The 57,197-nt window shown below is 70.8% G+C and carries 44 protein-coding genes; 25 read left to right on the forward strand and 19 right to left on the reverse strand.

Features of this window, described 5'->3' with window-relative positions; translation table 11 throughout:
- The coding region (locus ACE3T5_RS07615) for a 3D domain-containing protein (protein WP_374666125.1) at positions 1-264 on the forward strand (264 nt) is incomplete at its 5' end.
- Between the two features lie 12 nt (positions 265-276).
- On the opposite strand, the gene ACE3T5_RS07620 is transcribed toward ACE3T5_RS07615, so the two are convergent.
- Positions 277-753 carry an Lrp/AsnC family transcriptional regulator gene (locus ACE3T5_RS07620; protein WP_374666127.1) on the reverse strand — a complete coding sequence of 159 codons (477 nt, stop codon included), beginning with the start codon at positions 751-753 and terminating at the stop codon, positions 277-279.
- A 188-nt stretch (positions 754-941) separates the two neighbouring features.
- On the opposite strand from ACE3T5_RS07620, the gene ACE3T5_RS07625 reads away from it, so the two are divergent.
- The 5 genes from ACE3T5_RS07625 to ACE3T5_RS07645 all read left to right on the forward strand — a co-directional run bounded on the left by ACE3T5_RS07625 (position 942) and on the right by ACE3T5_RS07645 (position 10,495).
- Positions 942-4,511: an indolepyruvate ferredoxin oxidoreductase family protein gene (locus tag ACE3T5_RS07625; protein ID WP_374666129.1), complete on the forward strand. Its 3,570-nt coding sequence runs from the start codon at positions 942-944 to the stop codon at positions 4,509-4,511.
- Between the two features lie 108 nt (positions 4,512-4,619).
- Positions 4,620-4,949: a preprotein translocase subunit YajC gene (gene yajC, locus ACE3T5_RS07630; RefSeq protein ID WP_374666131.1), complete on the forward strand. Its 330-nt coding sequence runs from the start codon at positions 4,620-4,622 to the stop codon at positions 4,947-4,949.
- Positions 4,950-4,990: 41 nt separating this feature from the next.
- On the forward strand, positions 4,991-6,874 hold the full coding sequence (secD, locus tag ACE3T5_RS07635) for a protein translocase subunit SecD (protein WP_374666133.1): 1,884 nt from the start codon (positions 4,991-4,993) through the stop codon (positions 6,872-6,874).
- 14 nt (positions 6,875-6,888) lie between these two features.
- Entirely contained in the window at positions 6,889-7,842 is a 954-nt protein-coding gene (gene secF / locus ACE3T5_RS07640; protein ID WP_374666135.1) for a protein translocase subunit SecF, read from the forward strand.
- Positions 7,843-7,852: 10 nt separating this feature from the next.
- Positions 7,853-10,495: a DUF1631 family protein gene (locus ACE3T5_RS07645; RefSeq protein WP_374666137.1), complete on the forward strand. Its 2,643-nt coding sequence runs from the start codon at positions 7,853-7,855 to the stop codon at positions 10,493-10,495.
- Between the two features lie 27 nt (positions 10,496-10,522).
- Here ACE3T5_RS07645 and ACE3T5_RS07650 read toward each other — a convergent pair whose 3' ends face one another.
- The 3 genes from ACE3T5_RS07650 to ACE3T5_RS07660 all read right to left on the reverse strand — a co-directional run bounded on the left by ACE3T5_RS07650 (position 10,523) and on the right by ACE3T5_RS07660 (position 13,414).
- Positions 10,523-11,005: a DUF494 family protein gene (locus ACE3T5_RS07650; protein ID WP_374666139.1), complete on the reverse strand. Its 483-nt coding sequence runs from the start codon at positions 11,003-11,005 to the stop codon at positions 10,523-10,525.
- 65 nt (positions 11,006-11,070) lie between these two features.
- Complete coding sequence (dprA, locus tag ACE3T5_RS07655; RefSeq protein WP_374666141.1) at positions 11,071-12,192, reverse strand: DNA-processing protein DprA; 1,122 nt, start codon at positions 12,190-12,192, stop codon at positions 11,071-11,073.
- A 19-nt stretch (positions 12,193-12,211) separates the two neighbouring features.
- Positions 12,212-13,414 carry a LysM peptidoglycan-binding domain-containing protein gene (locus tag ACE3T5_RS07660; RefSeq protein ID WP_374666143.1) on the reverse strand — a complete coding sequence of 401 codons (1,203 nt, stop codon included), beginning with the start codon at positions 13,412-13,414 and terminating at the stop codon, positions 12,212-12,214.
- A gap of 165 nt (positions 13,415-13,579) precedes the next feature.
- Between ACE3T5_RS07660 and def the strand changes: the two genes are divergently transcribed.
- From def to ACE3T5_RS07690, 6 genes are all read left to right on the forward strand, one after another.
- The gene (def, locus tag ACE3T5_RS07665; RefSeq protein ID WP_374666145.1) at positions 13,580-14,092 is read left to right on the forward strand and encodes a peptide deformylase; all 513 of its coding nucleotides are present in this window, start codon (positions 13,580-13,582) and stop codon (positions 14,090-14,092) included.
- Between the two features lie 10 nt (positions 14,093-14,102).
- Positions 14,103-14,588 (forward strand): hypothetical protein, encoded by a 486-nt coding sequence (locus tag ACE3T5_RS07670; protein ID WP_374666147.1) that lies wholly within the window; start codon positions 14,103-14,105, stop codon positions 14,586-14,588.
- Positions 14,589-14,597: 9 nt separating this feature from the next.
- Positions 14,598-15,560: a methionyl-tRNA formyltransferase gene (gene fmt / locus ACE3T5_RS07675; RefSeq protein WP_374666149.1), complete on the forward strand. Its 963-nt coding sequence runs from the start codon at positions 14,598-14,600 to the stop codon at positions 15,558-15,560.
- Between the two features lie 12 nt (positions 15,561-15,572).
- Complete coding sequence (locus ACE3T5_RS07680) at positions 15,573-16,310, forward strand: AzlC family ABC transporter permease (RefSeq protein WP_374666152.1); 738 nt, start codon at positions 15,573-15,575, stop codon at positions 16,308-16,310.
- A complete protein-coding gene (locus tag ACE3T5_RS07685; protein ID WP_374666154.1) occupies positions 16,307-16,645 on the forward strand; it encodes an AzlD domain-containing protein in 339 nt (112 codons plus the stop codon). The genes ACE3T5_RS07680 and ACE3T5_RS07685 overlap by 4 nt, the downstream gene beginning before the upstream one ends.
- A gap of 88 nt (positions 16,646-16,733) precedes the next feature.
- A complete protein-coding gene (locus ACE3T5_RS07690) occupies positions 16,734-17,927 on the forward strand; it encodes a phosphoglycerate kinase (protein ID WP_374666156.1) in 1,194 nt (397 codons plus the stop codon).
- Between the two features lie 123 nt (positions 17,928-18,050).
- Here the strand turns inward: ACE3T5_RS07690 and ACE3T5_RS07695 are convergent, their stop codons facing one another.
- Positions 18,051-19,142, reverse strand: a complete 1,092-nt coding sequence (locus ACE3T5_RS07695) for a fatty acid desaturase (RefSeq protein WP_374666158.1) — start codon at positions 19,140-19,142, stop codon at positions 18,051-18,053.
- Between the two features lie 134 nt (positions 19,143-19,276).
- On the opposite strand from ACE3T5_RS07695, the gene pyk reads away from it, so the two are divergent.
- Positions 19,277-20,710 (forward strand): pyruvate kinase, encoded by a 1,434-nt coding sequence (pyk, locus tag ACE3T5_RS07700; protein ID WP_374666160.1) that lies wholly within the window; start codon positions 19,277-19,279, stop codon positions 20,708-20,710.
- A gap of 42 nt (positions 20,711-20,752) precedes the next feature.
- Here the strand turns inward: pyk and ACE3T5_RS07705 are convergent, their stop codons facing one another.
- Positions 20,753-22,222: an 8-oxoguanine deaminase gene (locus ACE3T5_RS07705; protein WP_374666162.1), complete on the reverse strand. Its 1,470-nt coding sequence runs from the start codon at positions 22,220-22,222 to the stop codon at positions 20,753-20,755.
- A gap of 158 nt (positions 22,223-22,380) precedes the next feature.
- Between ACE3T5_RS07705 and fba the strand changes: the two genes are divergently transcribed.
- The 3 genes from fba to ACE3T5_RS07720 all read left to right on the forward strand — a co-directional run bounded on the left by fba (position 22,381) and on the right by ACE3T5_RS07720 (position 24,974).
- Positions 22,381-23,445 carry a class II fructose-bisphosphate aldolase gene (gene fba, locus ACE3T5_RS07710; protein WP_374666164.1) on the forward strand — a complete coding sequence of 355 codons (1,065 nt, stop codon included), beginning with the start codon at positions 22,381-22,383 and terminating at the stop codon, positions 23,443-23,445.
- A 73-nt stretch (positions 23,446-23,518) separates the two neighbouring features.
- Positions 23,519-24,427 carry a phosphoribosylaminoimidazolesuccinocarboxamide synthase gene (locus ACE3T5_RS07715; RefSeq protein WP_374666166.1) on the forward strand — a complete coding sequence of 303 codons (909 nt, stop codon included), beginning with the start codon at positions 23,519-23,521 and terminating at the stop codon, positions 24,425-24,427.
- Between the two features lie 112 nt (positions 24,428-24,539).
- Positions 24,540-24,974, forward strand: a complete 435-nt coding sequence (locus ACE3T5_RS07720; protein WP_374666168.1) for a hypothetical protein — start codon at positions 24,540-24,542, stop codon at positions 24,972-24,974.
- A gap of 67 nt (positions 24,975-25,041) precedes the next feature.
- Here the strand turns inward: ACE3T5_RS07720 and trxA are convergent, their stop codons facing one another.
- The gene (gene trxA, locus ACE3T5_RS07725; protein WP_374666170.1) at positions 25,042-25,947 is read right to left on the reverse strand and encodes a thioredoxin; all 906 of its coding nucleotides are present in this window, start codon (positions 25,945-25,947) and stop codon (positions 25,042-25,044) included.
- A 51-nt stretch (positions 25,948-25,998) separates the two neighbouring features.
- Between trxA and purE the strand changes: the two genes are divergently transcribed.
- The 4 genes from purE to ACE3T5_RS07745 are packed head-to-tail and all read left to right on the forward strand — an operon-like array spanning position 25,999 to position 29,699.
- Complete coding sequence (purE, locus tag ACE3T5_RS07730) at positions 25,999-26,493, forward strand: 5-(carboxyamino)imidazole ribonucleotide mutase (RefSeq protein ID WP_374666172.1); 495 nt, start codon at positions 25,999-26,001, stop codon at positions 26,491-26,493.
- Positions 26,490-27,689: a 5-(carboxyamino)imidazole ribonucleotide synthase gene (locus tag ACE3T5_RS07735; protein WP_374666174.1), complete on the forward strand. Its 1,200-nt coding sequence runs from the start codon at positions 26,490-26,492 to the stop codon at positions 27,687-27,689. Before purE ends, ACE3T5_RS07735 begins: the two co-directional genes overlap by 4 nt.
- Before the next feature lie 6 nt (positions 27,690-27,695).
- Complete coding sequence (locus ACE3T5_RS07740) at positions 27,696-28,685, forward strand: L-threonylcarbamoyladenylate synthase (protein ID WP_374666176.1); 990 nt, start codon at positions 27,696-27,698, stop codon at positions 28,683-28,685.
- Positions 28,686-28,745: 60 nt separating this feature from the next.
- Positions 28,746-29,699, forward strand: coding sequence for an SGNH/GDSL hydrolase family protein (locus ACE3T5_RS07745; protein ID WP_374666178.1), 954 nt, complete (start codon positions 28,746-28,748; stop codon positions 29,697-29,699).
- Between the two features lie 90 nt (positions 29,700-29,789).
- Here ACE3T5_RS07745 and ACE3T5_RS07750 read toward each other — a convergent pair whose 3' ends face one another.
- The 3 genes from ACE3T5_RS07750 to dacB all read right to left on the reverse strand — a co-directional run bounded on the left by ACE3T5_RS07750 (position 29,790) and on the right by dacB (position 32,882).
- On the reverse strand, positions 29,790-31,097 hold the full coding sequence (locus ACE3T5_RS07750; protein ID WP_374666208.1) for an alpha/beta hydrolase family protein: 1,308 nt from the start codon (positions 31,095-31,097) through the stop codon (positions 29,790-29,792).
- Positions 31,098-31,212: 115 nt separating this feature from the next.
- Positions 31,213-31,488, reverse strand: a complete 276-nt coding sequence (locus ACE3T5_RS07755) for a SemiSWEET transporter (protein WP_374666180.1) — start codon at positions 31,486-31,488, stop codon at positions 31,213-31,215.
- Between the two features lie 8 nt (positions 31,489-31,496).
- Positions 31,497-32,882, reverse strand: coding sequence for a D-alanyl-D-alanine carboxypeptidase/D-alanyl-D-alanine-endopeptidase (gene dacB / locus ACE3T5_RS07760; protein WP_374666182.1), 1,386 nt, complete (start codon positions 32,880-32,882; stop codon positions 31,497-31,499).
- Positions 32,883-32,930: 48 nt separating this feature from the next.
- On the opposite strand from dacB, the gene tsaB reads away from it, so the two are divergent.
- From tsaB to ACE3T5_RS07775, 3 genes are read left to right on the forward strand one after another with little or no spacing between them, the layout of a single operon-like run.
- Positions 32,931-33,638, forward strand: coding sequence for a tRNA (adenosine(37)-N6)-threonylcarbamoyltransferase complex dimerization subunit type 1 TsaB (gene tsaB / locus ACE3T5_RS07765; protein ID WP_374666210.1), 708 nt, complete (start codon positions 32,931-32,933; stop codon positions 33,636-33,638).
- Positions 33,635-34,099: a ribosomal protein S18-alanine N-acetyltransferase gene (gene rimI, locus ACE3T5_RS07770; protein WP_374666184.1), complete on the forward strand. Its 465-nt coding sequence runs from the start codon at positions 33,635-33,637 to the stop codon at positions 34,097-34,099. Before tsaB ends, rimI begins: the two co-directional genes overlap by 4 nt.
- Before the next feature lie 2 nt (positions 34,100-34,101).
- Positions 34,102-34,923 carry a uracil-DNA glycosylase family protein gene (locus tag ACE3T5_RS07775; protein WP_374666212.1) on the forward strand — a complete coding sequence of 274 codons (822 nt, stop codon included), beginning with the start codon at positions 34,102-34,104 and terminating at the stop codon, positions 34,921-34,923.
- Between the two features lie 15 nt (positions 34,924-34,938).
- On the opposite strand, the gene ACE3T5_RS07780 is transcribed toward ACE3T5_RS07775, so the two are convergent.
- The gene (locus tag ACE3T5_RS07780) at positions 34,939-35,883 is read right to left on the reverse strand and encodes a GlcNAc-transferase family protein (RefSeq protein WP_374666186.1); all 945 of its coding nucleotides are present in this window, start codon (positions 35,881-35,883) and stop codon (positions 34,939-34,941) included.
- A 431-nt stretch (positions 35,884-36,314) separates the two neighbouring features.
- Here ACE3T5_RS07780 and ACE3T5_RS07785 point away from each other — a divergent pair, with 431 nt between their 5' ends.
- On the forward strand, positions 36,315-41,198 hold the full coding sequence (locus ACE3T5_RS07785) for a beta strand repeat-containing protein (protein ID WP_374666188.1): 4,884 nt from the start codon (positions 36,315-36,317) through the stop codon (positions 41,196-41,198).
- A gap of 120 nt (positions 41,199-41,318) precedes the next feature.
- Entirely contained in the window at positions 41,319-46,910 is a 5,592-nt protein-coding gene (locus tag ACE3T5_RS07790; protein WP_374666190.1) for a beta strand repeat-containing protein, read from the forward strand.
- A 68-nt stretch (positions 46,911-46,978) separates the two neighbouring features.
- Here ACE3T5_RS07790 and ACE3T5_RS07795 read toward each other — a convergent pair whose 3' ends face one another.
- From ACE3T5_RS07795 to purU, 8 genes are all read right to left on the reverse strand, one after another.
- Positions 46,979-48,472: an FAD-linked oxidase C-terminal domain-containing protein gene (locus tag ACE3T5_RS07795; protein ID WP_374666192.1), complete on the reverse strand. Its 1,494-nt coding sequence runs from the start codon at positions 48,470-48,472 to the stop codon at positions 46,979-46,981.
- 80 nt (positions 48,473-48,552) lie between these two features.
- Positions 48,553-48,987 carry a lysostaphin resistance A-like protein gene (locus ACE3T5_RS07800; RefSeq protein WP_374666194.1) on the reverse strand — a complete coding sequence of 145 codons (435 nt, stop codon included), beginning with the start codon at positions 48,985-48,987 and terminating at the stop codon, positions 48,553-48,555.
- Entirely contained in the window at positions 48,984-51,377 is a 2,394-nt protein-coding gene (locus ACE3T5_RS07805) for a choice-of-anchor X domain-containing protein (protein WP_374666196.1), read from the reverse strand. The genes ACE3T5_RS07800 and ACE3T5_RS07805 overlap by 4 nt, the downstream gene beginning before the upstream one ends.
- 145 nt (positions 51,378-51,522) lie before the next feature.
- Positions 51,523-53,283 carry a 7TM diverse intracellular signaling domain-containing protein gene (locus tag ACE3T5_RS07810; RefSeq protein ID WP_374666198.1) on the reverse strand — a complete coding sequence of 587 codons (1,761 nt, stop codon included), beginning with the start codon at positions 53,281-53,283 and terminating at the stop codon, positions 51,523-51,525.
- A complete protein-coding gene (locus ACE3T5_RS07815) occupies positions 53,265-54,638 on the reverse strand; it encodes an oxygenase MpaB family protein (RefSeq protein WP_374666200.1) in 1,374 nt (457 codons plus the stop codon). Before ACE3T5_RS07815 ends, ACE3T5_RS07810 begins: the two co-directional genes overlap by 19 nt.
- Positions 54,635-55,450 carry a carotenoid biosynthesis protein gene (locus ACE3T5_RS07820; protein ID WP_374666202.1) on the reverse strand — a complete coding sequence of 272 codons (816 nt, stop codon included), beginning with the start codon at positions 55,448-55,450 and terminating at the stop codon, positions 54,635-54,637. The genes ACE3T5_RS07815 and ACE3T5_RS07820 overlap by 4 nt, the downstream gene beginning before the upstream one ends.
- A 90-nt stretch (positions 55,451-55,540) precedes the next feature.
- The gene (locus ACE3T5_RS07825; RefSeq protein ID WP_374666204.1) at positions 55,541-56,410 is read right to left on the reverse strand and encodes a LysR substrate-binding domain-containing protein; all 870 of its coding nucleotides are present in this window, start codon (positions 56,408-56,410) and stop codon (positions 55,541-55,543) included.
- A gap of 21 nt (positions 56,411-56,431) precedes the next feature.
- Positions 56,432-57,197: formyltetrahydrofolate deformylase (purU, locus tag ACE3T5_RS07830; RefSeq protein ID WP_374666206.1), on the reverse strand; the 766-nt coding region annotated here is incomplete at its 5' end.

Genomic DNA, 57,197 nt, shown 5'->3' on the forward strand with positions numbered 1-57,197 from the left:
GGCGCGCAGGGTGTGCCGCTCACGCCGGGCCGCTCGATCGCGGTGGATCGCGAGAGCATTCCCTACGGTACCCCGGTCTGGCTGGTGTCCGCCGGGCCGGTCGTCTCGCTGCAGCGGCTGGTGATGGCGCAGGACACCGGCAGTGCCATCGTCGGCGCGGTGCGGGCCGACTACTTCGTGGGCTGGGGCGATGCGGCGGGGGAGATCGCCGGGCGGCTCAAGCAGCCGCTGGCGCTGTGGGTCCTGTGGCCCCGGCAGCCCTGACGCACGGATGGCTCAGCGCGCCAGGTGGCCCAGCGGCCAGCTCGCGCCGGCCTTCACCTCGCCCAGCGAGAAGCTGGTGTGCAGGTCCTTCACGTTCGGCAGGTTGATCAGCACCTTGCGGGCGAGCTGCGAGAACGCCTCCAGGTCGGGCGTCACCACCTGCAGCTCGAAGGTGCCGGCGCCGCTGATGTAGTGGCAGGAGACGATCTCCGGGATGCGGCGGATCGCCTCCTCCATCTCCCGCGTGCGCTCGCCGGTGTTCTTGTCCGCATCCACCCGCACGAAGGCCAGCACGCCCAGCCCGATCTTGTGGCGGTCGATCTCGGCGTGATAGCCCTTGATGTAGCCCGCCTCCTCCAGCGCCCGCACCCGGCGCCAGCAGGGGGCGGCCGACAGGCCCACGCGCTGCGCGAGTTCGGCGTTGGTCAGGCGCGCGTCGGCCTGCAGTTCGGCCAGGATCTGCAGGTCGTACCGGTCCAGCTTGGTCATGGTGGCCCTGAAAAGGAAAGGATGTTGCTCATCCTAGGCCTATTCGGGCACAAAAAGCAAAGACATATCCAGACGCCCGGCCTACACTGCGCAGCTATGTGGAGACATCGCCCTACCCGGGCGCCGCCTCCTTCTGCCGCGTGCCCACAAGGCTGCGCCCCCTCGCCCGCACTGGAGACCGATCCGTCATGAACGCACCCCTGCCCGAACACATCCGCCGCGCGCTGGAGACCGTCACCCTCGACGACAAGTACGCGCTGGACTACGGCCGCGCGTTCATGAGCGGCGTGCAGGCGCTGGTGAAACTGCCCATGCTGCAGCGCCAACGTGACGCGCTGGCCGGCAAGAACACGGCGGGGTTCGTCAGCGGCTACCGCGGCTCCCCGCTCGGCGGCTATGACCAGGCCCTGTGGAAGGCCAAGAAGTACCTGCAGGCGCAGAACATCGTCTTCCAGCCCGGTGTGAACGAGGAGCTGGCCGCCACCGCGCTATGGGGCACCCAGCAGCTCGGCTTCACCCCGCAGGCCACGCACAAGTTCGACGGCGTGTTCGGCATCTGGTACGGCAAGGGCCCGGGCGTGGACCGCTGCTCCGATGTGTTCAAGCACGCCAACATGGCCGGCACCACCCCCTGGGGCGGCGTGATCGCGGTGGCCGGCGACGACCACGTGGCCAAGAGCTCCACCGCGGCCCACCAGAGCGACCACATCTTCAAGGCCTGCGGCCTGCCGGTGTTCTTCCCGGCGACGGTGCAGGAGATCCTGGATCTGGGCCTGCACGCGTTCGCCATGAGCCGCTACGCCGGCGTCTGGGCCGGCATGAAGACCATCCAGGAGATCGTGGAGTCGAGCGCCACCGCGATGATCGATCCGGAGCGGGTGCAGATCGTCATCCCGCAGGATTTCCAGATGCCGCCTGGCGGCGTGCACATCCGCTGGCCCGACCACGCGCTGGACCAGGAGGCGCGCCTGTTCGACTACAAGTGGTATGCCGCGCTGGCCTACATCCGCGCCAACCGGCTGAATCACAACGTGATCGAAGGCCCGAACGACCGGCTGGGCATCATCGCCAGCGGCAAGGCCTTCAACGACACCCGGCAGGCCCTGCTGGACCTGGGCCTGGACGACGACACCTGCCGCCGCCTCGGCATCCGCCTGCACAAGGTGGCGGTGGTCTGGCCGCTGGAGGCGCAGATCACGCGCGAGTTCGCCCAGGGCCTGCGCGAGATCCTGGTGGTGGAAGAGAAGCGCCAGGTCATCGAGTACCAGCTGAAGGAGGAGCTCTACAACTGGCGGCCCGACGTGCGGCCCAACGTGCTGGGCAAGTTCGAGGAGCAGGAGGGTGACTATTCCGGCGGCGAATGGTCGTTGCCCAACCCGACCTCCCACACCCTGCTGCGCGCCAATGCCGACCTGTCGCCGGCGCTCATCGCCCGCGCCATCGCCCGGCGCCTGAAGAAGATGGGCCTGGACGCCGACATCGCCGCCCGTCTGGACGCGCAGCTCGCGATCCTGCAGGCCAAGGAGCAGGCGATGCAGGTCGTCGAGGTCAAGGCCGACCGCATGCCCTGGTTCTGCTCGGGCTGCCCGCACAACACCTCCACCGTGGTGCCCGAGGGCTCACGTGCGATGGCCGGCATCGGCTGCCACTTCATGGCCACGTGGATGGACCGCTCCACCGTCGGCTTCACCCAGATGGGCGGCGAGGGCGTGCCGTGGGTCGGCCAGCAGCCGTTCTCGACCGAGCAGCACGTGTTCGCCAACCTGGGCGACGGCACCTACTTCCACAGCGGCTCGCTGGCGATCCGGCAATCCATCGCGGCGGGCGTCAACATCACCTACAAGCTGCTCTACAACGACGCGGTCGCCATGACCGGCGGCCAGCAGGTGGGCGAGCGGCCCGAGGGCCACTCGGTGCTGCAGATCGCGCACAGCCTGGTGGCCGAGGGCGTGCGCAAGCTCACCGTGGTCACCGACGAGCCGCAGAAGTACCGCGGCGCGGCCTTGCCGCCCGGCATCGAGGTGCGCCACCGCGACGAGCTGGACCGCACCCAGCGCGAGTTCCGCGAGATCAAGGGCACCACGGTCATCCTGTACGACCAGACCTGCGCCACCGAGAAGCGGCGTCGCCGCAAGCGCGGCACGATGGTCGATCCGGCGGTGCGGGTCATGATCAATGACCTGGTCTGCGAGGGCTGCGGTGATTGCGGCGTGCAGTCCAACTGCCTGTCGGTGGAGCCGCTGGAGACCGAGTTCGGCCGCAAGCGCACCATCAACCAGAGCACCTGCAACAAGGACACGAGCTGCCTCAAGGGCTTCTGCCCCAGCTTCGTCACGGTGGAAGGCGGCAGCCTGAAGAAGAAGGCCAAGGCGCAGGCCGCGGTGAGCCCGGCGCAGCTGGGCGAGCTGCCCGAGCCGACCGTGCCGTCCACGGCCGGCGGCGCCTTTGGCATCGTCGTGGCGGGTGTCGGCGGGACCGGCGTCATCACCATCGGCCAGCTGCTCGGCATGGCCGCCCACATGGAAGGCAAGGGCATCGTCACCCAGGACGCCGCCGGCCTGGCGCAGAAGGGTGGCGCCACCTGGAGCCACGTGCTGATCGCCGACAGCCAGGAGGCGATCCGCACCACGCGCGTGAGCATGGCGGCGGCCGACCTCATCATCGGCTGCGACCCTATCGTCACCGGCGGCAAGGAGACCGTGCTGCGCATGCGTGCCGGCCGCACGCGCGTGGCGCTGAACGGCCATGCCGCGCCCACCGCCGCCTTCGTGCGCAACGCCAACTGGGCGGATCCGTCCGAGGCCTGCGTCGCCGAGATCGCCAAGGCCGTCGGCCCGGAGGCGGTGGCCGCCTTCGACGCCGACACGGCCGCCGCCAAGCTGATGGGCGACAACATCTTCACCAACCCCATGATGCTGGGCTTCGCCTGGCAGAAGGGCTGGGTGCCGCTGGCGCGCGCCTCCATCCTGCGCGCCATCGAGCTCAATGGCGTGGCGGTGGAAGCCAACAAGACGGCGTTCGAATGGGGCCGGCAGGCCGCCCACGACGCCGCGCGGGTGCGCGCCCAGTTCGCGCCGGCGCAGGTCATCACCTTCAAGCCGCGCGAGACGCTGGAATCCATCGTCGCGCGCCGCGTCGAGTTCCTCACCGCCTACCAGGACGCTGCGTATGCCGAGGGCTACCGCGCGTTCGTCGAGCAGGTCCGCGCCGCCGAGGCGCCGCTGGGCCGCACCACCCTGGCCGAGGCCGTGGCGCGCAACCTGTTCAAGCTGATGGCCTACAAGGACGAATACGAGGTCGCCCGCCTGCACGCCGAGAGCGGCTTCCGCGAGCGGGTCGCCGAGCAGTTCGAGGGCGACTTCCGCATCCACTACCACCTGGCGCCGCCCCTGACGGCGAAGCACAACGAGCGCGGCGAGCTGGTCAAGCAAAAGTTCGGCCCCGGCACCATCCACCTGTTCCGCCTGCTGGCGCGCCTGAAGGGCCTGCGCGGCACGGCGCTGGACGTGTTCGGCCGCAGCGAGGAGCGCCGCACCGAGCGCGCCCTGATCGGCGAGTACCGGCAGACGGTGCAGGAACTGCTGGGCACGCTGGATGCCGACCGGCATGCCCTGGCGGTGGAGATCGCCCGCCTGCCGGAGCAGATCCGCGGCTTCGGGCATGTCAAGGCGCGTCACCTGGCGGCGGTGCGCACCCGCTGGACCCAGCTTCAGCAGCAGTGGCGCGGGGGTACCGGGGGCATCCAGCGCGCCGCCTGAGGCGCCGCATACAATCGCCGGTTCATCCCGTGGCACCGGCGCGGCCGCCGTGCCGGAATTGCTGCGGGCGTTCCTTTCTCGCTTCGGCCTTCGAGCCCTGGAGTCACCGTGCTGATTTCTACCGCCTACGCCCAAGCGGCGCCAGCCGCCGGCGGCGACGCGCAGTCGTCGTTCATGAGCCTGCTGCCGCTGGTGTTGATGTTCGTGGTGCTTTATTTCGTGATGATCCGCCCCCAGATGAAGCGGCAGAAGGAGCATCGCGCCATGATCGACGCGCTCGCCAAGGGCGACGAGGTCGCCACTGCCGGCGGCCTGCTGGGCAAGGTCAGCAAGCTGGGTGACGTCTACATCAGCGTCGAGCTCGCCACCGGCGTCGAGGTGCAGCTGCAGCGTACCGCGGTCGTGCAGGTGCTGCCCAAGGGAACCATCAAGAACTGAGGGGACGGCGCGGCCGCGCATGCGCGCGGGGCGCCCTGCCGATGAACCGATATCCAATCTGGAAGTACGCGACCTTGCTGGTCGCGTTGCTCATCGGGGTGCTCTACACCCTGCCCAACTTCTTCGGCGAGGACCCCGCGGTCCAGGTGTCGCCTGGCAAGGCCAGCGTGCGCGTGGACGCCGGCACGCTGGCACGGGTCGAGCAGGCGCTGGCCCAGGCCAGCCTGAAGCCCCAGTCCATCGTTCGTGACGCCACGTCGGTGAAGGCCCGCTTCTCCAACACCGACGAGCAGCTCAAGGCCAAGGACGCCATCCAGCGCGCCCTGGTGCCCGATCCGGCGGACCCGTCCTACGTGGTCGCGCTGAACCTGCTGTCGGCCACGCCCTCCTGGCTGTCCAGCCTGCACGCCGCGCCCATGTACCTGGGCCTGGACCTGCGCGGCGGCGTGCACTTCATGCTGCAGGTGGACATGCAGGCGGCCCTGGCCAAGAAGGCGGAGTCGTTCACCGGCGACCTGCGCACGGTGCTGCGCGAGAAGAACATCCGCCACGCCGGCATCAGCCGCAACGGCCAGTCCGTCGAGGTGCGCTTCCGCGAGCCGAAGTCCCTGGCCGACGGCCGCAAGCTGATCGCCGAGCAGTTCCCGGACTGGGTGCTGGTCGAGGCCGCTGAGGCCGACGTCACGCGCATCACCGGCAGCCTGAAACCCGAGGCTGCGCGCCTGGTGCAGGAGCAGGCGCTCAAGCAGAACATGGTGACCCTGCACAACCGCATCAACGAGCTCGGCGTGGCCGAGCCCGTGATCCAGCAGCAGGGCGTCGACCGCATCGTGGTGCAACTGCCTGGTGTGCAGGACACCGCCAAGGCCAAGGACATCCTGGGCCGCACCGCCACACTGGAGGTGCGCCTGGTCGACGAGTCGACCGAGGCCGCCGCAGCTGCCAACGGCACCGGGCCGGTGCCCTTCGGCACCGAGCGCTACGTGGAGCGCGGCGGCGCGCCGCTGATCCTGAAGCGCCAGGTCATCCTGACCGGCGAGAACCTGACCGACGCGCAGGCCGGCTTCGACAGCCAGACGCAGGAGCCCGCCGTCCACCTGACGCTGGACGCCAAGGGCGCCCGCATCTTCCGTGACGTGACGCGGGAGAACGTGGGCAAGCGCATGGCCATCCTGCTGTTCGAGAAGGGCAAGGGCGAGGTCGTCACCGCCCCCGTGATCCGCACCGAGATCGGCGGCGGCCGGGTGCAGATCTCCGGCCGCATGACCACCACCGAGGCGAATGACGTGGCGCTGCTGCTGCGTGCCGGCTCGCTGGCCGCGCCGATGGAGATCATCGAGGAGCTGACCATCGGCCCGTCGTTGGGCGCGGACAACATCAAGCGCGGCTTCCAGAGCGTGGCCTGGGGTTTCGCGGCGATCTGCGCCTTCATGGCCGTGTACTACATGCTGTTCGGCGTGTTCTCCAGCATCGCGCTGGGGGTGAACCTGCTGCTGCTGGTGGCCATCCTGTCCATGCTGCAGGCCACGCTCACGCTGCCCGGCATGGCCGCCATGGCGCTGGCGCTGGGCATGGCGATCGACTCCAACGTGCTGATCAACGAGCGCGTGCGAGAGGAGTTGCGCAACGGCGCCTCGCCGCAGGCGGCCATCAACGCCGGTTATGACCGTGCCTGGGCGACCATCCTGGACTCGAACGTGACCACGCTGATCGCCGGTCTGGCGCTGCTGGCGTTCGGCTCGGGCCCGGTGCGCGGGTTCGCCGTCGTGCACTGCATCGGCATCCTGACCTCGATGTTCTCCGCCGTGTTCTTCTCGCGCGGCCTGGTGAACCTCTGGTACGGCCGGCAGAAGAAGCTGAAGTCGGTTTCCATCGGCACGGTCTGGCGGCCGGGCGCGGATGGCGCTATAACCAAGCCGGAATAAGGGACGGGCAGTTCATGGAGTTCTTCAAGATCCGGCGCGACATTCCGTTCATGCGGCACGCGCTGATATTCAACGCGATCTCGATTCTCACCTTCGTGGCGGCGGTGTTCTTCCTCGCCACGCGCGGCCTGCACCTGTCGGTCGAGTTCACCGGCGGCACCGTCATGCAGGTGCAGTACGCCCAGCCGGCCGATGTCGAATCGATCCGTCGCACCGTCTCCAGCCTCGGCTACACCGACGTGCAGGTGCAGAACTTCGGCACCGCGCGCGACGTGCTGATCCGCCTGCCGGCCCAGAAGGGTGTGACGTCCGCCCAGCAGAGTGAGCGCACGCTGGCCGCCTTGCGCACGGGGGACCCCACGGTCACCCTCAAGCGCACCGAGTTCGTCGGACCGCAGGTGGGCGAGGAACTCGCCGTCGACGGCATGAAGGCGCTGGCCATGGTGGTGGTGGGCATCATGATCTACCTGGCGATCCGCTTCGAGTGGAAGTTCGCCGTGGCCGCCATCTTCGCCAACCTGCACGACGTGGTGATCATCCTGGGCTTCTTCGCCTTTTTCCAGTGGGAGTTCTCGCTGGCGGTGCTGGCGGCGGTGCTGGCGGTGCTGGGCTATTCGGTGAACGAATCCGTGGTCATCTTCGACCGGATCCGCGAGAATTTCCGTCGCTACCGCAAGATGAGCACGGTGGAGACAATCGACAACGCCATCACGTCGACGATCAGCCGTACCATCATCACCCACGGTTCCACCCAGATCATGGTGCTGTCGATGTTGTTGTTCGGCGGCGCCACGTTGCACTATTTCGCCTTGGCCCTCACCATCGGCATCCTGTTCGGCATCTATTCCTCGGTGTTCGTCGCCGCGGCCATCGCCATGTGGCTCGGCATCAAGCGCGAGGACCTGATCCGCGCCGCGCCGAAGCGCGAGGGCGACCCGAACGACCCCAACGCCGGCGCCACCGTCTGACCCCATCGCCATGAGCAGCTCGCCCCCCCTGTCCGCGGCGCCTCTCGCGCGGCAGGCGCGCGAGCGCTTCGTGGCGCACATGGAAGGCGTGCTGGGGCCGATGACCGAGGCGCTGCGCACGGCCCTGTCCGAGCAGCTCTCCAGCGCCCAGAGCAGCCGCGAGATGCAGGTGCGGCGGGACAACCTGGTCACCTACGAGCGACACGCCGCGCGCTGGGCCGACGGCACGGCGAAGGCCTGGCGTCGGGCCCTGCTGCCTGCCACCGCCACCGCCAAGGTGCGGATGGAACTGGGCAGCATGGCCCTGATGGGCGACGACGTGGTGGAGAACAAGATCCTGTCGTCCCGCCTGGCGATGGCGATCCAGGAAAAGGGCATGTGGGACCTGAATGACCTGAAGCTGCGGGTCACCCACCTCGAAGGCGGCGACGACCTCGCCTCCGAAGACATCCTCCGGCCCGAGGCCCTGTGCCTGGCCCTGGTCGAGCAATGGACGATGGCGGGCCTGGACCGCGAGGTCTGGACCTCCGTCAAGGACGTGATCCAGGGCAACATCGTGCCCAAGGCCCTGGAAGGCTACAACGCCGCCAACGCCTTCCTGGTCGAGCGCGGTGTGCTCCCCGAGATCAACCTCAGCTCTCGCGTGCGGCGTCCGGCGGCAGGTGCCCCGCGACCCGCCGGCGCGCCGGCCTCCGAAGGGGCCAGCTCCTCTTTCGCCCCCGTTTCTGGCGCCGGCTCGGCCGGCGCCGGGGGAGGGGGCGCGGGTGGGGCCGGCGGGGGCGGGGCTGGCGGGTTCGCAGGGAGCGGCTCGGGTGGCTTTGGGGGCAGTGGTGGTGGCGGGCTGGGCGGCAGCGCCGGCAGCGCTGGCGGTGGATACGGCGCTTCGGGTGGCGCTGCTGGCGGCGGCGGTCAGGCCCGCGGCGCTGGCGGTGGCAGCGCGGCCGGCAGTGCGGGCAGTGGTGGTGCGGCCGGCGGTGGTGGCGGGGGCTGGTCCTCCGGTCGCGGAGGTCCCGTCGGCGCCGAAGGCGGCGAAACGCGTTCCGGCGTCGCGGGTGGTGGCGGTGGTGGGGGCGGCGGCAGTGGCACGGGCTACGGCGGCGTCGCCGAGGAAACCCGGATGATGACCGCCACCTCCCCGCTGGCCAGGGCGCGCGCACGAGCGAGCGGCGTGCTGGGCCAGCTCAAGCGGCTGCTGACCGACAAGGTCGCCGGTTTCAGCACCGAGGCGGGGGCGGTGCACCCCTCGCCGGCGCTGGCCGAGGCGATGTCGATGCACGCCACGCACGTGCAGACCCAGGTGCAGACCCGTGCCCAGGAGGCACTGGCCACCGGTGACATCGTCATCTTCGACGATGATGCAGTCGAGCAGGTGGCGCACGATCTTCGCGCGCGCACCCAGGACCTGAAGAAGAAGGCCTCCACCCAGACCGAGAAGGCCACCATCGAGATCGTCGCGCTCATGTTCCAGAGCATCCTGGCCGAGGAGCGCATTCCGCCCGCCGTGCGCGTGTGGTTCGCCCGGCTGCAGATGCCGGTGCTGCGCGTCGCCCTGGCCGAGCCGGAGTTCTTCGGATCCCTGGAGCACCCGGCGCGCCAGCTCATCGACCGCATGGGCTCCTGTGTGCTGGGCTTCGACGCCGCCGCGATCTCGGGCAGCGCGCTGGAGACGGAGATCAAGCGCGTGGTGCAGGTCATCGAGCAGTACCCCGAGACCGGCCGGCGCGTGTTCCAGCTCGTCTACGAGGAGTTCCAGCGTTTCCTGGCCAAGTTCCTCACCGAGAAGGGCGCCACCCAGAAGCTGGTGAGCGTGGCGCAGCAGGTCGAGCAGAAGGAGACGATGGCGGTCCAGTACACCATCGAGCTGCGCAAGATGCTCAGCGACGTGCCGGTGCGCGACGAGATCCGCGAGTTCCTGTTCAAGGTCTGGGCCGAGGTGCTGGCCGTGGCCGCCGTGAAGCACGGCCCCCAGCACCAGGAGACGCTGGCCCTCAAGAAGTCCGCCGGTGATCTGGTCTGGGCCGCCAGCGCCAAGCCGAACCGCCAGGAGCGCGCCAAGGTCATCCAGGATCTGCCCGGTCTGCTGGAGCGGCTTCGCCGCGGCATGACGCTGCTGGGCCTGCAGCAGTCGGACCAGGAGTTCCACATCAAGGTCATCGGCGACACGCTGGCCGACGCCTTCATGTCCAAGACCGAGGCCATCCCCTACGCCCGCATCGAGTCGATGACCAAGCGGCTGGCCAACCTGGAGGACTTCGTCAGCGAGGACGACGCCGGGGAGCTGCCGCTGGACAAGGAGAACATCGAGCTCATGCTCGGCATCGACGCCAGCATGATCGAGGTCATCAGTGCCGGCGGCTCCAACCCCACCGCCGCCATGCTGAGCTGGGCGCGCGAGTTGCAGCCCGGCACCTGGTTCACGCTGGATCACAACAGCTCGGTCGTCCAGGTGCAGTACGTCTGGAAGAGCGAGCGCGGTCAGCTCCACCTGTTCGCTTCGCAGGACGGCCGCAGCTACATCGTGCAATTGCGGCGTCTGGCCTCGTACCTGCAGGCCGGTCTGCTGGTGCCCACCGAGGAAGAGGCGCTCACCGTGCGGGCCACGCGCCAGGCGCTGGCCAAGCTCGACGCCAATCCCGAGCGGCTGCTGAAGTAGGCCCCGGCCGTCGCGGGGCGCCGGCGGTCAGTGCGCGAGCCGGCCGTCCGTGTCGTCGCAGAGTTCGTCGAGCACCAGGGCGTCGGGCTCGTGGCCGAAGCGCCAGTACACCATCAGCACGATGATCTTCAGCGCATCCAGCGACACCGGGTCGCCGGGCGCGGCCATGGCGCGGTCGATGACGATCTCGCGCAGGGGGGCCGGCAGCACGCCGGCGGATTCGAGGAAGCTGATGAAGCCCAGGCACTGGGCGCCCAGGTGGTCCTGCTCGGCGATGGAGTAGACGCGCAGGCTGTCGGAATGGGCCACCGGGTCGCAGGGGGGTGGCTCCACCTCGCCGAGGTGGATGCCTTCGGCCGCGGTGTTCAGGCCGTCGAGCCAGACCAGCGCGTCATGGATCTCGTCCGGCTCGAAGCCATGAGCGCTCAGCTTGCGTTCCAGCTGATGCAGCTCGGGGCATGCATCCGAGCGCCAGTAGTTTTCATAGAGGAACACCAGCACTTCATACATGGGCCCAATATAGCCCACCGCCGTGCCGTCGCCATGCCGCCTGGCGCGGCTGTTGCGCGCAGGCCTCAGGCGCTGGCGGTGCGCTGGTACTGCCCGCCCGGAAGGCGGCCGATCCGGCCGCCGAGCTCCAGCTCCAGCAGCCGGGCCTGCAGCTGCTCGGTCGGCCAGCCCGTGCGGGCCTGCAGGGCATCCAGCCCGACCGGGTCGAAGCCCATGGCCTCCAGCAGGGGATCACCCGGGTGCCCCGCGGGGGTGGCGGCCTCGGCGAGGGCGGCTTCCCCGCTGCCCGGTACGCTGGCGCGCAGATCCTCCAGCACGTCCTGCGCGCTTTCCACCAGCTTGGCGCCTTGCCGCAGCAGCTGGTGGCAGCCCCTCGACTGCGGGGAATGGATCGAACCCGGGATGGCAAAGACCTCACGGCCCTGCTCCGAAGCCAGCCGCGCCGTGATGAGCGAGCCGGATTGCAGCGCGGCCTCGACGACCAGCGTGCCGTGGCTCAGGCCCGCGATCAGCCGGTTGCGGCGGGGGAAGTTCTCCGCCAGGGGTGGCGTGCCCAGTGGGTACTCGCTCACGAGCACGCCGTGTTCCGCAATGGATCGAGCGAGTGCGTGGTTCTGCTTGGGGTAGACCCGGTCGAGCCCGGTGCCGACCACGGCCACGGTGCAGGCGCGGCCGGGCTGCCGCCCAACGAGCGCGCCTTCATGGGCGGCGGCGTCCACGCCCAGCGCCAGGCCGGACGTCACCGTGAAGCCGGCCTCCGCCAGTGATCGTGCGAAGGCGCGTGCGTTTTGCGCGCCCTGGGGCGTCGGGTTGCGGCTGCCAACCACCGCCACGGCAGGCTGGGTGGGCAGGTCGAGGGCGCCCATGCGGTACAGCAGCAGCGGCGGGTCCTCGATCTGCAGCAGCAGGGCGGGGTAGGCCGTGTCGGCCAGATGGGTCACGGCCCGGTGCGCGGGGTCCTCTTCGAGCCAGGCCAGCGTGTGCGCGAGCTGCTCGGCGAAGCCGGGCGGACCGGTCTGCACGGCCGGTGCCAGCCGCGGGCCCAGCACCTCGGCCAGTGCGGCCAGACTCTGGGAGAAGATGCGCTCAGGCGGCCCGAAGGCCGCCAGCAGCTGGCGCGCGCCCTGCGGGCCGAGCCGAGGCACGAGCGCGAGGCGCAGCCACGCCGCGAGCTCGTCGCGATCCATCGCGCGGTGGTGCCGCGCCTCAGCGCGGGGCGGTGAAGTGGTCGCCGATGGAGATCGGCTCGAGGATCTCGAGCACGAGCGCGTAGGACACCTTGTCGAAGGTGCGGAACACCATCATGACGCCGTTGCGCTCGTCGGGCAGCTTCAGCTCGGTGCGCTCATTGGCCTGCGAGCGATCGACCACGCGGCGCCCGGCCTTCTGGATGGCCAGCACGTGGCCTGGCTCCAGGCCGTCCTGCGTGCCGCGGTTGATGGCGACGACATAGTTCTGGCCGGCCAGCGCCACGGCATTGCCGTACACCGAGATGATCGACCCCGCCGTGTCGGCCTTGGGCGCACGCGGCACGTAGCTCATGAGCTGGCGCGGAGGCTGACGCATCAGGCGGTCGCCGACGCGCATCTCTTCCTTGGCCATCACGATGTCCACCGTGGCTGGCACGGTGACCGGTTCGTCCTTGCCCTCGCGCGACTTCACCGTCTGCACGGACTCGCTGCGCACCAGCTCGGCCACGCCCAGGTACTGCGCCTCGTAGCCCAGCACGGCGCCGGTGCCGGGGTCCTTCAGCGGGCGGGCATTGCGGAACACGCGGTAGGCGTCGATCTGGCGCGGGTCGCGCTCGACCAGCGGGGCGCCGTTGCGGCCACGGGCGTAGGCGCGGTCACCGCGGGTCAGCAGCACGCGGTTGTCCTGGCCGGCCACGAGGCGCGGCGCGGCTTCCAGTTCGCCCTCGCCGACGATGATGCCCTCTTCCAGGAAGGGCTCGATCGCGCCAGGCGGCAGCGTGGGAATGGAGGTGTCGGGCAGGCCGGCGATGCGGGTGCGCGGCGAGACCTTCACGGTCTGCGTGGGCGCGCCCACGGGCGCCTGACCCATGCGCAACCGGGCCAAGCCGTCCGCTTTTTCCAGGTAGAGCTGCTGGCCGGGGTAGATGCGGTGCGGGTTGCGGATCTGCTCCATGTTCATGCCCCACAGCTCGGGCCAGCGCCACGGGCTCTTGAGGAACATGCCGGAGATGCCCCACAGCGTATCGCCCGACTTCACGGTGTAGTTGTCGGGTGCGTCGGGCGCCAGCTCCGACAGAGGGATGCCGCCCACGGCCACCTGTTCGGCCGTGGCCCGCTGGGCCGGCGTGATTGGATAATTCTGCGCCTGCACCGGCGCCGCCGCCAGGCTGGCGGCCAACGTGACCACCGCCCAGGCGGCCGCGGTAACGTGTGCCATGCCAGGGAAAGCCTTGGAATGCGCCATCATGGGATCGTCCGCTCTTGACAAGTTACTGGCGATTCTGCGCTCAAGCCCTTGATTGATCAATGAATATTGGCTTTGTCCAGATGTCGGGCACCGAAAAGTAGCGAAAATAGCGACACTCGCCCCCAACTGCGTCACATGGCCTTGCTTCCCATCCTCCGCTATCCCGATCCGCGCCTGCACACCGTGGCCCGCCCGGTGGCCACCGTCGACGACCGTGTCCGCGCCCTGGTGGACGACATGCTGGCGACCATGTACGACGCCGAGGGCATCGGCCTCGCCGCCACCCAGGTGGACGTGCATGAGCGCGTCATCGTCATCGATGTCTCCGAGCAGCGGGACCAGCCGCTGGTGCTGATCAACCCCGAGCTGACCTGGGCCAGTGCCGAGACGCAGGTCGGCGACGAAGGCTGCCTGTCGGTGCCCGGCATCTACGACGGCGTCGAGCGCGCCCGTGCCGTGAAGGTGCGGGCACAGGATCGTGCCGGCACGGCCCGCGAGATCGAGGCCGAGGGCCTGCTGGCGGTGTGCATCCAGCATGAGATGGACCATCTCATGGGCAAGGTCTTCGTCGAATACCTCTCGCCGCTCAAGCGCAACCGCATCCGCGGCAAGATGCTCAAGGCCCGCCGAGAGGCCGAGCGGGCCTGAGGACGCGACCGTGCGACACCTCGCCTGGCTGGCGCTGGCGGCCCTGGTCGCTGGTTGTGCCAACCCCTGGCACGCGCTGGACATGGCCCCCGGCACCCCGCGCGACGAGGTGCTGGCCCGCGCCGGCCGGCCCACGGCCGAGGTGCCCCTGCCCGGTGGCGGGCAACGCCTGCAGTATTCATGGCAGCCGATGGGCCAGCACGCAGTGATGGTGGATCTGGATGCGGGTGGTCGCCTGGTGCAGGTGCGCCAGGTGCTGACGGCGGAGGACTTCGCGCGCATCCAGCCGGACGCCTGGACGCGTGCCGACGTGCTGCGCGCCTTCGGGCCGCCTGCCCGCGAGGACCGCGTCGCCAGCTGGCCGGGCCCCGTGCTGACCTACCGCTGGACGGACGGCAGCGACATGTTCTACTGGATCTATCTCGACGCCCAGGGCGTCGTGCGCCGGGCGCATCCCGGCATGGAACACGCCAACAGCCCCGCCGATCGCGACTGACGACTTCCCATGCGCATCCTTTTCGCGGGCACGCCCGAATTCGCCCGCGTGGCCTTGCAGAGCCTGCACGCCGCCGGCCACACGGTGGCACTCGTCCTCACCCAGCCGGACCGCCCGGCCGGCCGGGGCCTGAAGCTGCAGCCTTCGCCCGTGAAGCAGTTCGCAGAGGCCCACGGCCTGCCCGTGGCGCAGCCGCGGTCCCTGCGCCTGGAGGGGCGCTACCCTGAAGACGCTGCCGCGGCCCGTGCCGCCATCGAGGCCGCCCAGGCCGACGCGATGGTGGTCGCCGCCTACGGGCTGATCCTGCCGCAATGGGTGCTGGACACGCCGCGCCTGGGTTGCCTGAACATCCACGCCTCGCTGCTGCCACGCTGGCGCGGCGCGGCGCCCATCCACCGCGCGGTGGAGGCGGGTGATGCCGAGACCGGCATCACCATCATGCAGATGGATGCGGGCCTCGACACCGGGGACATGCTGCTGATGGAGGCGGTGCCCATCGCGCCGACGGACACCACGGCCAGCCTGCACGACACGTTGGCGGCCCTGGGAGGCCGGCTGATCGTGCAGGCACTGACACTCGCCGAGGCAGGCCGGCTGCAACCCCGGAAGCAACCCGAAGCCGGCGTGACCTATGCGCACAAGATCGACAAGGCCGAAGCCGCGCTGGACTGGCAGCAGCCAGCGGATGTGCTCGCCCGCAAGGTGCGCGCCCTGAACCCGGCTCCGGGCGCCACCGCCCGGCTGGACGACGAGACCTTCAAGATCTGGCTGGCCCAGCCGGTGGTGGCGGCGGCTGCGCCGGAGGCGACGCCCCCGGGCTCGGTGGTCGCGGCCGGGCCCACGGGCATCGACGTGGCCTGCGGCGCCGGCGTGCTTCGTCTGACCGAACTGCAGCGTCCCGGCGGGCGCCGCCTGCCGGTGGCCGACCTGCTGCGCGGCCTGGCCCTGGCGCCGGGCGCGCGCTTCGCGTAAAGGGGCATCGCGGTGTTCTTCCTGCGGTCCGTCCGCACGCCTCCCGGTTTCCGCGAAGGCCTGCGCGCCTCCGCGCCGGTCGCGCCGGGCATCGCGGCCTGGGGCCTGATGACCGGCGTGGCGATGGTCAAGTCGGGCATGAGCGCCATCGAGGCGGTGGCGATGACCCTGTTCGTCTACGCCGGCAGTGCGCAGCTCGCCGCGATCCCGCTGCTGATCGCCGGCGCACCGGCCTGGGTGATCTGGGCCACGGCCTTCTGCGTCAACCTGCGCTTCGTGGTGTTCAGCCTGCACCTGCGTCCCTACCTGATGCACATGCCGCGCTGGCGGCGGTTGGTCAACGGCTTCCTGACCGCCGACATGACCTATGCGCTGTTCACCGCGCGCCATCCGAAGCCGGCCGAAGACGCCGCCGGCCGCGCCGAGCAGGAGGCCTACCTCGCCGGCAACTACTGCATGACCTGGTGGGCCTGGACGGGTGCCAGCCTCGCCGGTGTGGCGCTCGGCAACCTGATCCCCACCTCGTGGGGCCTGGGCTTCGCGGGCGTGCTGTGCCTGGTGGGCATCCTGTGTTCGCTGGCCAACTCGCCGCTTCGCGTGCTGGCCATGCTGGTGGCCGGGGCGGCCGCCGTCGCGGCCTACGCCCTGCCGCTCAAGCTGAACATCGTGGTGGCGATCGCCATCGCGGTGATCGCCTGCTTCTGGCTCGAAGGCCGGCTACCGGCGGCCGCGCGTGAGGCGACGCGATGACGGGCCAAACGGACCTCTGGACATTGGGCGTCATCGTCGGCCTGGCCGCCGTGACGGTGCTCACGCGCTGCTTCTTCTTCATCCTGGACAAGCCTTGGAGCCTGCCGGCCTGGGCCCATCGCGCCCTGCACTACGCACCGGTGGCCGCACTGGCCGGCGTGGTGGTGCCCGAGGTGGTGATGACCCAGGGCCACCTCGTGGCGACCTGGGCCGATGCACGCCTGTTCGCCACGGCGACCGGTGCCGCGCTCTATTTCTGGCGGCGCAGCGTGCTCCTCACGCTGCTGGGCGGCATGGCGGTCTACCTGCCGCTGCACCTGGGCCTGGGCTGGTAGGCGCGTCGATCACTGTCGTGCGCGGCGTCAGCGGGCGCGCAGCCGCGCTTTCTAGAATGTCGGGTTTCGCCCTCCACCGCCCCTCATCATGAAAGTCCTGCGCTTTTCCGATCTCTGCGACCAGGGTCTCGCCCGCGGCCGCCGCGTCTTCATCCGTGCCGACCTGAACGTGCCGCAGGACGACGCGGGCCACATCACCGAGGACACGCGCATCCGCGCCTCGGTGCCCTGCATCCAGATGGCCCTGGCCGGCGGTGCGGCGGTGATGGTCACCTCGCACCTGGGGCGCCCGACCGAAGGCGAATTCAAGCCCGAGGACTCGCTCGCCCCCGTGGCTGCCCGCCTGTCCGAATTGCTGGGCCGCCCGGTTCCGCTGAAGGCGGACTGGGTGAACGGCGTCGACGTGCAGCCCGGTGAGGTGGTGCTGCTGGAGAACTGCCGCCTGAACAAGGGCGAGAAGAAGAACAACCCCGAGCTGGCGCAGAAGATGGCCGCGCTGTGCGACATCTTCGTGCACGACGCCTTCGGCACCGCGCACCGTGCCGAGGCCTCCACCTACGGCATCGCGCAGTACGCGAAGACGGCCTGCGCCGGCCCGCTGCTGGCGGCGGAGATCGACGCCATTTCCAAGGCGCTGGCCAACCCGAAGCGGCCGCTGGTGGCCATCGTGGCGGGTTCCAAGGTGTCGACCAAGCTCACCATCCTGCAATCCCTGGCCAACAACGTCGACCAGCTCGTGGTGGGGGGCGGCATCGCCAACACCTTCATGCTGGCCGCTGGCCTGCCGATCGGCAAGTCGCTGGCCGAGCCCGACCTGGTGGGCCAGGCCCGCGCGGTCATCGCCGCCATGAAGGCGCGCGGCGCCGAGGTGCCGATTCCGACCGACGTGGTGGTGGCCAAGACCTTTGCCGCCGATGCGCCTGCCACCGTGAAGGCGGCCGCGGACGTGGCGGCGGACGACCTGATCCTCGACATCGGCCCGCAGACGGCGGCGCGCCTCGCGGCGCAGCTGCGCCAGGCGGGCACCATCGTGTGGAACGGGCCGGTCGGCGTGTTCGAGTTCGACGCCTTCGCGGGTGGTACGGAGGCGATCGCCCGCGCCATCGCCGGCTCCGATGCATTCAGCATCGCGGGCGGCGGCGACACGCTGGCGGCCATCGCCAAGTACGGCATCGAGAAGGACGTGGGCTACATCTCCACCGGCGGCGGTGCCTTCCTGGAAGTGCTGGAAGGCAAGACCCTGCCCGCGTTCGAGATCCTGCAGCAGCGCGCCGCGGCCTGACGGGATCGTTCCGCCGCGGGCGCGGCGGAAGGGAAGACCGCCCCCGCCGCGAGGACGGGGATCCAGGCCAAGGGCCTGATGAACCTGGATTCCCCGCCTTGCGGCCGGGAGCGGTGAAAAACCTCAGCCGGTGACCGCCGCCGTGCGAACCGGGCTGGTGGGCCGGCCCGCGTAGTCGGTCCAGCAGTGGCGCGCGAAGTCGTACAGCTTGCAATCGCGCGCGGTCTCGAAGTACCAGCGCCACGAGAATGGCTGCACCACGATGCGGCCGGGCAGGCGCTCTTCCAGCAGAGACTGCGCGTTCTTCAGCCGGTACAGCGGGATGCTCATGTCCACATGGTGGGCCGTGTGCTCCATGATGTGATGCAGCACGGCGCCGATGGACAACGGGAACGTCAGGTGCACCGTGGTCGAGACGAAGGGGCTTGCCTTGGACCAGGCCGTGCGTTCGTCGTGCCAGCTCACCGCCGTGTGGGTGTGATGCACGTAGACGACGAAGCCGATCATCGCGCACCAGAACAGGAACGGCACCACGAAGCCGGTCAGCAGCACCAGCAGGACGGACTGCCCGGTGGCGACGGCCGCGGCCACGAGCGCACCCGCCCACAGCAGGCCGAAGGCCGAGACCAGCAGGTTGTCCAGCAGGAACACGCGGCGGCGGGTGGGCATGTGGCTCGTGTTCGGGAAGAACATGCGCTTCCACCAGATCTCCACCATGTAGTAGAGGCCCGGCGCCCAGCCGCTGCGGTAGAGGCGGTCCATGCGCTGCTGCATCGGCGTGAGGCGCGCGAACTCCTCCGCCGTGTAGGGGGCCCAGACGAAGTCAAAGCCCTTGAGGTTGGTGTAGCCGTGGTGCACCACGTTGTGGCCGACTTCCCACAGGCTGTAGGGGGTGATGGAGGGCAGGAAGGCGATGCGGCCCAGCCAGTGGTTGAGCCGCCGGTTCGGGGTGAGGCTCTGGTGGCACGCGTCATGGCCGATGATGAACAGCCGGCCGATCACGAAGCCGGCGGCCAGCCCGCACAGCAGCTTGAGCCACCCGGCGGCGAAGAGCACCGTGCCCGCGAGCGCGGCGGCGAGCAGCGCGTAGTCGAACAGCAGCAGCACAATCGGGTACAGCGTGGCGCGGGAGGCCAGCGGCTCCAGCCACTGGCGGATCAGCTTGCGGTGCGGCAGCGGGGCGGACGGGTCGATGGGGGCGGTGGACGCAGACATGGCGGCGATGATGCTAGACACTCATGACAGCTTGCGTACTGACCTGGATCAAGGCGGGGGCGCCTGCGGTCCGGTTCCGGGCCGGTAACGCCTTCATGCAAGAATCCGAAACTTAATTACAAGGAGTCCGCACCATGGCCCGTCGTGCCACCAAGATCGTCGCCACCCTGGGCCCGGCTTCCAGTGACCCGGCCGTGCTGGAGCAGATGATCCTCGCGGGCGTGAACGTGGTGCGCCTGAATTTCAGCCACGGCAAGGCCCAGGACCACATCGACCGCGCCCGCCTGGTGCGCACCGTCAGCCAGAAGGCCGGGCGCGAGGTGGCCATCATGGCGGACCTGCAGGGCCCCAAGATCCGCGTCGGCCGCTTTGCCGAAGGCAAGGTGCACCTGGAGCCCGGCGCCGCCTTCGTGCTCGATGCCGCGCGCACCGAGCTGGGCGACGTGGACGGCGTCGGCCTGGACTACAAGGAACTGCCGCGCGACGTGAAGGCGGGCGACCGCCTGCTGCTCAACGACGGCCTGCTGGTGCTGCAGGTGGACGCGGTCAAGGGCGAGCAGGTCCACACCACGGTGGTGCTGGGCGGCGAGCTGTCCAACAACAAGGGCATCAACAAGCTGGGCGGCGGCCTCACGGCGCCGGCGCTCACGGCGAAGGACATGGAGGACATCCGGACCGCGATGAGCTTCCAGGCCGACTACGTGGCCGTGAGCTTCCCGAAGACCGCCACCGACATGGAGATGGCGCGCCAGCTGTGCAACGTGGCGGCCGCCGAGTTCCGGCACAAGCCGGGGCTGATCGCCAAGATCGAGCGTGCCGAGGCCATCCCCAACCTCGAATCCATCCTCAAGGCCAGCGACGGCATCATGGTCGCGCGCGGCGACCTGGCGGTGGAGGTGGGCAACGCGGCGGTGCCGGCGCTGCAGAAGCGCATGATCCGGCTCGCCCGCCAGCATGACCGCGTGGTGATCACCGCCACCCAGATGATGGAGTCCATGATCACCAACCCCGTGCCGACCCGCGCGGAGGTGAGCGACGTGGCGAACGCGGTGCTGGACGGCACCGACGCCGTGATGCTGAGCGCCGAGACGGCCTCCGGCCGCTACCCGCTGGAGACGGTGCGCGAGATGGCCAACATCTGCGCCGAGGCCGAGATGGCCGAGGATGTGATGCTCGACGCCGACTTCAGCGGCATGACCTTCTCGCGCATCGACCAGTCCATCGCGATGGGCGCGCTGTTCACCGCGCACCACCTGGGCTGCAAGGCGATCGTGGCGCTGACCGATTCCGGCTCCACCGCGCTGTGGATGAGCCGGCACCGCATCCACATCCCGATCTACGCGCTCACCCCCAAGCTGGCCACCCAGCGCAAGATGGCGCTGTACCGCAACGTGCGCCCTCTGCTGATGGACCAGAACGCCGAGCGTGACATGGCCCTGGCGGATGCCGAGGGGCACCTCAAGCAGCGCGGCATTCTCTCCGCCGGCGACATCTACGCCATCACCTGCGGCGAGCCCATGGGCGCGCCGGGCGGCACCAACATGCTGAAGATCTGCCGGGCGGAGTAGGGCGGGCTGGCAGCTGGGGTTTCGCTGCGCGCCACCGCCGGCCTACGAGGCGCGGCAGTCCGCCGCCAGTGCAAGCGCCAGCCGGTTGTGCCGCTCGACCAGCGGGCCCAGATCTACGGTCGTGAGCTGGCCGTCTTGCACCACCTGCCGGCCGTGCACGAACACGTGATCGGCCTGCGGGCTGGCGCAGAGCAGCAGCGCCGCCACCGGGTCATGCACCGCGCCGCCGGCCATGGCCAGCGTGTCCAGGCGGAACAAGGCCAGGTCCGCGCACCAGCCCGGCGCGATGCGCCCGATGTCGTCGTCGCGGCCCAGCACCTGGGCGCCGCCGCGCGTGGCCAGCGCCAGCGCGTCGCGCGCGGTCATCTCCGCCGGACCCAGGTCACAGCCGAAGAAGCGGCGGCCCTCGTGCACCTGCGGCGGTTGCAGGGCCCGGCCCACGCGCGCCAGCAGCATCGCCTGCCGCGCCTCGTGGACCATGTGCGCGGCGTCGTTGCTGGCGCTGCCATCCACACCCAGGCCCACCGGCACGCCGGCATCCATCATGCGGCGCACGGGCGCGATGCCGCTGGCCAGGCGCATGTTGCTGCAGGGGCAGTGGGCCACCCCGGTGCGGCTGGCCGCGAACAGCGAAAGGCCTTCGTCGTCCAGCTTCACGCAGTGGGCATGCCACACGTCGTCGCCCAGCCAGCCGAGGCCCTGCGCGTACTGGGCCGGTGTGCAGCCGAAGCGCTCGCGGCTGTAGGCGATGTCGTGGTCGTTCTCGGCCAGGTGCGTGTGCAGGCGCACGCCATGGGCGCCGAAGCGCGCACCGTAGGAGCGGGCCAGCGCTGCCGTCTCGCGCATCAGGTCCTGGCTCACGCTGAAGGGTGAGCAGGGCGCCAGCGCGATGCGCACCATCGCGCCGTGCGACGGGTCGTGCCAGGTCTCGATGAGCCGCTGGCTGTCGGCGAGGATCGCGTCTTCGCGTTCCACCACCGAATCCGGCGGCAGCCCCCCGGCACTGGCCCCCACGCTCATGCTGCCCCGTGTGGCCACGAAGCGCATGCCGATCGCCTGCGCGGCGCGGATGCTGTCGTCCAGCGTCACCCGGCCTTGCGGGCCGCTCGGGTAGATGTACAGGTGGTCGCTGCTGGTCGTGCAGCCGGAGAGCAGCAGCTCCGCCATCGCCACCTGGGTCGAGACGTGCACCATCTCGGGCGTGAGGCCCGCCCACACCGGATACAGGCCGCGCAGCCAGCCGAACAGCTCGGCGTCCTGCACCCCAGGCAGCGCGCGCGTCAGGCTCTGGTACATGTGGTGGTGCGTGTTCACCAGCCCGGGCACGACCAGGTGGCCCCGCGCGTCGATCACCGTGTCCGCGGTGGCGGGCAGGTCCGCGGCGGGGCCTACGGCCTCGATCAGACTCCCGCGGATCAGGATGGACGCATCGCGCCATTCACGCCGGTCATCGTCGAAGGTCGCGATGGCGCGGGCATGGCGGATCAGCAGGGTGGGTTCGGCGGTGGACATGGGCAGGATGATGCCTGGGGATCGCCAGCAGGATCGGTGCCAACCCGCCGGTCAGGTGGGTGAAATCCCCCCGGCTAAAATTCAGGCAGTTACCAAGCGGTTACAGCCGACTCCCGGCACGCCCCTTCCCCCTTCTCTTCGTCTCTCCAGGATCCACCATGCCTCTCGTCTCCATGCGCGAACTGCTGGACCATGCCGCCGCCAACGGCTATGGCATTCCGGCCTTCAATGTGAACAACCTCGAACAGGTGCAGGCCGTGATGGAGGCTGCCAAGGAAACCGGCGCGCCGGTGATCCTGCAGGCCAGCGCCGGGGCGCGCAAGTACGCGGGCGAGGCCTTCATCAAGCACCTGATCTCCGCCGCCATCGAGGCCTATCCGTCCATCCCGCTGGTGATGCACCAGGACCACGGCCAGAGCCCCGACGTGTGCCAGGGCGCCATCAACCTGGGCTTCTCCTCCGTCATGATGGACGGCTCGCTGGAGGCCGACGGCAAGACCATCGCCAGCTACGACTACAACGTGGACGTCACCCGCAAGGTGGTGGACATGGCGCACAAGCTGGGCGTCACCGTCGAGGGCGAGCTGGGCTGCCTGGGCAGCCTGGAGACCATGAAGGGCGACAAGGAAGACGGCCACGGCACCGACGCCACCATGACGCGCGAACAGCTGCTGACCGACCCCGAGCAGGCTGCCGATTTCGTCAAGCGCACGCAGCTCGACGCACTGGCCATCGCCATCGGCACCAGCCATGGCGCCTACAAGTTCACCCGCAAGCCCACCGGCGACATCCTGGCCATCGACCGCATCAAGGAAATCAACCGCCGCATCCCCAACACGCACCTGGTGATGCACGGCTCGTCTTCCGTGCCGCAGGAGCTGCTGGCCATCATCCGCCAGTACGGCGGCCAGATGAAGGAAACCTATGGCGTGCCGGTGGAGGAGATCCAGCACGCCATCAAGTACGGCGTGCGCAAGATCAACATCGACACCGACATCCGTCTGGCCATGACCGGCGCGGTGCGCAAGTTCATGGCCGAGAACCCCGAGAAGTTCGACGCCCGCGAGTGGCTCAAGCCGGCGCGCGAGGCCGCCAAGCAGATCTGCAAGCAGCGCTACATCGAGTTCGGCTGCGAAGGCCAGGCCGGCAAGATCAAGGGCGAGAGCCTGCAGGTCGTGGCTGCCAAGTACGCCAAGGGCGAGCTCGCCCAGGTGGTGAACTGAAGCCCGCGCCAGCCGCCTTGCGATAATCCCCGGGCCCGCCGCGAGCGGGCCTTTTTTCCGTCTGGAACCGCCCATGTCCGCCGCCCTGCATACCTCCAACCTCACCTCGCTGCCGCTGCTCGCGCGCGGCAAGGTGCGTGACAACTACGCGGTGGGCACGGACCGCATCCTGATGGTGGCGAGCGACCGACTCTCCGCCTTCGACGTCATCATGGGCCAGCCGATCCCGGGCAAGGGCGAGATCCTCACGCAGATGGCGCTGTTCTGGTTCGCCCGCCTGGGCCACCTGTGCCCGAACCACCTGACCGGCGACGCGCCGGAAAGCGTGGTCACCCCGGCCGAGGTGCCGCAGGTGCAGGGCCGCTCCATGCTGGTGAAGCGCCTGAAGCCGATCCCGGTGGAGGCGGTGGTGCGCGGCTACCTGGCCGGCAGTGGCTGGAAGGAATACCAGGAGACCCGCGCGGTCTGCGGCGTGCCGCTGCCGGAGGGCCTGCGCAATGCCAGCAAGCTGCCGGCGCCAATCTTCACGCCGGCGGCCAAGGCGGCGGTGGGCGAGCATGACGAGAACATCTCGTTCGAGCAGGTGGTGGCCGTCGTCGGCGGCGAGCTGGCGGCGAAGATCCGCGACACCAGCATCGCCATCTATCGGGCCGCGGCGGACTTCGCGCTCACCAAGGGCCTGATCATCGCCGACACCAAGTTCGAGTTCGGCCTGGACGAGCAGGGCACGCTGGTGCTGATGGACGAGGTGCTCACGCCCGATTCGTCGCGCTACTGGCCGGTGGAAGGCTACGAGGCTGCCTTCGCCGCCGGCGCCAACCCGCCCAGCTACGACAAGCAGTTCGTGCGCGACTGGCTGGAGCAGGTGCGCATCGACGGCAAGCCCTGGGACAAGACGCCACCTGCGCCGCATCTGCCCAAGGACGTGATCACCAAGACGGCGGCGAAGTACCGCGAGGCGCTGGAGCGGCTGACGGGCTGAGCGGCCCGGAGCCTTCATCCCCGCCCGCGGAAGCTTTCTTCACAACGGCCCCAGGGGGATCCGGCCGCGCCTATCCTGCGAGCATCACTCAACCGGATAGGAGCTGTCACACATGCGTTTCAACCGTCTTTTCATCGCCCTCGCGCTCGCGGCCACTGGCGTCGCGGCGCACGCCCAGGCGCCCGCCGACGCCACCTGCATCCTCGCCGGACGGCTGTCCGACGACGGCCGCTGGGCACCGCGCTTCGAAGGGATTCAGCTGCTGGGCGACAACGGCCAGCCGATCGCGGCGCGTGGCAAGCCGGCGCTCGATCAGGTGCGGCAGGCGCGCCTGGCCGAGCCGGCGCTGCTGTCCGCGTGCAGCGGCGGTCAGCCGCTGCATCGCGCGGACGACGAGCCGTCGTCGCCCAAGGCTGCGGTGCCGGCGCTCTCGGCGGGTCTGGTGGAGGTGGAGGCCGTGGCCCTGCCGCCCTTGCGCACCGGTGGCACGCTGGTGGAGCTGAAGGTGCGGGTGACGGAAGACCGCGTGGTCATGCTCACGCGCTGATCGGCGCCGCGCCCGGGCAGCCGGTGCGGGCGGAGAGGCTGCAGCCGCGAGGCGGCAGCCAGGGGGCTCAGCTCAGCACCGCGCTCGACAGGCGCCGGCGATAGGTGGCCACCAAGGGGTCATCCGGGGGGATCTGGCCCTCGGCCACCTTGGGGCGAGGCTGCTCGATGATTTCCAGGATGCCGATGTAGGTCTTGCGGGCGAGGTCGTCGCTCCAGGCCTTGTCGCGCATCAGGATCTCCAGCAGTTCGTCCATGGCCGCGGTCCACTGGCCATGCGCCATCAGCAGGCGCGCACGGTCGTGGCGGGCCTCGAAGTCGCGGCGGTTGGCGGCGATGCGCGCATCGCGGTTGGCCAGCGCCACCACGCCATCACCTTGCGCACGCGCGAAGTCCAGCGCGTCCAGCCAGCGGGCCAGGGCGTCGATCTTGCGGACCACGCCCGCCTTGGGCGCCAGCGGCTCGAAGGCGCGGCGGGCCTCTGCCTCGCGCCCGGCGGCCAGCAGCGCCTTCACGTAGTCGCAGCGGGCATCGTCGTTGGAGGGGTCGGTGGCCACCGCGTGCTGCAGCTTCTCCAGCTTGGCCTGCGGGTCGTCGGCCAGGGGGTCGTCCGCGGGCAGGGGTTCTTCCTCCGGCTCCTCGGGCGGCAGGGCCTGCACGTGCTTGTCGAGGAACTCGCGCACCTTGCCCTCGGGCAGGGCGCCCATGAAGCCATCCACCGGCTGGCCGTTCTTCATCAGCACGATGGTCGGGATGCTGCGGATGCCGAAGGCGCCGGCGAGCTGCTGCTCCTCGTCGGAGTTGATCTTGGCGAGCTTGAAGGCGCCGCCATACGCCACCTCCAGCTTTTCCAGGATGGGGCCGATGGCCTTGCAGGGCCCGCACCACTCGGCCCAGAAGTCCACCAGCACCGGCTGGCTCATGGAGGCGGCGATGACCTCCTGTTCAAAGTTCTCGATGGTGACGTCGATCATTGGGGGCAGCTCGGGTTGAAACCGTAGAATTCAATCTTTGGGAGCGCGTCTTTGAGCTCAGTCCAGATCGGCGTGGTGATGGGGTCCAGCAGCGACTGGGAAACCCTGCAGCACGCAGTGCAGATTCTCCAGGAATTCGGCATCGCCCACGAGGCCCGCGTGGTCTCGGCCCACCGCATGCCGGACGACATGTTCGCCTACGCCGAGGCCGCCGCCGGCCGGGGCCTGCGCGCCATCATCGCCGGCGCCGGTGGCGCCGCCCATCTGCCGGGCATGCTGGCCGCCAAGACCACGGTGCCGGTGCTCGGCGTGCCGGTGGCCAGCCGCCACCTGCAGGGCGTGGATTCGCTGCACAGCATCGTGCAGATGCCCAAGGGCATCCCCGTCGCCACCTTCGCCATCGGCACGGCCGGCGCGGCCAACGCCGCCCTGTTCGCGGTGGCGATGCTGGCCGTGGATGACGCCGCCCTGCGTGCGAAGCTCGATGCCTTCCGGGCCCGCCAGACCGAGGCCGCGCGCGCCATGGCGCTGCCGCCAGTGGCATGAGTGCGGGCCTGACTTCATCGGCGGTTGTCGCCCCGCCCCCCAAGCCCCTGCTGCCGGGCGCCACGCTCGGCGTCATGGGCGGCGGCCAGCTCGGCCGGATGTTCGTGCACGCGGCGCAGCGCATGGGTTACTTCACCGCGGTGCTGGATCCGGATGCCACCAGCCCGGCCGGCCGCGTGAGCCACGTGCACGTGGCGACCGACTACCTGGACGAGAAAGGTCTCGCGCGGCTCGCTGCCGAGAGCGCGGCCATCACCACCGAGTTCGAGAACGTGCCTGCCGCGGCCATGGATCGGCTCGCGCGGGAGCGCTTCGTCGCGCCCGGCGCCGCAGCGCTGGCCATCGCGCAGGATCGCGCGCGGGAGAAGGCGCACTTCACCCGCTGCGGCGTGCCTTGCGCGCCGTATGCGGTGATCGAGACCGAGGCGCAGCTCGCCGCCGTGCCGGATGCGCTGCTGCCCGGCATCCTGAAGACGGCGCGCCTCGGCTACGACGGCAAGGGTCAGGCGCGCGTGGCGGACCGCGCCGCGCTGGCCGTCGCGTGGGCTGGCCTGGGCCGTGCCCCTTGCGTGCTGGAGCAGATGCTGCCGCTGGCCTTCGAGTGCTCGGTCGTGGTGGCCCGTGGTGCGGATGGCGCCATGGTGCATCTGCCCGTGCAGCGCAACCTGCACCGCGAGGGCATCCTGGCCGTGACCGAGGTGTTCGAGGATGCGGTGCCGGCGTCCACCGCGGCGCAGGCCATCGAAGCCACGCGCGCGATCGCCGAGGGCCTGGGCTACGTCGGCGTGCTGTGCGTGGAATTCTTCGGGCTCAAGGACGGCCGGCTGGTCGTCAACGAGATGGCGCCGCGGCCGCACAACAGCGGCCACTGGAGCATCGAGGGCGCCGACGTGTCCCAGTTCGAACTGCAGGTGCGCACGCTCGCGGGCCTGCCGCTGGTGGCGCCACGCCAGCACAGCCCGGCCATCATGCTCAACCTGCTGGGCGACCTGTGGTTCCGTGCCGGCAGCGAGGCCGTCACGCCCGACTGGGCCTCCGTGCTCGCGCTGCCGGGGACGCATCTGCACCTGTACGGCAAGGCCAGCGCCCGCCCGGGCCGCAAGATGGGCCACCTCACCGTCACCGGCGCCAGCGTGGCGCAGGTCCGCGCCACCGCGCTGCGCGCGGCGGACCGGCTGGGCATCGCGCCTTTCTGAAGCGCCATGATCCTCGACGGCCAGGCCCCGGCTGCCATCGACCAGGCCGTGCAGGCCCTGGCCGCTGGCGGCCTCGTGGCCTTCCCGACCGAGACGGTCTACGGCCTCGGGGCCGACGCGGGCAGCGATGCCGCCGTCGCCGGCATCTTCGCGGCCAAGGGCCGGCCGAGCGACCACCCGCTCATCGTGCACGTGGCGGATGCCGCGGCGGTGACGCACTTCGCCGCGGCCGTTCCCCCGGTCGCGCAGCGGCTCATGGCGGCCTTCTGGCCCGGGCCGCTCACCCTGATCCTGCCGCGCCGGCCGGGCGTCGCCAGCGCGTCCGCCGGCGGGCAGGACTCGATCGGCCTGCGCTGTCCGGCGCACCCCGTCGCGCATGCGCTGCTCACCGCCTGTGCCCGTCATCAGCCGCCGGTGGCGGGCCTGGCCGGGCCCAGCGCCAACCGCTTCGGCCGCGTGAGCCCGACCACCGCGGCCCATGTGGCGCAGGAGTTCGGCGACACCTTGCTGGTGCTCGATGGCGGCGCCTGCCAGGTGGGCATCGAATCCGCCATCGTGGATTGCACGCGCGGCATGCCGGTGCTGCTGCGCCCGGGCGTGCTCACACGGGAGCGCATCGAGCAGGCCGCGGGCGAGCCGCTGCGCCTGCCCGGCGAGATGGCGGCGCCCGACCCGCGCGCGTCCGGCACGCTGGAGGCGCACTATGCGCCGAACGCGAAGGTGCGCCTCATGGATGGCCGCAGCCTGCGCACCGCGCTCGACGTGCTGGGCAACGATGCCGCCACGATTGCCGTCTATGCCCGCACGCCGGTTCGCAACCGGGCCTGCCGTCTGCGCCGCATGCCGGATGACGCCGCCGAGACCGCGCGCCAGCTGTTCGCCGTACTGCGTGAGTTCGACGAGGCCGGTGTTCGCCTGATCTGGGTGGAGGCGCCGCCCGATGACCCCGAATGGGATGGCGTGCGGGATCGCCTGCGCCGCGCCGCCGCGGCCTGAGCGGCGGCATCGCCCCGGCCCGCGCTCGTTAAACTACCCGTTTCTCCCGAGAGGACGTTCATGCTGACTTCCTGGATGCGGCTCGGCACGCGGCTGGCCGCCGTGTGCGGCCTGCTGGCCCTGGCGGCCTGCGGTTCCGGCACCATCGAATCACGCCTGCAGCCCACCCGCGTGGTGGCCTTCGGCGATGCCTTTGCCGACGCCGGGCAGTCCGGCGCGAAGTACACCGTCAACGACTCCACCGTCGCCAACTGGACGCAGGTGGTGGGCCTGGCCTTCGCGCAGAAGATCGAGCCGGTGTCGGCCGGCGGCCTGTCCTATGCCACCGGTCTCGCGCGCGTCACGGCCAAGCCGGATGCCGGCGGCGGCACCGCCACGCTCACGATCACCGAGCAGATCGATACCTTCCTGGCCAGCCGCAGCTTCACCGCCGGCGACCTGGTGATCGTGGGGGCCGGCCTGGCCGACGTCACGGTCGAGGGCCAGGCCGCCATCACCGGCGCGAAGACGCGCGAACAGATGCTCACGGCCGTGGGGCAGGCCGGGCGCGACCTGGCCGCGCAGGTTCGCCGCCTCGTGCAGGCCGGTGCCACCCACGTGGTGGTGATGGGCACGTACAACCTGGGCCGCTCGCCCTGGGCGATCGCCACCAAGCAGGAGTCGCTGCTGCAGGAGGCCTCCAGCCGCTTCAACGAGCAGCTGCTGGTCAGCATCGTCGACCTGGGCGCCAACGTGCTGTACATCGACGCGGCGCTGTATCTCAACCTCGTCACCGGCACGCCGGCAGCCTATGCCCTGAGCGAGGCCAAGGTGCCTGCCTGTTCCTCCGTCGACGCGGGCGCGGGCATCGGCACCGGCACCGGCCAGGTCAACTCTCGCCTGTGCACGCCCAGCACCATCGTGACCGGCGCGGACTACAACAGCTACCTGTTCGCCGACCGCATCCACATCACGCCGGTGGGGCATCGCCTGCTGGGCGACTACGCCTACAACCGCATCCGCGAGCGCTGGTAGGCCAGGGCAAGCCCGCACCAGCAAAAGGGCCGGCATCTGCCGGCCCTTTTGCTTCGGGGCGATGAACCTGGCGGTGCCAGGTTCAGGCCATCACTTCACCTTGTCGAAGGTCGCGCGGGCCGCGACATGGCAGAACGGCGGCTCGTAGGTGCCGTGGTAGTTGCCATAGTAGGTGGCGAAGGCGGCACTGGTCGGATCGGTCGGGGCCTTGCCGCCCACGCCGTACACGGCCTGGACCTGGGCGTCGACGTCCACCGTGGTCACGTTCGTGAGGTTGCGGCTCGCGAAGTCGGCCTTGGCCACGTTCATGTGAACGGCCGGCGGGACGGTCGGGTCACCGGCGCCGCCGCACAGCAGCGTGGCGGCCTTCGGATTCCAGCCCAGCAGGTCGTTGCGCTTGGCCGCCTGCGCCAGCGGATGGTTGTCGTTGGTCTGCGCCGCGGTGAGGTAGGCCGACTGGAAGACCGCATCACGCGCCTGGTTGGGCGTCACCGTCGGGCCGCCGGGCAGCTGGCCCGAGGTCACCAGGGTGGTGTAGTTCAGCGTCGGGCTGGGCAGCAGGTTCTCGATGTAGCTGGCGTAGGGCGCCTTGAACACCTCGCTGGCGGTGGTGTAGAGGTTGCCGTAGACCTTCTGCCAGCTCGTCACCAGGTAGGGCACGAAGAACTGGTAGCCCGCGATCGCGTCGGGCAGCTTGAACGAGCCCGACAGGTTGTACGGGCCCGCCAGGTGCGCGCCGGCGACGAGGTTGATCTCGCCTGCGTGGTCACGCTCGATGGCGCGGTGCGCAGCCATCGACGAGTGGCCGCCCTGCGAGTAGCCGGTGACCATGACCTTGCCGCTCAGCGTGGCGCCGGCCGTGGTGGCCGCATTGCGCGCCGCGCGGATCGCGTCGACCATGGTCGTGGCCTCGCTGTCGGCGTGCAGGTAGGGGTGGTAGCTGTGGGCCGACTTGGCGAAGCCCAGGTAGTCGGGCGCGACCACGGCGTAACCCTGGGCGGCGTACATGGCCGCCAGCAGGAACGTCTCGCCGTCCTGCGGGTTGGCCAGGGTGCGCGGCTTCTGCACGTCGGTGCCCTTGGCATAGGCCACCAGCGGGGCGGCCTGACCGGCGCAGGTGCCGGCCGGCACCAGCAGCACGCCGGAGGAGTTGCTTTCCTCGCCCTTGGCGCCAGGGGTGCGGTAGTTCAGCGCCACCACCTTCACGTCGCACTTGGCGGTGCCCGACAGGGCCTGCAGGCCGCTGCTCTGCGTGCCGGCGTTGATGGTGGCCGCGGTCAGGGTGGTGACGGTCGCGGGCGTCTCCAGCAGGGTGCCGCGCCATTCGTCGTCGCCGCCGCCGCAGGCGGCCACCAGGGCTGCCGCCGCCACGGCGGTCAGCATGAGCCTTCTTTGCATCATCGTGTTGTCTCCGGGTATGGATGAGCCCCTGACGAGGGGTCGCATGCATGGTAGCGACCCGACGGCCAGCCGCCACGGGGTCGTGCCCCGGGGTTTACCCGTGCTGCGTCGCTCAGGTGACGCCGCGCGTGCGGCCGTAGCGCAGCTTCATGCCCAGGATGGTGCAGGCGAGCGCCAGGGTGATGGCGTTGGCGACGACCACCGGCCAGGCCCCGAGCAGCAGCCCGTAGGCCAGCCACAGGGCGACGCCGGCCGTGAATGCGCCGTACATGCCCAGCGAGATGCCGCTCACGTCGCGCGTGCGGAAGGTCAGCCAGGCCTGGGGCACGAAGCTGGCGGTGGTCAGGCAGGCGGCGAGGTAGCCGATGAATTCGGTCGCGGAGGGCATGGGGGATCTCAGGGTTCGCGGGCCGTCCATTCGACCAGGGCGTCGATGACGCCGCGGAAGGCGACGGCCTGCGGATGGTTGGCGACGGCCACCAGCACATAGCGGCGGCCCGAGGCGCCATGCACGTAGCCGGCCACCCCGGCCACGTCGCGCAGGCTGCCGGTCTTCAGGTGGGCCAGCCCGCTGGTGCGGCGGGCCCGGCGCAGGGTGCCGTCCACGCCCGCCAGGGGCAGCGAGGCGGCCAGGTCCGGCATCAGCGCCGACCCCCAGGCGGCCTGCAGCAGATCGGCAAGCTGGCGGGCCGTGGCGCGTTCGCTGCGTGACAGGCCGGAGCCGTTGTCCATGGCGGGCGGTTCGCCGCCGATGCGGTCACGCCACCAGGTGCGCACCGCCTCGCGCGCCGCTTCCGGCGTGCCACGCCCGCGCTGCTGCAGCCCGAGGCTCAGGAACACCTGCTGCGCCATCACGTTGTTGCTGAACTTGTTGATGTCGCGCACCACGTCGGCGAGCGGCGGCGAGGGCCATTCGAGCAGTGGCTTCAGGCCGGGCGGCACGCGGCCGTCCCGCACCTGCCCGCTGAGCTGGCCGCCGGCCTCTCGCCACAGGCCGGCCACCGCGCGCGCGGCGTAGCTCGCCGGCTCGGCGAAGGCGAGCGGCCAGGTCTGCGCGCCGCAGCCGGCCGGATAGGCGCCGTCGAAGCGGGGGCGGGCCGGGTCGGCCACGTCCAGGCGCAGCGCCGCGCGCCAGTCGGCGCACTCGCCGGCCGCCACCGGTACGGTCGCCGGCCACTGCACGCCCGCCAGCGGGGGCTCCACCTGCAGCCGGGCGGTGCCGGCCTCGGGCGTGAACGTCAGCAGCACCGACTTGTAGTTCACCAGCAGGGCATCGGGCCCGGCGTTCTGCGGTCGCAGCGGCTCGCCGTCGAAGGCGGCCGGGTCGTGCGCGGGCAGCTCGAACGCCGAGCGGTCCAGCACGATGTCGCCCGTGATCTGCCGGATGCCCAGCGCCTGCACCCGCCGCAGCAGCAGCCACAGCCGCTCGGTCACCAGCTTCGGGTCGCCCTGGCCCTTGAGGTACAGGTTGCCGCGCAGCATGCCGCCTTGCACCGGGCCGTCCACGTACACCGGCGTCTGCCAGGTGAAGGCCGGGCCTAGCAGCTCGAGGGCGGCGAAGGTGGTGGTCAGCTTGGCGAGCGAGGCCGGGTTCACCGGCACGTCCGCGCGGTGGGCGAGCCGGGGCGCACCGCCCACCGGCGCCACCAGCACCGTGATCGCATCGCGCGGCAGGCGGCTGCGGGTGAGGGCGGCCTCGACCTCGGGTGGCAGCGGGTCGGCCGCGGCCAGGCCGGCCGCCAGCGCGAGCAGGCCCCAGGCGAGTCGGATCCGGCGCGGCATGGGCGGATTATGGCGGCGCCGATAATGCCGGCTTTGCCGCCCGCCCCTTTGAACCTGCTCGCCTTCGACACCAGCACGGAGACGCTCTCCGTGGCCCTGCAGGCCGGCGCCGGTGCGCCGCTGTGCCATGTCGCGCCCGGCGGCGCCCACGCCTCGGCCACGCTGATCCCGTGCATCGAGGCGCTGCTGGCGCAGGCCGGCCTGTCCCTGCGCGCCCTCGACGCCATCGCCTTCGGTCGCGGGCCGGGGTCGTTCACCGGCCTGCGCACGGCCTGTGCCGTGGCCCAGGGCCTGGCCTTCGGCGCCGACCGTCCGCTGCTGGCCCTGGACACCCTGCTGGCGGTGGCCGAGGAGGCCCGCGCCCAGGGCGCCGGCGGGCGCATCGTGGCGCTGCTCGACGCGCGCATGGGCGAGGTCTATGCCGCCCGCTACGCCCACGAGGGCGGAGCTTGGCGCGTGCTGCAGCCGCCCTGGCTGGGCGCGCCGGAGGCGGTGGCCGCCGAGCCGGGCGAGGTGCTCGCGGGCAATGCCTTCGCGGCGCTGGGTGACCGGCTGCCCCCCGGCGTGCCGCGCGTGGAGGTCCTGCCCGCCGCGACCGCCCTGTTGCGCCTGGCCCCCGCAGCCCTTGCCGCTGGTCAGGCCGTGGCCGCCGCCGATGCGCTGCCGCTCTACATCCGCGACAAGGTGGCCCAAACTACCGCCGATCGCGAACAGGCGCGTGCCGTCCCGGCGCGCGCGAACGCACCCGACCGATGAGCGCAGTCTTCAAGACCCTGGAGGCCGGCTTCGAGCCCATGACGGAAGCGCAGCTCGACGCCGTGATGGCGGTCGAGCGCGAGGCGTACGCGCACCCCTGGACGCGCGGCAACTTCGCCGACTCCATCCGCTCCGGCTACCAGGCCCAGATGCTGTGCGCCGGCCCCACGCTGCTGGGCTACTTCGTCGCCATGAAGGGCGTGGACGAGGTCCACCTGCTCAACATCACGGTCGCGCCGCCGTACCAGGGGCAGGGCTGGGGCCGCGTGATGCTCGACGCGCTCGCGCAGTGGTCGCGCGGCCAGTCGGCCCAGTGGCTGTGGCTGGAGGTGCGCACCAGCAACCAGCGCGCCCAGCAGGTGTACCTGCGCTACGGGTTCCGGCGCGTCGGCGAACGGCGTGCCTACTACCCGGCCGACCATGGGCGCGAGGATGCCATCGTGATGAGCCTGCGGCTGTGACCCTGCAGCTCGATGATCGCCAGCGGGCGATGCTGGAGGAAATGGGGATCCGGCTGGCCTGGCTGCCTCGCGCCGGCACGCCCGCGGTCGAAGCCCCAGCGCCTGTGTCGGCCCCGGCCCCGGCCGCCCGCGCGGCCGCTCAACCTGCCCCGCCACCTGCCGTGCCACGCGTGGTGGTGCCGCGCGCGGCGGCTGAACCGGTCGTCGCCCGCATGGCGCCCACCGCCGCGCCCGGCCACCGGCCCGAGGGCATCGCCACCATGGACTGGCCGAGCCTGGCCCAGGCGGTGGCGGGCTGCCAGGCCTGCGGCCTCTGCGCCAGCCGGCGCAGCACGGTGTTCGGCGTCGGCCCGCTCGACGCCCGCTGGATGGTGGTGGGCGAGGCGCCGGGCGAGCAGGAGGACCTGCAGGGCGAGCCCTTCGTGGGCCAGGCCGGTCGCCTGCTGGACAACATGCTCGCCGCGCTGGGCCTGGACCGCCAGCGCAGCGTCTACATCGCCAACGTGCTCAAGTGCCGCCCGCCCGGCAACCGCAACCCAGAGCCGCAGGAGGTGGCGCAGTGCGAGCCCTACCTGCGACGCCAGGTCGATCTGCTGCGCCCCCGCATCATCCTCGCCATGGGCCGCTTCGCGGTGCAGTCGCTGCTGCAGACCACCGAGCCGATCGGCCGCCTGCGCGGCCGCGTGCACCACTACCAGGGCGTGCCGGTGGTGGTGACCTACCACCCGGCCTACCTGCTGCGCAACCTGCCCGACAAGGCCAAGGCCTGGGCTGACCTGTGCCTGGCCCGATCGGTGCATGACGCCGAGGCGCCGCCGGGCTGAGCACGCGGCGCCCGGTCAGCCCGCCCGCGGCCGGAAGGCCTGGGGCGCCAGCGTGCGAGCGGTGTAGTCGATGCCGCTGAAGGCGGCGTAGTCCGCCAGCGTGCGCACCGTCCCCAGGCCGTAGGCGCCCAGCGGCTGGCCACTGACCAGCGCGGCGAGTCGCTGGCGCGAACGCCGCTCCAGCGTCCACCAGTCCGTGTCGCGCTGCCGGTCCACCTCGGCGTCCCAGTGCAGGGGGCGCGGCGGCGCACCCGAGGCCGCGTTGTTGTACAGGTGGTGCAGCGGCAGGCCGGGCACATGGACGATGTCCCAGCCGTGGGTGAACAGGCGCAGGGCCAGGGCCTGCTCCTCGCCGTGGAAATACAGCCACGGGTCATAGGGGAAGGCCTGCACGAACGTGCCGGGCGCGAACAGGCAGCCGGCGCCGAGGTGGAAGCCGGCCAGCGGCGCGTCGGTCTCCACCGGATGCGCCTCGAACCCCAGCACCGGGTGCTCCGCCTCGAAGGCCGCCCCCGGCTTGACCACGTGGGCCAGCACGCCTTGCGTCGTGGGCCGCCGCACCACCAGGCCGTTCTCGAAGCTGAAGGCGTTGGGATAGGAGGAAATCACCAGGCCGCGCTCGGGGGCGCCCAGTGCCCGGGCCTGTCGCACCAGGGTCGCATCCCAGCCCGGGTCGAAGTCGGTGTGCGAGTCGATCTGCAGGAACCAATCCTCGCCGTCGTGCAGGCTCATGGCGATGGCACGCGCCCAGCAGGGCCCCCGGGCGTCCACCGGGTCGATGCGCACCTGGCTGAGCCGCGCCCCGCGGCCGGGCGCCAGCAGCCGGGGCTGGCCGGCGGGCGACTGGTCGACCACGCCGAAGTGCAACCGGCGTGGATCATCGGCCATGGCGGCGGCCTGCCGCAAGGTGAAGTCCAGGACGGGATCGCAGTAGGAGGCGATGCTGACGAAGATGCGCATGAAGCCCATGCCCGGCGACCCGCCGGAACGATTTCACGGCATGTTAGCAAGCGCGCCACGCACGCCCGCGCAACCGGGCCGTGACATTTGACGCAGCACGGTCACACGGGTAGCCCGCCGGTGCCCGGCGGCGGCCGCGATTCGTTGCGGCGCGATAGGGGGTGTGCTACCTTCAATCGGGGGCCATGGAGCCTCCGGGTCGGCGCCATGGCGCCACGCCCTCACGTTTCCCTGGATACGAGCATGTTGAACACCTCCCCGACCGGGGTCATCTTCGCAGGCAGCATCTTTCCGGCCCTGACGGGCCGGAGGGGCGCGCTTGCGTCACGTGCCAGGGACTATGATGGTCGCAGGGGCTGCGGATCGACGCCGCAACCCTGGGCGCAGGCGCGTCTGTCGGCCTGCGTGGACAGCGTCCCTGGGGACCGGCCATGATCAAGCAACCCATCCTTGCCGACGGCACCCCGTGCCGGCCGGCCAACAGCCCTGCCGTTGCCGGTTTCCGGCCGGCAGCCATGGCCCTGGCCGTGGCGGCGGCCTTCAGCGGCTGGCTGCCGCAGGCGTGGGCGCAGCCCGCGGGGGCGCAGGCCATCCACGGCACGGCTGCGCTGCAGCGCAACGGTGCCAACCTGCTGGTGACCACCGGCAATGGCGCAGGCACCAACCACTCGGCGATCAACTGGCAGAGCTTCTCGGTGCCGGGCGGCAGCGTCACGCACTTCGCGCAACCCAACGCGACCAGCACTTCGATCAACCGGGTGGTGGGCAACGACCCGTCGGCCATCTTCGGCACCTTGAGCTCCAACGGCCGGCTGGTCCTGGTGAACCCGGCGGGCATCGCCGTGGGGGCGGGCGCGGTGGTGGACACCGCGGGCTTCACGGCCTCCACGCTGAAGATGAGTGAGGCCGATGCGCTGGCCGGGCGGCTGCTGTTCGGCGAGGGCGGCGGCGGCGGCGCGCTGAGCGTGGCCGGTCAGATCGTGGCGCGCTCGGGTGATGTGGTGCTGATCGCGCCGAACGTGCAGACGGGCGCGGAGGCGGTGATCCGCAGCGAAGGCGGCGCCACGGTGCTGGCGGCGGGCCAGAAGGTGGAGATCACGGGCCGGGGCCTGGAGGGTATCCGGCTGGAGGTGGCCGCGGGTGGCGAGGCGGTGAACCTGGGGCAGTTGAAGGGCGACGCGGTGGGCATCTTCGCCGGCACGCTGAAGCACTCGGGCCTGATCAGCGCCAGCGCCGCCACGGTCGACGGCGGCAAGGTGGTGCTCAGGGCACAGGGCGATGCCCTCGTGGGCGGCGGCGTCGTGGCCAGCCGCGGCGACAAGGGTGGCCAGATCGATGTGCTGGGCCAGCGTGTCGGCCTGCTGGCTGGCGCCTCGCTGGACGCGAGCGGCGCCGCCGGTGGCGGCCAGGTCCGAGTGGGTGGCGACTACCAGGGCGCCAATGCCGCCGTGCCGAATGCGGCGCGAACCTACGTGGACGCGCAGGCGCGCATCGCGGCGGATGCCACCGCCAGCGGGGACGGCGGCCGCGTCATCGTCTGGTCTGACGAGGCCACCCGCATGCACGGTCAGATTTCGGCACGTGGCGGTCCGCAGGGCGGCGATGGCGGCTTTGCCGAGGTCTCCGGCCGGCAGTACCTGCAGTACACGGGCCGTACGGACCTGCGTGCGCCCCACGGCAAGGCCGGCACGTTGCTGCTGGACCCGAACGACATCTTCATCAACTCGGGCGCCACCAACACCGCCAGTTCGGTCGGCATGTTCGGCGGCGGTGCCGACGTGGCCACCGTCAACGCAAGTGACCTGGCCGCCCAGCTCGAACTGGGCCATGTGCTGGTCACCACCACGTCGTCGCCTTCGAGCACCGCGCCCGGCGGCGGTCAGATCACGCTGCAGTCCGACGTGAGCTGGAGCGCGCCCACCACCCTGGGCCTGCAGGCCGACAACGGCATCTTCCTGAGCGGCAACATCAACGCCGCGAGCGCCGGCGTGGCCAGCGGCCAGGTGCACCTGTTCACGGCGAACGGCAACATCACGCAAGGGGCGGGCAACCACATCCGCGCCACGACGCTGAATGTCAGCGCCGACAACGGCAGCGTGCAGCTGCCGGGCGACAACGCCGTGGGCGTGCTCGCAGGCTACGCACCCCAGATTGCCGGCACCTTCCAGTTCAAGAACACATCGGCGCTCACCGTCGGCAGCGTGAGCGACGGTTTCGGCAGCTTCGGCGGGGTCTACAGCAACGGCTCGCTGCAGATCGACACCACCAGCGGCGACCTCACCATCAACGCCAGTGTCTCCTCTTCCAGCGGCATGCCGTTGACATTGCGCGCGCTGGGCGCGGGTTCCAGCCTGTACCTGAGCACCTACCTCAGCTCAAGCGGGCTGGCCACGCTGCAGGCTGCGAAGGACGTTGTCCTCAGTGGTTTTGCGTCGGTGTATGGCAACGGGGGCATCAGCATCACGGCCACCAGTGGCGACGTGGACCTGGGCACCTCCTCCATCTACGCCTATCACGCGCCCATCTCGGTCACCGCGGGGGGGTCCATCCTGGGCTCGGCCAGCCTGTGGTCCGGCGGCACCGTCAACGGCACCATCCAGCTCACCGCCTCCACCGGCAACGTGTCGATCGGCTCTGCCTCGTCCAACGGGTCCTACGCGCCGCTGGCGAGCGGCAACATCCAGATCATGGCCGCGGGCGACGTGGTCGCAGGCTCCCTCAACACCTACGGCACCTCCTCCTACGACGGCAGCACGGCCCTGGCCGGCGGGTCGGTCCATGTCACCAGCAGTGGCGGTAACGTCAGCATCGGCTCCATCAACGCCCATGGCGGCAGCGGCTACACCATGGGTGCCGGCGGCAGCGGCGGCGCCGTCACGATTTCCGCGCCGGGCGCGGCCGTGGGCAAGGGCAACGTGGTCGTCGGCGACATCGACGTCTCGGGTGGCGATGCCTATGCGGGCGCCAGCATCGCGTCCGGCAATGGCGGCTCGGGTGGCGTCCTGCAGATTTCGGCCCATCGTGACATCACCGGCGCCAGCAGCGAGCTCTACCTCAGCGCCTATGGCGGCACGGCCTATGCGTCGTCGGTCGGGTCTCCGTCCGGCGGTTCGGGCGGCAACATCATCCTCAACAGCACCGCCGGCAACGTGGTGCTCGGCTCCAGTGCCTACATCTCGGTGCCCGGTGGCTCCGGCGTCTCGGGTGGGCCGGGCGGTTCGATCCAGGTGCAGACGCCTGGGGGTTCTGCCACGCTCGGCTGGCTGGAGGCCCATGGCGGTGACAGCAACACGGGTGTGGGCTCGGGTGGCAACGGCGGCGCGATCAGAGTCAACGCGTCCGGCCCCATCACCTTCCTGGGCTATGGCAACGCAGCCAACGCACGCGGTGGTGATTCCACCGCCGGGCCTGGCGGGCAAGGCGGTGCGGTGACGCTGGCTTCCAGCGGGGGCAGCGTGTCGCTGGGCGCGGGTGGCGTCGAGGTCGATGGCGGCAATGGCTCACCCGGCGGCAACGGCGGGGTGATCCAGATCAACGCGGCCCAGGACCTGACCGGCTCCTGGTTCTCCGCGGAGGGCAGTGACGGCGCCAGTCTGGGTGCCAGCGGTGGCAACGGCGGATCGATCCAGGTCAGCTTTGGCGGCAGCCTGGGGGTGTACGGCGGCTTCAGCGTGGAAGGTGGCTGGGGTGCGTATCCGGTCACGGAGGGGCCGGGCGGTGATGGCGGCAATGGCGGCGTGATCCAGATCACGCGTACCAGCACGGGCGATCTCACGCTGCCGGACTACATCGAAGTCATTGCCGACGGCGGCATCGGCCGCAGCGCCAACACCGCTGGCAAGAGTGGCAAAGGCGGGAATGGCGGATCCATCACGCTCACGGCCACCGCGGGCAACGTGGTGCTGAACAACGTGAGCCTGGGCGCGCATGGCGGTGACGGCGGTGCCGGCGTCGGCACCGGCCTCGGCGGCGCGGGCGGCGCGGGCGGGCAGATCACCATCAGTGCCGTGGGCGGCACGGTCACGATGAATTCCCCCAGCCTGGGCGCTGCGGGCGGCTGGGGCGGCCTCAACGGGGACACGCTGGCGTACGCCGCGGACGGTGCCACGGGCATCCTGAGCACGGCCGGTAGCACGGTGAACGTGGCGGGCGATGTGGAGCTCGATGCCATCTGGACGAACACGGGCACCGTCAACGTCGCCGCGAACGCGGGTGTCTACTCCTATGGCGTCGGCGTGTTCCGCAACAGCGGCGTGGTCAACCTGCAGGGGGCGGGTGCCTATCTCGGGGATTCCCAGTACCCCATGCCGGTGGAGAACCTTGCCGGCGGTACGCTCAATGCGCAGGCGGCGCCCGTCTACGCCACCGTCACCCTGAACCAGGGCCTGATCGACGTTCAGGCCGGCGCCACGCTGGTCGCGCCAGGTTTCCTCACCAACAACGGCACCGTCCGTGTAGGCACAGGGTCCACGCTGGAGGTCGGGCCTGGTGGCGGCCCGCTGGAGCGGGCGGCGCTCGCCTTCGGCGGCACCACGTTCAGCAATGCTGCAGGCGGCGTCCTGACCGGAACGGGCACCATCCTGGTGGATGGCGGAGCGGGGGGCATCAGCAACTCGGGCACGGTGCAACCGGGCGGCGCCGGCACCGTGGGCACCCTCACCATCAACGGTGGCTTCGTCAGTGAGCCCGGCTCGGTGCTGGCGGTCGACGTGGCCAACAACAGCGGCTTCGACGTGCTCAGCGTCACGGGCACCGCCGTCACCGGTGGCTCGATCGCGATCAACTACCTCTCCGGGGCCACCCTGGCTACCGGCAATGCGCTCAACATGATCCAGGCGGGTACGCTGGATGCCACCGTGCTGCCGACCTTGAACGTCTCGCAGTTCGACGTGTCGTTCACCGGGACCGGCTTGGTCCTCACGGCGAACGCGCCGTATCCGCCGCCGGCCGCGCCGGCCCCGGCCCCGGAGCCTCCAGCCCCGACGCCCGCCCCCACGCCCGCACCGCCGAGCCCGGCGCCGCCCAGTCCGGCGCCGCCGTCGCCCGCCCCACCGGTGCCGGCTCCCGAGCCGCCACCGCCGCCTCCGCCTGCGCCGAGTCCGGCCCCCACGCCGGCGCCAACGCCCGCGCCAACGCCGGCTCCATCGCCGCCTGCCCAGGCCCCGGCTCAGCAGCAGGTGGACAACCAGGTGGTGCTGTTCGCGCAACTCTTCGTCCAGGAGGCAAGCCGCCAGGAGGAAGAGGATGAAAAGAAGAAGGGCAAGGACGACATCGTCCTGACCGACACCCAGTGCCGGCCATCGGGGGGCAACTGATGCAGTTGCCTTGCCGTCGGCCGCACGGGGGATTGATCCATCTGCCGCAATCCGCACCGGGTTGCGGCGTCGGGCCGTTCGCGCGGCCCCCTATGCGTGCATGACACGATGGCAGGGACCATGAAGAAGACGATTCGCAGCAGCACCAGCCAGACGCAACTCCGCGGCCGCACGACCCCAGCGCCTTCGCCGGCGGCGGCCGGCTTCCGGCCCGCCGGCGCCGCGCTGGCCGTGGCGGCGGCCTTCAGCGGCTGGCTGCCGCAGGCGTGGGCGCAGCCCGCGGGCGCGCAGGCCATCCACGGCACGGCCAGCCTGCAGCGCAGCGGCGCCAACCTGCTGGTGACCACCGGCAACGGCGCGGGCACGAACCACTCGGCCATCAACTGGCAGAGCTTCTCGGTGCCGGGCGGCAGCGTCACGCACTTCGCGCAACCCAACGCGACCAGCACCTCGATCAACCGGGTGGTGGGCAACGACCCGTCGGCGATCTTCGGCACCTTGAGCTCCAACGGCCGGCTGGTGCTGGTGAACCCGGCGGGCATCGCCGTGGGGGCGGGCGCGGTGGTGGACACCGCGGGCTTCACGGCCTCCACGCTGAAGATGAGCGATGCCGATGCACTGGCCGGGCGGCTGCTGTTCGGTGAGGGCGGCGGCGGTGCGCTGAGCGTGGCCGGTCAGATCGTGGCGCGCTCGGGGGATGTGGTGCTGATCGCGCCGAACGTGCAGACGGGCGCGGAGGCGGTGATCCGCAGCGAAGGCGGCGCCACGGTGCTGGCGGCGGGGCAGAAGGTGGAGATCACGGGCCGGGGCCTGGAGGGCATCCGGCTGGAGGTGGCCGCGGGCGGCGAGGCGGTGAACCTGGGGCAGTTGAAGGGCGACGCGGTGGGCATCTTCGCCGGCACGCTGAAGCACTCGGGCCTGATCAGCGCCAGCGCCGCATCGGTCGACGGCGGCAAGGTGGTGCTGAAGGGCGGCGAGCTGGCGGAGATCGATGGCTCGGTGTCCGCCACGCGCGGTGAGCTGGGCGGCCAGATCCAGGCCACGGCCAGCAAGGTCATGCTGCGCAGCGGCGCCGTGATCGAGGCGAGTGGCGCCCGCGGCGGCGGCGAGATCCTGGTGGGCGGCGGCTGGCAGGGCCAGGATGCCCGCGTCACCAATGCTCAGACCACCACGGTGGAGGCGGGCGCCCAGCTCAAGGCCAATGCGGGCGATCAGGGCGATGGCGGCACGGTGGTCGTGTGGGCCGATGGCAGCACGCAGTTCGCGGGCGCGATCCAGGCGCGCGGCGGCGCGCAAGGCGGCAACGGCGGCAAGGCCGAAGTCTCCGGCAAGGGCGATCTGCAGTTCCGCGGGACGGCCGACCTGTCGGCGCCCAAGGGCCGCATAGGCAATCTGCTGCTGGACCCGACGGACATCGTCATCCAGGGTGGCACGGGCGACAGCGCGTCCGACGGCACGGGCACCTTCATGGGCAGCTCGGTGGGATCGGCCGGCTCCGTCTTCGCGGCGGATCCGCTGACCACCGTCTACGAATCCGAACTCGAGGGCGTGGCCGCCAACGTCTTCCTGCAGGCGTCCAACAGCATCACCACCTCGGGCACGTTCACGGGCAACGAGATCACGCTGTTCGCAGGGGCCTCGTTCCAGCTGGAAACCAATGGCCCGAGCGGCGCCGGCATCAACATGAATGGCGTGGGCGTGCGCACCAGCGGCGCCGGCATCGTCACCATGTCGACCGTGGCCTCGCCCACGCAGATGATCCATCCCGGCCCGATCACCACGGCGGGCGGAAGCGTCACGCTGGCGGCCAACCAGAGCAACGTGGTCATCCAGCATCCGATCTCCACCAGCGGCGGCAACGTGCAGGTGTTCGGCATCCCCTACGTGACAGGCGCGGGTGTCGAGGTGCTCGGCACGACCATCAACGCCGGCACCGCCGGCACCATCAGCCTGACCGGCTTCTCGCAGGACTACAAGGGCGTGCACCTCAATGGCGCCACGCTCATCGGCAACTCGATCCCCATCGTCGGCACCACCTATGGCACCAGCCTGCCGGGTGTGTATGTCGGCGGCGGCTCCACGCTGCAGGCCGGGGGTGGAAGCGTCAGCCTGACGGGTGACCTCTCGGGCGTGAAGTCCGGCGTCTACGTGGCGAGCTCATCCATCAGCAGCACCGCCAGCAACGTCACCATCACCGGCGGCGGGCCCACGTACAACGGGACCACCCCGGTGCAGCTGCTGACGGCGACCATCAGTGCGCCAGCGGGCACTGTCGCCATCTCGGGCGACACGGCCACGGGCACGGCCGTGAACATCGGCAGTGGCTCGATGATCAGCGGCAGCACCATCAACGTGCAGGGCCTGACCGACACCCCGTCGGGCATCGGCGTGCAGGTCAGCTACTCGCACCTGCAGGCCGGCTCCGGAAACCTGATCATCGGCGCCGGCAATGGCGGCGCACGGCCGAGCGGCGTGGATGGCGACAACGCCACCTTCGGCAGCACCGGGGGCAACATCACCATCACCGGGGGTGGTCCCACCTACACGGGGACGGCGGTCTCCCTCTACCAGTCCGACGGCATCGCGCCGAACGGCACGTTGTCGATCAGCGGCACCACCAACGGGGCGGGACCCGCCGTCTACATCGACGGGTATACCGGTGGGTTGACCTACACCGCGAAGAACATCAACATCACCGGCAACTCGGTGTGCGGCTGCACGGCCATCGACCTCTACGATGAGACGCTCAATGGCACCGATGGGGTGAGCCTGACGGGCGTCCAGGGTGACATCGTGCTCGACGGCGTCTCCGTCTCCAGCAGTGCAGGCCCGGTCACCGTCAGTGCGCCGCAAGGCGGCGTCTACCTGACCTTCAGCAGCCTGCAGGCTGCCGGCAACATCAACGTCGGTGGCGGTGCAACGCTCGCCCCTCCCTTCGGCTATGAAGGCGTGGCGATCGATTCGAGCACCATTGCCTCCAGTGGCGGTGGCGTGAACATCATGGGCCGCAGCGATGGCGGCCATGGCGTCAACCTCTACGGCCCGGTGACGATCTCGTCCTCCAGTGGCGCCACGGTCACCGGCGAAAACGTGTCGCTGGGTTCGCTGGCGGCGGGTGTCACGTTGTACAGCACGACCGTGACGGGCAGCGGGCCGCTCTCGATCATGGGGACCGGCACCAGCGGCCCAGGCGTCGAGCTGTCCTATGCCAGCCTCACGCGCACCGGCGCGGGCAATGTGAGCGTGACGGGCACATCGGGCGGCTCCACCGGTATCGACCTGCAATCGTTTGGGCTGAACACAGGCGGTGGCACGCTGAACATGACCAGCAGCCAGCGGATCATCGGTGGGACCACCTCCCTGCTCACCGGTGGTGGCAACGTCGTCATCCATGGCGGCAGTCCCACCCTGACGGCCGAGGGCGTGTATCTGGATGGCACGACCATTGCCGCCGGCGCCGGATCGGTGGAGATCAAGGGCGAGAGCGGCTCCGCCTCGTATGGCCTGGTGATGGGCAGCGTGGCCGGCTCGGTCAGCGGCGGCACGCTCGATATTGGCGGGCGCACCTCGCTGGGTTCCGGCTCGCCTGCGCTCGTGCTCGTGAACCAGACGCTCACGGGCGCCAACGGTGTCATCCTGACGGCCGAAAACGGTGACCTGAACCTGACCGCGACGACGGTCACCGCGACCGCCGGCATGGCCAACCTCGAGGCGCGCACGACAGCGCCTGCCCCTGAGCCGATGCCCGGCATCCTTCTCGTCTCTGGCGCCGCCGTCAACGCCACGGCCAGCGCGGGCATGGACGGCGTCATGCTCACGGCCGACTCGATGGACCTGGCGGGCACTGTCAATGCGGGCGCCAAGCGCGCGGTGATCCTGCCCAAGACGCTCACGCGCCCCATTGCGCTGGGAGGCATGGTCGAGACGGGCCGGCTGAACCTCACGTCCACCGAGCTGAACAACATCACGGCCGGCGTCATCGTGGTCGGCCGCAGCGACATGAGTGGCGGCATCACGCTGGAGAGTGGCACCCCGATGGGCATCGCCGCACCTCAGCTGAGCCTGATCCAGGCCAGTTCCGCTTCCATCACCCAGGTGCCCACCTCGGGCCTGAGCGTGGCCGGCCTGAACGCCGATGCCGGCTCGGTGAGCCTGATGGCCACCAACAACAGCATCGGCGCGATCAGCGGCAATGCCACCACCCTGTTCCAGATGGCGAACATGGGGCCCATCACCATCGGTGCGGTGGATGTGGTCTCCGGCATCAATGCCGCAGGGGGTTCGACCGCGTCGATCAGCCTGTTGTCTGGCGCCGGCGGCATCACCCAGCTCGCGGGCAGCCCGCTCGTGGGCGGCGCGGTCACGCTGTCGCCGGGCGTTGGCCAGAGCGTGGTGCTCAACGAGCCTGGCAACAGCATGACTGGCCTGTCGGCGCTCGCCACCAGTGGCGGCAACATCTCGATCGTCAATGCCAACACGGGCACGACGAGCCTGCAGCTGGATGCCAACGGGACGGTCAGCTACAAGGGGGCAGGCGCACTCCACTTGGCCCAGGCCAATGCCGGCAGCACCGCCACCGGCCTGACCTTCGGCACCGCAGGCGTCTCGATCGAGGCAGGGTCCATTGTCAGCACCGGTAGCGGGGCCACCAGCGGCGGCACGATGTACCTCGCCTCGACGACCGGTGGCATCGGCGCGCCGGCGACACCCTTGCCCGTGACGGCGCCGGGGGGCATGAAGATCCTTGCACCCAGCGCGGGGGGCGTCTACCTGGTGAGCACCGGGCCCTCATTGCTCGTGCACGACATCACCGCAGGTTCGGCCAGCTTCAGCAACCCTGGCCCCGGCGCCGTGCTCGATCTGCGCAACGCCACGATCACAGGCGGCGGCCTGTCGTGGGCCGCTGGCTTCTCATCCGCCACATTGGGTTCGGGGGGGGGCACGGTCGGCGCCACGGGCGTCATCTCTGCCCCGACCGACGTGGTGCTCGCCGGTACGCTCGCGCCGGGGGGCATCGGTGGCGTGGGGAGCATGACCGTCGGCGGCAACCTCGACGTGCTGAACGGCGCCACGCTGCACTTCGACTTCAACGGGGCGTCCAACGACTCGATCTCGGTCACTGGCAACACCAGCTTCCCCGTGGCGCCGCAGACCAGCAACGTGGTGGCCAACGCCATCGTGCAGCCGCCGAACGCGAACTACACGCTGCTCACGGGCACAACCACGGGTGACACGCCAGTCCTGAACCCTGGCAACGTGGTTGGCATGACGATCGCGCTCGGCTCCATTGTCGCGACGGTCAACGCGCCGGTGCCGCCGCCTCCGCCACCGCCGGCCCCCGTGCCGGCGCCAGCCCCAACGCCGGCGCCTTCGCCCGCGCCGCCGCGCCCCCCCCCCCCCGCGCCGGCGCCCGTGCCTGCACCGCCCCCGCCCGCGCCGGCACCCGCACCGGAACCGCCGCCGCCACCACCGCCGCCTCCGGCACCTTCGCCTTCACCGGCGCCGGCGCCCACCCCGGCACCCTCGCAGCCGCCTGTCTCGGCGCCTGAGGTGGTGGAGTCCATCCAGCAGGTGGACAACCAGGTCGTGACCTTCGCCAAGCTGTTCGTCCAGGAGGCGACCAAGCAGGAAGACGACGACAAGAAAAAGAAGGACGGCATCGGCAAGGACGACATCGTCGTCACCGGCACGCAGTGCAAGCCCTCGCAGTGAAGCGCGCCTGACGAACCCTCGGCATGCGCCCCGCCGAACGGCAGGGTGCATGCCGCATCAGGGCCGGATCAGAACCGCGGCAGCTCCGGGTGGGCGAGCTGCCCGCCGCGCACCAGCATCTTCCCGTACTCGGCGCAGCGCTGCAGCGTGGGAATGACCTTGCCCGGGTTCAGCACGCCCTGCGGGTCGAAGGCGCGCTTCACGCCGAACAGCTGCTCGCGCTCCTCGGCGCTGAATTGCACGCACATCGAGTTGAGCTTCTCGATGCCCACGCCGTGCTCGCCCGTCACCGTGCCGCCCATGGCCACGCTGGTCTCCAGGATGTCGGCGCCGAACAGCTCGCATCGGTGCAGCTGGTCGGGGTCGTTGGCATCGAACAGGATCAGCGGGTGCAGGTTGCCGTCGCCGGCGTGGAAGACGTTGGCGCAGCGCAGGCCGTACTTCTTCTCCATCTCCTGGATCGCCAGCAGGATGTCCGCGAGGCGCTTGCGCGGGATGGTGGAGTCCATGCACATGTAGTCCGGGCTGATGCGGCCGGAGGCAGGGAAGGCGTTCTTGCGCCCGCTCCAGAAGCGCAGCCGCTCGGCCTCGTCGCGGCTCACCGCGATGGCCGTGGCGCCGGCCGCGCGCAGCACCTCGCTCATGCGGCCGATCTCCTCTTCCACTTCTTCCGGCGTGCCATCGCTCTCGCACAGCAGGATGGCCTCGGCGGTGAGGTCGTAGCCGGCGTGCACGAAGTCCTCCACCGCGGCCGTCATGGGCTTGTCCATCATCTCCAGCCCGGCGGGGATGATGCCGGCGGCGATGACGGCCGCCACCGCGTCACCCGCGCGGCGCACGTCGTCGAAGCTGGCCATGATGCACCGGGCGAGCTGCGGGCGCGGCACCAGCTTCACCGTCACCTCCAGGGCGACGGCCAGCATGCCTTCACTGCCCACCACCAGCGGCAGCAGGTCCAGGCCGGGGGCGTCGAGTGCGTCGCCGCCGATGGTGAGGGGCTCGCCGTCCGCGGTGTAGCCGCGCACCTTGAGCACGTTGTGCAGCGTCAGCCCGTACTTCAGGCAGTGCACGCCGCCGGAGTTCTCGGCCACGTTGCCGCCGATGGTGCAGGCGATCTGGCTGGAGGGATCCGGTGCGTAGTAAAGGCCGTGCGGCGCGGCCGCCTCGCTGATGGCGAGGTTGCGCACGCCGCACTGCACGAGCGCCGTGCGCGCCACCGGATCGAGCTTCAGGATGCGGTTGAAGCGTGCCAGCGACAGCGTGACGCCGTCCGCGTGGGGCAGCGCGCCACCCGAGAGGCCGGTGCCCGCACCCCGCGCGACCACCGGCACGCCGATGCCGTGGCAGGCTTTCAGCACCGCCTGCACCTGCGCCTCGGTCTCGGGCAGTGCCACCACCAGCGGCCGCTGCCGGTAGGCGGTGAGGCCATCGCACTCATAGGGCGTGGTGTCCTCGGGCTGCCAGATCAGGGCGTGCGCGGGCAGCACGGGCTTGAGGGCGCTGACCACCTGCGCCTGTCTCTCGGCGCGTCGGGCCACGGCGGGTTCGAGCGGGGCGTTCATGGTCCGGGATGATGGCACGCTCGGGGCCACTCGTGCGTGGCCGGCGGATGAACGCTTTTCACGCCCCGCGCAAATTTCGCTCAGGCGCGGCTGACCCCGGCCAGGCAGAGGTTGAACCACGCATGCAGGCCCGCGCACGCGGCGAGGCTGCGGTGGCGTCGCCATGCCTCGCCCAGCAGGACGGCCGGGGCGAGCCACCACAGGGCATCCCAGCCGCGGCCCGGCACGTGCAGCGCAACGAACGCCAGGGCGCTGAACAGATTGGCCGCATGGCCTGGCCACGCTGCAGCAGGTCGGGTCAACGCCTGCATCCGGTCCCACAGGCCCTGCTGCAGCAGGGGGCGGAGCACGGCCTCCTCGATGAGCGGCGCGACGGCCAGTGCCCAGGCCCAGGCCCACCCGCCTTCAGGCCGCAACGCGAGGCCCAGCGCGGCATGGGCCAGCCAGGCGCCCGGCAGCGCCAGCGCCGCCATCCCACCCAGCGCGGCCCAGGGCCGTGCCGCGCCCAGGTTCACGGCCGGGCCAGCGCCCGGCGCCGCAAGGCCATGCCCACGAGCGCCAGTGCGAGCAGCAGGGCCAGGCTGCCATCGCGCCCGGTCGTGGTGGCGACGCAGCCGCCGCCGCCGTCCGTCGCGTCAGCGGCTGGCGTCGAGCCGCCGCCCGGGGCCGCCTGCATCACGCCGGGTGCCGCGCTGTCCAGCGCGAACACGACCTCGGCCACGCGGACCAGCAGATCCACCGGCGCTTCCTCGTTGCGGGCGCCCTTGATGAGGGCGCCCAGGCTGGCGATGCGCGAGGCAGCGGTCGTGCGCGCCTCGACGATCGCGAAGTACTCGCCCGCTGGCAGCCGGCCGGCCAGGCTCACGGCATAGAGGCCGTCTCCGGCACGGTCGTCCGGGGCGGTTCCGTCGTCGCGCAGTTCCACACCGCCCAGGGCCAGCGAGCCGTCCTCCTGGTAGATGTCGGCGGTGACCACGGCATCGCGGATGCTCTTCTCGCCCCCCAGGCGCACGCGCAGGACCGGTGCGCCCGCGGCGCCGGCCGTGCCACCGCTCACCGCGCCGGCGAGGACGATGGCCGAGTCGGACCTCACGTCGAGTCCGATCCCATCGCTCATGGCGCGCGAGGCCTGCACGGCCACCTTCCAGTTGCCGGCGCGGCTGGCCAGGCTCGATTCGAGCAGGAAGCTCGCCACGCCATCCGCCGCGTCCAGATCGAACTGCACGCCCTGCGGCAGGGTGCCGGGCGTGATGACCTGCCCGGAAGGGTGCACCAGGCTGAAGCTCAGCGCCGACGCGTCTGCGGGATCGAAGAAGAGGTCGATCTGCACATTGCCGTCCGCGGTGCCGGAGGCCACCCGGACGGATCGCTCGACGCGTCCGCCGGCCGGCAGGGGATCGGACCCGTCCATCTGCAGGATGGCGTGGGCCTGGGCATGGGCCTCCTTGATGCCCCGCAGCAGGTCGCGCGCGGCGTCCGCGCCGTCCCGCGAGGCGTTGTACGCGCCACCGGACGCGAGCGCCAGCTGCGACAGGTTGATGGCCGTACCCGAAACGGAGGCCTTGAGCGCGCGCTCCCGGATGGCCGCCCGCAAGACGCCGCTGCCGCCCGTGAGCCCCAGTGCGTTGACCACCACCTGCGCCCCGCGCACGGTGGCCTGCACTTCCTGGGGGACGCTGGTCTCGGAGCCCGTGAGCAGGTGCACGGTGGCCACGTCGCCCGGCTGGCGGGCGCCCCGGATCAGCCCGATCGCCTGGTTGAAGGCGGTGGTCGCATCGAAGGCGCCCGCGGTGGGCGTCACGCTGTCCAGGGCCGCGAGCACGCTGCGCTTGCCCTCGTCGTTCGCCGTGGTCAGCGCCACGACGGCCTCGCTGCCCACGGGTGGCGAGACGACGATGCCGAACTGCGTGTCCGCACCCGCCTGGCTCACCACGGCACGGACGGCCTGGATGAGCTGGCTGTACCGTTCGGCGGGCAACGTGCGGTCCAGCACGATCACGTCACGGAACACCGGGTTGGGGACAAACACGATCTGAAGCGCGGCGTCGAACCCGGCCGTGGGCTGTGTGAGCCTCAAGGTCGCCGGATCGATGCCGGCAAAGGCCTCGAAGAAGGTGCGCGCGCCGCGCACGGCCTCGGGATCCTGCGCCGCTGGCCGCGTGAGGGTCTCCCAGGCAGAGCCGCCTGACTGGTCCGGGCGGGTCGCGTAGACCCGCGCCTGCGCGGTCTGGCGCTGGGAGGGGTCCGCGTAGTCGGCGGGCGTGGAGAGGGTGGCCCACTGCAGATGGTCGTTCATGATCGAGTTGCGCGCGGTGTCGACCTCCGAAGGGGCGCCGCGCGCGGCCAGGTTCAGCGGCGTGCCGGCCTCCCGGTACTCGTCATACAGGCCGTAGGTGTAGTGCCCGATCTCGTGGGCGATCACCCGACCGAGCTGGAACACGGTCTCCGGCCGGCCCTCGAAGGTGAGGTGGTTGTAGCTGGTCGATCCCCGTTGGCCCCAACCGGCCACGTGCGCCGAGGAGCGGCCGTCGGTGTTGATCAGGCGGATGTCCACGTTGTCGCCGAAGCGGCGGTTGCCGTACACATGGATCGCGCCGACCCGGTGCCGGCCCTCGGTCATGGTGAACTTCGTCTGCGCGAAGCTGCGCAGGACCTGGGTGATGTAGTCGCGATCCAGCCGCTGCGCGGGGTTTCCCACCTGCGTCGGCGGGTTGTCGAAGTCCCAGTCGACGTTCACCACATAGTTGATGGTGTTCACATCCGGCAGGTGCGTCAGCGGATGGTTGGCGGCCCACGTCGCCATCGGGCCGGGCAGGCTCAGCGTGAAGGCCAGGGCCGCGGCGACCAGACGGCGCCAGCGTGCCGGGCGCCGGGGAGGGGAGAGGTCACTGAAGCCTGCATGCATGCTGTCTCCTTGCGGTCGTGGCGGGGGGCGAGACGGATGCCGTCCCCATCAGCGCCGTTGTAGCGGAGTCAGCTCATCCGTACAAGAACGAGGCGGACTGGTCGTTTCGGGGCCGTGAAGGAATCGACGCCGGGTGGCCGCAGGATCACGGCAACGTCGACTCCGGCGCATCCGATGGGGGGTTTTCGCGGTCCGCGGGGTCGGCGGCCAGGTGGTGCACGACTTTTCGGCCGCTCTCCAGCACGCGGTCCAGCGCCAGCTGCAGCCGCAGCAGCAGGCGCTGTTCATCGGCCGTGCCGTCCTCCGCCAGCGCCATGGTGCCGTCCGGCACCCAGGCCGAGACGACGCGGAAGCGCAGGCTCAGGTGGGGCGGCAGCGGCGGCACCGGCTCCAGGCCGCGCGCGACGATCAGCTGGGCGAGCTGGCGCCGGGCGTCGTCGGGCTGCGGGCCCTCCAGCAGCAGCGCGAAGCGGGTGTCCTCGATGCGGCACACCGTGTCCACCTCGCGCACCACGCCCGACAGCCGCGAAGCGGCCACCACCAGGGCGCGGTCGCCGGCCTCGCGCCCCTCGTCGGCCACGATGTCGGCGTGGTTGGCCAGTTCGACCAGCATCACAGTGCAGCGGTGGCCCGAGCGGCGCGCGCGCCGCAGGGCATCGCGCACGCGCAGGCGCAGCACTGGCGCGATGGTCAGGCCCGTCAGCGGGTCGGTGCTGTCCAGTGCGCGCAGCCGCACGCGGTTCTCGCTGAAGTCCTTGGCGCGCCTGTGCAGGATGAACAGCAGCAGCGGGATCTCCAGCGCCGAACCGATCAGCACCGCGTACTGCGTGAGCCAGCTGTCGGGCAGCACGCCGGCGGCGCGCAGGGCGGGGAAGGGGTAGGTCAGGTGGATGGGCAGGAAGCCCAGGAACAGCCAGCCGGAGTAGGCCTCGCCGCGCCGCCACGTCCACAGGCACAGCGTGATGCTGAGCACCACCGACAGCAGGCCGTAGACGTTGAGCACGGCATAGGTGACGCCGTTGTTCAGCAGCACGTAGGCGACGGAGAACAGCGGCCCGAAGAGCGAGAAGGCGAGCGCGCCGCGATCCGCCAGGCGGCTGTGGCGCGGCAGGGCGGTGGCCTCGCGGATGAACCAGATGCCCGAGGCCACCATGTTCAGCATGAACAGCGCCGGCGCGGCATCGTTGAACCACGCCCACTGCGGCCACAGCAGCAACCCGCCCATGCCGGTGAAGGACAGCTGGAACAGCAGCATGCAGGCCACGTACGCGCAGTAGGCATGGAAGGCGCGGTCACCGTACAGCCGCGCGTGCATCAGGCCCACCACGAAGACCAGCAACCCGAAGCCGATGTAGCCGCCCACCAGGATCAGCGTCCAGCGCGACTTCTCCTGCAGGCTCGACTCGGTGAGCAGCTGCACGAACGGGCTGGCGGGCGCAGGGTGGTTCTCCAGGCGCAGCCAGACGGCCTGTGCCTCCGCCGTGGGGGCGGCGAGCAGCGGCGCGAAGTGCGGCAGGCTCCACTGCGCCACCGGCACATGGTCGCCTGCGCGCTGCACCACCCAGCTGCCATCCGGCGCCTGCGTGTACAACATGGCGCGGTTCAGGAACGCCGCGCCCGTGAGCAGCAGGTACCAGCGCTGGCTCGCGTCCAGGGCGGGCAGGTCGAAGCGCATCCACAAGGCGCCGCTGCCCAGCGGAATCGACTGGTAGCGATCGAAGGGCTGCAGACGGGCCGGGTCCGCCGCAGCCTGGCGGATGTCGGCCTGGCCGGTCGGATCGATCCAGTAGCGGGCCCGCAGAGTGATGTCGCCTTCGGGCGGTTCGGCCAGCGCCGGCTGCATCCACAACACGGCCAGCAGGACCATCGCGAGGGCCCGGATGAAGTTCACCGGACGGCCTTCCACGGACCGACGGTGGTCAGCCGGTCTTCCAGGTGATGGGCCCAGCGGGGCGCGTGCGGATCCTGGTGCCAGCCGGCGATGGTGTCGTGCATCGGATCGAGCAGGGCTTGCGGCAGGTTGAGCGGCCGGGTCTGGTCGAGCAGGAAGCGTGACATCAGGTGGTAGCCCACGGCCCGCGTGAACAGGCGCACGAGCGAGAAACGCGGCCACACGATGCGCAGCAGGCCATCCACCCCGCGGGTGAGGGCCAGGCCCGTTGCGAACAGCATGCGCGCCGGCAGGCCGACCCGCTCGTCGGCGCCGATGGCGGCGGCCGTCGCCGGGCCGACCAGCCAGCGGGTTATCGGCACCGGCAGGCTGCGCAGCACGGGCACGCGGATCGAGCGGGCCATGGCGTCCATCAGTGCACGGCCCAGGCCGGGGCGCACGTCGCGGCGGGCCGGCTGCGCCAGCGTGAGCGCCTGGATGGTCTCGAACATGCGCTCGGCCTCGGCCATGTCGGCCGGCATCAGCTCGCTGCGGATGCCGAGTACATGGCCGGCCACGTTCCAGGCGTGCAGGAACGCGGTCTCGTCCTCGGGCGGGATCGGCTCGTGCAGCTGGCGCAGGCCGCGCAGGAAGACGTAGTGGAAGGTGAGCAGGGTGTAGGCCAGCTCGGTCTGGCTGCAGGGCACGCCCTGGCGCGCCACGCTCCAGCCGTGGGCCACCAGGGCCTGGTGCATGCTGGCGCGGGGGCCGGGGTGGGGCCGCGCGCCGACCTCCCCGTGCACCGTGCCCGGCTCGCCGCGCAGGATGAGATGGCGAATGGTGGCGTGGATCAGGCGCACCTTCAGCACCTGCGCCACGCCGCAGCCATCGGGCTGCAGCAGGCCGCCCTTCATCATCACGGGGAACACCATGGCCGCAGTCTGGCGGATCCGGTGCTCGGTGTGGGCTTCCAGTTGTCCGGCGGCGTGAAGCACTTCCGCCAGATGTGGCAAAACGTAACATTCCGGCAGGCTGGCGCAGAAGAGCAGGGTGCACGACAACGGTCCGTAGGCCATGAACAGCGCCTCGGCCCGCTCGATGTCGGCCGGGCGCACCCACTCGGGCAGGCGGCGGCCCTCATCCAGATAGGCGGCCAGGATCGCCGCCACCTCGGGATCCGCATCGGGTGGCGGCGCCCAGTCCGCCAGGCTGGCGTTGGTGGTCCACGTGGCCATGAGGCGCGTGGCCGCGGCCAGACGTGCCGCGCCCGGGCCGCTGACCGCGCCGTCCGTATCGGTCCACGGGCCGACGAGCACGGCGACCGTGCGGTCCGCCAGCGGGTCCGCCGTGCGGCCCATGGCCTGCCAGTGCGCGGCGTCCGGTGTCGTCATGAAGTCTCTCCGGGGGTGTGGGTCCACAGGTGCCAGGCCACCGCGGCCACGAGCGCCGGAATGCCCATGGCGAAGAACGCGACCACGCGCAGCGCGATGGGCTGCGCCTGCGTGATCTGGAAGGCGATGAACCCCGCGTACAGCCCCACCGGCAGCAGGGCCGCGCGATGCAGGCGCGGCAACGCAACGGCCGCGAGCACCGGTCGCGCCCAGAGCTGGAACAGGCAGACGATGGCAAAGCTCACGATCAGCCAGCCCTCGAAGCCGCGGATCGTCTCGCCGAACCAGCCGCCATCCTTCTTCGTCATGATCCAGGCCTGCAGCACGTAGACGAAGTACGGGTCCGCGCCCAGGTCGAACGCCGTCACCAGCAGGGCAGCCAGCACGGCGGTGAGCACCCCCGCCGGCCAGCCCCAGCGCGGCGCGACCGGCGCACGCCACAGCAACAGGCAGGCGAGCACCCAGCCCACATGACAGAGGCCGAACCACATCAGCGGGATCACCATCGGCACCGCGCCCAGCTTCGGGCCCAGCACCTCGGTGTAGGTGTACGAGCCGAACAGCCAGCCCATCGTGGCGCCGGCCTCTTCGGCCAGCCAGCCCAGCACCACGCCGCAGGCGAGGAAGCGTCGCGCGGCGGACGTGCCGTACAGCACGCCGCAGGACCAGTAGCTCGCCGCGGCGAGCAGCAGCGAAGCCGTGACGAGCGCGAACGAGAGACCGCCCCAGCCGAGCGCCGTCCAGGCGGCCAGCCCGACGGCCAGCACAACGCCCAGCCCCAGTTCGAGGCGCGAGAACGGCTCGGTCGGCAAGCTCCCTCCTATGCCCGTGCGCGGGCGGCACCGGTTTGTAACATCGAACCCAGGGCCCGGTGCAATCGGGACCTCCACGCAGGCGCGGCGCTACACCAGGCTCTTCTTCAGCCAGTCGGCGAAGGCCGCGCACTCCCAGCGGTCCATGACGCCGGTGCGCCAGCACAGGTAGTGCGCATGCGGGCTGGGCACGTTGCGATCCGACAGCCGCTCCAGCGTGCCGTTGTCCAGCCAGGGATGGCCCAGCTTCAGCCGCACCAGCGCGATGCCCAGGCCCTGCGCCGCCGCATCGCACATGAGGCCGATGTCGTTGAACGACGAGCCCTCGGGCGGTTCGGGCACGTCCAGCCCATGCGCCAGGAACCAGGTGCGCCAGGGCTCCAGCGGGCTCTTGATCAGCTTGGCGGCCAGCAGCTCCTCGGGCGTGTCGAAGGGCCCGTGGGTGCGGATGAACGAGGGCGCCGCCATCGGCGTGACCTCGTCGGTCATGAGGCAGGTCGACTCGACGTCGGCATAGCGGCCGGTGCCGAAGCGGATCATCAGGTCCGCGTCTTCCGCCACCACGTCCAGCAGCGGGATGGACACCTGCAGCGTGAGATCGATGTCCGGGTAGGCCTCGATGAAGCCGCGCAGCCGCGGCATCAGCACCGAGCGCGAGAAGGTGGGCGTGACGGCCACGCGCAACTTGCGCTTGGCGCCACCGACGTCACGGCCCGGGAAGCGCCCCAGCACCGTGAGCCCCTCGCGCACGTGCGCCAGGTACTCGCTGCCGTCGGTGGTGAGGGAGAAGTCCGCGCGGCCGAACAGGCGCGTGCCCAGCACCTGCTCCAGCTGGCGCACGCGGTGGCTCACCGCGCTGGGCGTCACGCACAGTTCCTCCGCCGCGGCCGTCACGGAGCGCAGCCGCGCCAGGGCCTCGAAGGTCACGAGGCACTGGATCGGCGGGATGCGCGGGTTCATCGCACAGGCGCTGCGCTGCCGCTAGCGGAACACCACCGTCTTGTGGCCGTTGAGCAGCACGCGATGCTCGCTGTGCCACTTGACCGCGCGCGCCAGCACCATGCTTTCGGTGTCGCGGCCGGTGGCGGTAAGGTCCTCCACGGTATAGCCGTGGTCCACGCGCGCGACGTCCTGCTCGATGATCGGGCCCTCGTCCAGATCCGCCGTCACGTAGTGCGCGGTGGCGCCGATCAGCTTCACGCCGCGGTCATGCGCCTGGTAGTAGGGCTTGGCGCCCTTGAAGCTGGGCAGGAAGCTGTGATGGATGTTGATCGCGCGGCCGGCCAGACGCTGGCACATGCCGTCCGACAGGATCTGCATGTAGCGCGCCAGGACCACCAGCTCGGCGCCCTCGGCCTCGATCACCTCCAGCTGCCGGGCCTCGGCCTGCGCCTTGTTGTCCTTCGTGAGCGGGATGTGGTGGAAGGGCACGTTGTAGCTGGCGGCCAGCTGGTAGAAGTCGCGGTGGTTGGAGACGATGGCGCGCAGGTCCAGCGGCAGCAGCCCGCTCTTCCAGCGGAACAGCAGGTCGTTCAGGCAGTGGCCCTCTCGGCTGACGAAGATCACGGTGCGCATCGGCTGCTCGCTCGCGTGCAGCCGCCAGTTCATGCGCAGGGGCTCGCCGAAGGCGGCGAGCTGCTCGCGCAGCGCCTCGGCCGTGAGCTGCGCGCAGGCGAAGCGCACGCGCATGAAGAACAGGCCGGTGTCGTGGTCGTTGTACTGCGCGGCTTCCTCGATGTTGCCGCCG

Source organism: Ramlibacter sp., from assembly GCF_041916345.1.
In the GTDB taxonomy this organism is placed as follows: Bacteria; Pseudomonadota; Gammaproteobacteria; order Burkholderiales; family Burkholderiaceae_C; genus Ramlibacter.

Excerpts from the sequence above, each read along its gene's own strand:
- ACE3T5_RS07795 (WP_374666192.1), bottom strand. The coding sequence starts at position 48,472 with ATGAACGCCCCGCTCGAACCCGCCGTGGCCCGACGCGCCGAGAGACAG.
- ACE3T5_RS07745 (WP_374666178.1), top strand. The coding sequence starts at position 28,746 with ATGCTGACTTCCTGGATGCGGCTCGGCACGCGGCTGGCCGCCGTGTGC.
- secF (WP_374666135.1), top strand. The coding sequence starts at position 6,889 with ATGGAGTTCTTCAAGATCCGGCGCGACATTCCGTTCATGCGGCACGCG.
- ACE3T5_RS07805 (WP_374666196.1), bottom strand. The coding sequence starts at position 51,377 with ATGCATGCAGGCTTCAGTGACCTCTCCCCTCCCCGGCGCCCGGCACGC.
- ACE3T5_RS07740 (WP_374666176.1), top strand. The coding sequence starts at position 27,696 with ATGATCCTCGACGGCCAGGCCCCGGCTGCCATCGACCAGGCCGTGCAG.
- ACE3T5_RS07780 (WP_374666186.1), bottom strand. The coding sequence starts at position 35,883 with ATGCGCATCTTCGTCAGCATCGCCTCCTACTGCGATCCCGTCCTGGAC.
- dprA (WP_374666141.1), bottom strand. The coding sequence starts at position 12,192 with ATGGATCGCGACGAGCTCGCGGCGTGGCTGCGCCTCGCGCTCGTGCCT.
- ACE3T5_RS07755 (WP_374666180.1), bottom strand. The coding sequence starts at position 31,488 with ATGCCCTCCGCGACCGAATTCATCGGCTACCTCGCCGCCTGCCTGACC.
- ACE3T5_RS07720 (WP_374666168.1), top strand. The coding sequence starts at position 24,540 with ATGCGTTTCAACCGTCTTTTCATCGCCCTCGCGCTCGCGGCCACTGGC.
- secD (WP_374666133.1), top strand. The coding sequence starts at position 4,991 with ATGAACCGATATCCAATCTGGAAGTACGCGACCTTGCTGGTCGCGTTG.
- fmt (WP_374666149.1), top strand. The coding sequence starts at position 14,598 with ATGCGCATCCTTTTCGCGGGCACGCCCGAATTCGCCCGCGTGGCCTTG.
- fba (WP_374666164.1), top strand. The coding sequence starts at position 22,381 with ATGCCTCTCGTCTCCATGCGCGAACTGCTGGACCATGCCGCCGCCAAC.
- ACE3T5_RS07715 (WP_374666166.1), top strand. The coding sequence starts at position 23,519 with ATGTCCGCCGCCCTGCATACCTCCAACCTCACCTCGCTGCCGCTGCTC.
- ACE3T5_RS07645 (WP_374666137.1), top strand. The coding sequence starts at position 7,853 with ATGAGCAGCTCGCCCCCCCTGTCCGCGGCGCCTCTCGCGCGGCAGGCG.
- pyk (WP_374666160.1), top strand. The coding sequence starts at position 19,277 with ATGGCCCGTCGTGCCACCAAGATCGTCGCCACCCTGGGCCCGGCTTCC.
- ACE3T5_RS07705 (WP_374666162.1), bottom strand. The coding sequence starts at position 22,222 with ATGTCCACCGCCGAACCCACCCTGCTGATCCGCCATGCCCGCGCCATC.
- ACE3T5_RS07690 (WP_374666156.1), top strand. The coding sequence starts at position 16,734 with ATGAAAGTCCTGCGCTTTTCCGATCTCTGCGACCAGGGTCTCGCCCGC.
- trxA (WP_374666170.1), bottom strand. The coding sequence starts at position 25,947 with ATGATCGACGTCACCATCGAGAACTTTGAACAGGAGGTCATCGCCGCC.
- ACE3T5_RS07685 (WP_374666154.1), top strand. The coding sequence starts at position 16,307 with ATGACGGGCCAAACGGACCTCTGGACATTGGGCGTCATCGTCGGCCTG.
- rimI (WP_374666184.1), top strand. The coding sequence starts at position 33,635 with ATGAGCGCAGTCTTCAAGACCCTGGAGGCCGGCTTCGAGCCCATGACG.
- ACE3T5_RS07660 (WP_374666143.1), bottom strand. The coding sequence starts at position 13,414 with ATGGCACACGTTACCGCGGCCGCCTGGGCGGTGGTCACGTTGGCCGCC.
- ACE3T5_RS07695 (WP_374666158.1), bottom strand. The coding sequence starts at position 19,142 with ATGTCTGCGTCCACCGCCCCCATCGACCCGTCCGCCCCGCTGCCGCAC.
- ACE3T5_RS07815 (WP_374666200.1), bottom strand. The coding sequence starts at position 54,638 with ATGACGACACCGGACGCCGCGCACTGGCAGGCCATGGGCCGCACGGCG.
- ACE3T5_RS07785 (WP_374666188.1), top strand. The coding sequence starts at position 36,315 with ATGATCAAGCAACCCATCCTTGCCGACGGCACCCCGTGCCGGCCGGCC.
- ACE3T5_RS07625 (WP_374666129.1), top strand. The coding sequence starts at position 942 with ATGAACGCACCCCTGCCCGAACACATCCGCCGCGCGCTGGAGACCGTC.
- dacB (WP_374666182.1), bottom strand. The coding sequence starts at position 32,882 with ATGCCGCGCCGGATCCGACTCGCCTGGGGCCTGCTCGCGCTGGCGGCC.
- ACE3T5_RS07650 (WP_374666139.1), bottom strand. The coding sequence starts at position 11,005 with ATGTATGAAGTGCTGGTGTTCCTCTATGAAAACTACTGGCGCTCGGAT.
- def (WP_374666145.1), top strand. The coding sequence starts at position 13,580 with ATGGCCTTGCTTCCCATCCTCCGCTATCCCGATCCGCGCCTGCACACC.
- ACE3T5_RS07750 (WP_374666208.1), bottom strand. The coding sequence starts at position 31,097 with ATGCAAAGAAGGCTCATGCTGACCGCCGTGGCGGCGGCAGCCCTGGTG.
- ACE3T5_RS07790 (WP_374666190.1), top strand. The coding sequence starts at position 41,319 with ATGAAGAAGACGATTCGCAGCAGCACCAGCCAGACGCAACTCCGCGGC.
- ACE3T5_RS07735 (WP_374666174.1), top strand. The coding sequence starts at position 26,490 with ATGAGTGCGGGCCTGACTTCATCGGCGGTTGTCGCCCCGCCCCCCAAG.
- ACE3T5_RS07825 (WP_374666204.1), bottom strand. The coding sequence starts at position 56,410 with ATGAACCCGCGCATCCCGCCGATCCAGTGCCTCGTGACCTTCGAGGCC.
- ACE3T5_RS07620 (WP_374666127.1), bottom strand. The coding sequence starts at position 753 with ATGACCAAGCTGGACCGGTACGACCTGCAGATCCTGGCCGAACTGCAG.